28 protein-coding genes (1 of these 28 running past the window's edge) are annotated in these 57,671 nt (G+C 69.2%); 4 read left to right on the plus strand and 24 right to left on the minus strand.

Annotation, left to right across the window (positions count from 1 at the left end; genetic code table 11):
* The 8 genes from ACI3KT_RS17395 to ACI3KT_RS17430 form a co-directional block, all read right to left on the minus strand.
* On the minus strand, positions 1–639 hold a 639-nt coding region (locus ACI3KT_RS17395; RefSeq protein WP_404905722.1), incomplete at its 3' end, for an RDD family protein.
* Complete coding sequence (locus tag ACI3KT_RS17400; protein ID WP_404905723.1) at positions 636–3,041, minus strand: transglutaminaseTgpA domain-containing protein; 2,406 nt, start codon at positions 3,039–3,041, stop codon at positions 636–638. The genes ACI3KT_RS17400 and ACI3KT_RS17395, both read right to left, overlap by 4 nt.
* Positions 3,038–4,303, minus strand: coding sequence for a DUF58 domain-containing protein (locus tag ACI3KT_RS17405; RefSeq protein WP_307294264.1), 1,266 nt, complete (start codon positions 4,301–4,303; stop codon positions 3,038–3,040). Before ACI3KT_RS17405 ends, ACI3KT_RS17400 begins: the two co-directional genes overlap by 4 nt.
* Positions 4,300–5,271, minus strand: a complete 972-nt coding sequence (locus tag ACI3KT_RS17410) for a MoxR family ATPase (RefSeq protein ID WP_292907639.1) — start codon at positions 5,269–5,271, stop codon at positions 4,300–4,302. The genes ACI3KT_RS17405 and ACI3KT_RS17410 overlap by 4 nt, the downstream gene beginning before the upstream one ends.
* A gap of 40 nt (positions 5,272–5,311) precedes the next feature.
* Complete coding sequence (locus ACI3KT_RS17415) at positions 5,312–11,377, minus strand: Ig-like domain-containing protein (protein WP_404905724.1); 6,066 nt, start codon at positions 11,375–11,377, stop codon at positions 5,312–5,314.
* A gap of 123 nt (positions 11,378–11,500) precedes the next feature.
* Positions 11,501–17,620: an Ig-like domain-containing protein gene (locus ACI3KT_RS17420; protein WP_404905725.1), complete on the minus strand. Its 6,120-nt coding sequence runs from the start codon at positions 17,618–17,620 to the stop codon at positions 11,501–11,503.
* 138 nt (positions 17,621–17,758) lie between these two features.
* Positions 17,759–23,839: an Ig-like domain-containing protein gene (locus ACI3KT_RS17425; protein WP_404905726.1), complete on the minus strand. Its 6,081-nt coding sequence runs from the start codon at positions 23,837–23,839 to the stop codon at positions 17,759–17,761.
* Positions 23,840–23,956: 117 nt separating this feature from the next.
* A complete protein-coding gene (locus ACI3KT_RS17430; RefSeq protein WP_307294256.1) occupies positions 23,957–24,712 on the minus strand; it encodes a DUF4870 domain-containing protein in 756 nt (251 codons plus the stop codon).
* A gap of 193 nt (positions 24,713–24,905) precedes the next feature.
* Between ACI3KT_RS17430 and ACI3KT_RS17435 the strand changes: the two genes are divergently transcribed.
* On the plus strand, positions 24,906–26,339 hold the full coding sequence (locus ACI3KT_RS17435) for a DUF222 domain-containing protein (RefSeq protein ID WP_404905727.1): 1,434 nt from the start codon (positions 24,906–24,908) through the stop codon (positions 26,337–26,339).
* Between the two features lie 130 nt (positions 26,340–26,469).
* Here the strand turns inward: ACI3KT_RS17435 and ACI3KT_RS17440 are convergent, their stop codons facing one another.
* The 10 genes from ACI3KT_RS17440 to ACI3KT_RS17485 all read right to left on the minus strand — a co-directional run bounded on the left by ACI3KT_RS17440 (position 26,470) and on the right by ACI3KT_RS17485 (position 43,858).
* Complete coding sequence (locus ACI3KT_RS17440; protein WP_404905728.1) at positions 26,470–27,291, minus strand: hypothetical protein; 822 nt, start codon at positions 27,289–27,291, stop codon at positions 26,470–26,472.
* Positions 27,291–28,124 carry a PP2C family serine/threonine-protein phosphatase gene (locus tag ACI3KT_RS17445; protein ID WP_292907625.1) on the minus strand — a complete coding sequence of 278 codons (834 nt, stop codon included), beginning with the start codon at positions 28,122–28,124 and terminating at the stop codon, positions 27,291–27,293. Before ACI3KT_RS17445 ends, ACI3KT_RS17440 begins: the two co-directional genes overlap by 1 nt.
* A complete protein-coding gene (locus ACI3KT_RS17450; RefSeq protein ID WP_404905729.1) occupies positions 28,121–30,208 on the minus strand; it encodes a DUF5684 domain-containing protein in 2,088 nt (695 codons plus the stop codon). The genes ACI3KT_RS17445 and ACI3KT_RS17450 overlap by 4 nt, the downstream gene beginning before the upstream one ends.
* Positions 30,205–32,739, minus strand: a complete 2,535-nt coding sequence (locus ACI3KT_RS17455; protein WP_404905730.1) for a transglutaminase domain-containing protein — start codon at positions 32,737–32,739, stop codon at positions 30,205–30,207. Before ACI3KT_RS17455 ends, ACI3KT_RS17450 begins: the two co-directional genes overlap by 4 nt.
* Positions 32,736–34,106 (minus strand): DUF58 domain-containing protein, encoded by a 1,371-nt coding sequence (locus ACI3KT_RS17460; protein WP_292907619.1) that lies wholly within the window; start codon positions 34,104–34,106, stop codon positions 32,736–32,738. The genes ACI3KT_RS17455 and ACI3KT_RS17460 overlap by 4 nt, the downstream gene beginning before the upstream one ends.
* A complete protein-coding gene (locus ACI3KT_RS17465) occupies positions 34,103–35,068 on the minus strand; it encodes a MoxR family ATPase (RefSeq protein ID WP_307294244.1) in 966 nt (321 codons plus the stop codon). Before ACI3KT_RS17465 ends, ACI3KT_RS17460 begins: the two co-directional genes overlap by 4 nt.
* A gap of 37 nt (positions 35,069–35,105) precedes the next feature.
* Positions 35,106–41,018 (minus strand): Ig-like domain-containing protein, encoded by a 5,913-nt coding sequence (locus ACI3KT_RS17470; protein WP_404905731.1) that lies wholly within the window; start codon positions 41,016–41,018, stop codon positions 35,106–35,108.
* Positions 41,018–42,145, minus strand: a complete 1,128-nt coding sequence (locus ACI3KT_RS17475; RefSeq protein ID WP_292907613.1) for a serine/threonine-protein kinase — start codon at positions 42,143–42,145, stop codon at positions 41,018–41,020. The genes ACI3KT_RS17470 and ACI3KT_RS17475 overlap by 1 nt, the downstream gene beginning before the upstream one ends.
* A 103-nt stretch (positions 42,146–42,248) precedes the next feature.
* Positions 42,249–42,818, minus strand: a complete 570-nt coding sequence (locus ACI3KT_RS17480; protein ID WP_404905732.1) for a DNA-3-methyladenine glycosylase I — start codon at positions 42,816–42,818, stop codon at positions 42,249–42,251.
* The gene (locus ACI3KT_RS17485; protein ID WP_404905733.1) at positions 42,815–43,858 is read right to left on the minus strand and encodes an NAD(P)-dependent alcohol dehydrogenase; all 1,044 of its coding nucleotides are present in this window, start codon (positions 43,856–43,858) and stop codon (positions 42,815–42,817) included. The genes ACI3KT_RS17480 and ACI3KT_RS17485 overlap by 4 nt, the downstream gene beginning before the upstream one ends.
* Before the next feature lie 115 nt (positions 43,859–43,973).
* Between ACI3KT_RS17485 and ACI3KT_RS17490 the strand changes: the two genes are divergently transcribed.
* The gene (locus ACI3KT_RS17490; RefSeq protein WP_404905734.1) at positions 43,974–44,954 is read left to right on the plus strand and encodes a hypothetical protein; all 981 of its coding nucleotides are present in this window, start codon (positions 43,974–43,976) and stop codon (positions 44,952–44,954) included.
* Between the two features lie 107 nt (positions 44,955–45,061).
* Here ACI3KT_RS17490 and ACI3KT_RS17495 read toward each other — a convergent pair whose 3' ends face one another.
* The 6 genes from ACI3KT_RS17495 to ACI3KT_RS17520 all read right to left on the minus strand — a co-directional run bounded on the left by ACI3KT_RS17495 (position 45,062) and on the right by ACI3KT_RS17520 (position 55,897).
* Entirely contained in the window at positions 45,062–47,101 is a 2,040-nt protein-coding gene (locus ACI3KT_RS17495) for an acyl-CoA dehydrogenase (RefSeq protein WP_292907605.1), read from the minus strand.
* Between the two features lie 288 nt (positions 47,102–47,389).
* Positions 47,390–48,559, minus strand: a complete 1,170-nt coding sequence (locus tag ACI3KT_RS17500) for an HTTM domain-containing protein (RefSeq protein ID WP_404905735.1) — start codon at positions 48,557–48,559, stop codon at positions 47,390–47,392.
* A complete protein-coding gene (locus ACI3KT_RS17505) occupies positions 48,556–49,359 on the minus strand; it encodes a DUF5819 family protein (protein WP_404905736.1) in 804 nt (267 codons plus the stop codon). The genes ACI3KT_RS17500 and ACI3KT_RS17505 overlap by 4 nt, the downstream gene beginning before the upstream one ends.
* Positions 49,360–49,433: 74 nt before the next feature.
* Positions 49,434–52,505 carry a choice-of-anchor G family protein gene (locus ACI3KT_RS17510; RefSeq protein ID WP_404905737.1) on the minus strand — a complete coding sequence of 1,024 codons (3,072 nt, stop codon included), beginning with the start codon at positions 52,503–52,505 and terminating at the stop codon, positions 49,434–49,436.
* Positions 52,506–52,835: 330 nt separating this feature from the next.
* The gene (locus ACI3KT_RS17515) at positions 52,836–54,596 is read right to left on the minus strand and encodes a glycoside hydrolase family 3 protein (protein WP_404905738.1); all 1,761 of its coding nucleotides are present in this window, start codon (positions 54,594–54,596) and stop codon (positions 52,836–52,838) included.
* Positions 54,597–54,598: 2 nt separating this feature from the next.
* Positions 54,599–55,897, minus strand: a complete 1,299-nt coding sequence (locus ACI3KT_RS17520) for an MFS transporter (RefSeq protein WP_307294222.1) — start codon at positions 55,895–55,897, stop codon at positions 54,599–54,601.
* A 138-nt stretch (positions 55,898–56,035) separates the two neighbouring features.
* Between ACI3KT_RS17520 and ACI3KT_RS17525 the strand changes: the two genes are divergently transcribed.
* The gene (locus tag ACI3KT_RS17525; RefSeq protein WP_404905739.1) at positions 56,036–57,301 is read left to right on the plus strand and encodes a TetR/AcrR family transcriptional regulator; all 1,266 of its coding nucleotides are present in this window, start codon (positions 56,036–56,038) and stop codon (positions 57,299–57,301) included.
* A 34-nt stretch (positions 57,302–57,335) separates the two neighbouring features.
* Positions 57,336–57,671, plus strand: partial view of a hypothetical protein gene (locus tag ACI3KT_RS17530; RefSeq protein ID WP_404905740.1) — the 5' end (the start) only. 900 nt of this gene lie beyond the right edge of the window; the window shows 336 of its 1,236 coding nt (coding positions 1–336); its start codon is at positions 57,336–57,338; its stop codon lies beyond the right edge, outside the window.

Raw genomic sequence — 57,671 nt, forward strand, 5'->3', positions numbered from 1 at the left:
CGCGACACCGTCCACTGGCGCGTTCGCGTTCGCGAACGCGCCAGTGGACGGTGTCGCGAACCCGCCCTGCACGCCCCCGGGGGCGGGGATCCCCGGGATCCCCGGCATCCCCGGCATCCCCTGCGGGATCGGAACGGCCGTCGTCGCGGGTGCCGGGCCGAAGTCGGGCACGGCGACAGGGAGCGGGCTCTTTCGCGCGTCGAGCACGACGGCCTTCGCCACACGGTCGTGCCAGCCCTGGAAGCGTCCTGAGCTGTCGAACAGCGGCGTGAAGTAGCCGACGATGATCCAGCCCGATACGCCGAACACGACGTTGCGCAGCAGAGCACGGCCGAATCCCACCGGCATCCCGTCATCGGCGGACGCGAGGCGCACGCCCTGCGCGCGCATGCCGATGGATCCGGACTTCGCCTGCATGGCCGTGTACACGAGCAGCCAGCCCAGGAGCACGAGCAGCAGCGCTCCGTAGCCGATGGACAACACGATCAGCATCGCCTCGAACGACCCGGAGGTCCCCGCGATCACTCCGACGATCACCGCCGCGACGATCGCGACCCCTCCGGCGATGAGCGCATCGATCAGATAGGCGACCGCACGCCGCGAGATCGGCGCGATGCTGTCGATCGCTGGCTCAGTCATGGGGTCTCGCTCTCGGCTGAGGTGGACGTCTTCGTGCGGCTGCTGCCCTTGATCGTGCCAGGTTCACGGCGAACCCGCGCGGCTGCGGCATCCTTCAGATTCTGCATGCTGTTGGCGACGGCCGTCCCGCCGATCAAGGAACGCAGGTTGAGGCGAGCGCGCAGGCGCTTCCAGAACCCGGCATCCTTTCCGAGGCCTCCGACGATCCCGTCGACCTCGGCCCAGAATTCGTCGACCTGGGCCGGTGTCGGCTCGGAGGGGCCGAACACCTCGGCGTCCGCGCGGTCCGCGAGAGCCGTGACAGCGGGGATCGGGAGGGACGCGGCGAGGGTCGCCGCCTCCTCGGCGCGGGTGCCGCCCGGCGCCAGCCGGGCGCCGTAGTCGATCGCGCGGTCCGTGAGCTCGTCCCACCCGCCGGTGATCCGATCCGCCGTCCGAGCGGCGTTGCGGCGTGTGCGGCGCTTCGCCGCCTTCCACGCTCCGACCACGATGAACGGCGACGCGAGCAGGGCCATCACGCCGAGCGCGGTCCCGCCGATCGCAGCGATCAAGCCGAGCAGGGCGGCGAGGTTGAAGGTCTCGTCGTCGCCCTTGCGGTCGTCGGGAAGCGTCGGCGGCAGGTCGACCGGTTCCTGCGGCGGGGGCGGCGGCTGCAGCACCTGCGGCTTCGGGTCGACCTTGGGCTTGGTGTTCTGATCGTTCGGTACCTTGTCCTCCGGCGGGGTCGGGTTGAACGTCACCCAGCCGATGTCCTCGAAGTTGACCTCGACCCATGCGTGGACGTCATCGCCCGTCGCCGCGAACTCGGCCTCGCCCTCCTGGTCCTCGTCGGGGTAGTAGCCCATGACGACGCGGGCCGGGATGCCGACTTCGCGAGCGAGCAGCGCCATCGCGACCGCGTACTGCTCATCGTCGCCGATCATCTGGTCGCCGCCGATGAGAGTCGAGATGCGCTCCGAGGTGTGCCCGGCGCGCGAGAGCACCTCGCCTTCCAGGCCGTGGCTGAAGAATCCGCCGTCTGCGAGGAAAGTCTCGAGTGCCCGCACCTGCTCGATCGGGGACTCCGCTCCCGCGACCGTCTCGGCGGCGAGGGAGGTCAGCTCCTCCGGCACGTTGCTCTGCTTGGGCAGCGCGACCTTGCCGAAGTCGACGTCGGCGAGCTGCGTGTCGTCGAGCTTCGCCGGAATCACGGTGTCGACCGTGTACGTGTCGCCGCTGGTGAGCTTGGCCGTGACGACAGCGGTGCCCGTGTCGTTGTTGTAGTACCCCGAACGGCGCAGCTCATCGGCGCGCTTGCCGGTGAAGTCGATCTGGGAGACGGCGCCGGCATCCGGCATCCACACTCCGCTGTAGTCCTCGATGGCCACCTTCAACGTCACCGGGACGCCCTTCGCCTCGGGCGACATGTTCGAGCGCAGCGGGGCGAAGGCGCTCGAGGAGCCGGGGCCGCCATCGGTGACGTTGTAGACCTGGCCGTCGAACTGATCCATGACCGCGATCCGGATGCGCGCTCCCTTGGGCAGGCCGCTCACCGTGAACAGCGTGTCCTCGGACTCGTCGCGCACGTTCTTGCGGAACGACTGCAGGGGACTCGGATAGTCGTGGATGTTGAACGGGGGGATCACGACATCGCGGAACACGTGCCGCGGCTGAACCGGCTGGGCGATCGCGCTGGAGGCGATCCCTGCACCGCCGGCCACCGCGAGCACGGCGACTCCCGCCAGCAGTCTCCGCATGCGCATGTACGCCGCGCGGGCGGGGTCGACCTCGCTCACCGAGACGGCGGCGTTCTGCGGCGCCCACAGCTGACGCAGCGCGAGCCAGGAGATGGCGAAGATCGCGAACACGAGGCCCTGAGCCAGCGGGAAGGCCGGCTCGGGGGTCCCCAGAACGATCGCGAGGATCAGGACGACGCCCGCGGGGATCAGCGCCCAGCCCACCTGACTCAGCCGGAGGGCGAGGGATGCCGTGAGCACGGCGCCCACGAGCGAGAGCAGGAACGGCACGATGAGGTGGCCGTCGGCAGCAGCGACCGGCGCCACCGTGGTCAGCATCTGCTTCCACGAGGTGACGGTGCCCAGAGCGAGCTTCTGAAGCGTGTCGATCGTCGGAACGAACCCGAGGAACGCGGTGTGCGGCAGGGCGAGAGCCCCGCCGAACACGAAGTACGCCGCGACGGTCAGCCCGGTGATGATCAGGATGCCCCAGCGGCGCCAGGCCGCGACCGCGGCGATCGCAAGCCCCAGGAGTATGCCGCCGACGACGGCGGGAAGGTAGGAGGGGCCGGCGAACGTCGTCCAGAATCCGGTCATCGCGACCGCGGTGAGCACCGCGGCGGCGCCGAGGTCGAGGATCCAGCGGCGCAGAGGCAGCGCCGCGGGTGCGGTGGCGGGGGCGGTCATGCGAGCACCTTCTGCAGGGCGAGGGGGATCTGTTCCAGCGCGCCGATGGTCACGACATCGGCGTCTCCGATCCGCCGCAGTCCCGGCGTCGTCGCGGTGCGATCCGCGACCACCGCGAGCACTCTGGCGCCGAAGGGCAACCGCGAGCATGCCATGCGCAGATCGTCGCTGCGGACTTTCGAGCCGCAGATGAGCACCACGACGCTGGCGAGCGGCATGGTCCTCGCGAGCACGCCGGCGAGCTCGTCGATGCCGCCGCGGCGCGGGCGCGAGTTCTTGACGGCCGACAGCGAGTCGAGCAGCTGCTTGCCTGTGCCGGAGGGGAGCTCACGGCCCTGCACGCGCACGTCGACCCGCTGCGAGTCGCGGATCGCCCGCAGTCCGATCGACCCTGCCGCCGAGATCGCGAGTTCGAAGTCCTCGGGCGTCGCGTACTCCGAGGCCGCGCGCGACAGGCCGATCACGAAGTGCGAACGGCGCGTCTCCTCGTACTGGCGCATCATCAGGGTGCCGGTGCGCGCCGTGGACTTCCAGTGCACGTGGCGCAGGTCGTCGCCGGGCTGGTACTCGAGCAGAGCGTGGAAGGAGACGTCGTCGCGCGAGAGGTCGGTGGCAGGAAGCCCTTCGAGATCCCGCAGGTATCCGAGCGACTGACCGTCGAACAGGATGGTCCGCGGGTGCACGAACAGATCCACCGGATCGTCCCGGTGGTGGGCCCGCTCGAACAGGCCCAGCGGGTCGCCGCGGACGACGCTCACCGGGCCGACCTTCACGACGCCCCGCTTCTGCGTCGGGATCGTGAACAGCTCTTCGGCCTCCTCCCCCGGGGCGAGGCGCTGGATGCCGAACTCGCCACGGCCGGCGCCGACGGGCAGCACCACGCGCGAGGGCAGGATGGCCCTGGTCCCGCGGTTCGCGAGCTTCAGGGCTCCGATCGCGCGTTCTCCGACCACGACACGCGTGCGCGCCAGATCGAGCGACACGTCGTAGGCAGTGCGTCCGATCAGGAACAGCGCGCACAGCACGACGGTGATCGCGATCACCACGGCCGCGAACGTGAACTCCGCCCAGCCGCCGATCTGCCCGATGATCCAGAAGCCCACGGCGAGGGCCATCAGCACCCAGGCGAGTGGACGGATCGCCGCCGTGATCCTGCGAAGGCGCGCGAGGAGCCGCGCGCCGATGACCGCCGCGATGTCGCGCCAGCCGGCGTCGCGGGTGGTCGGCGCAGGCGACGCCTCGAGTGCCTCCGTGGTCATCATGCCGCCGTTCGCGCCTGGGGTGCCGGAACGGAGTCGAGCACGCGGGCGATGACGACCTCGCCGGTGGTTCCGGCGAACTCGGCCTCGGCGTCGAGCAGCAGGCGATGCTGCCACACCGGGCGCGCGAGCGTCTTGATGTCGTCGGGGAGGACGAAGTGACGGCCGTGCGTGGCCGCCCAGACCTTCGCCAGGCGGACCATCGCGATCGCACCTCGCACCGAGACGCCCAGGCGCACGCCCGAGTCCTTGCGAGTCGCCTCGGCGAGCTCGGCCACGTAGCGCAGCACAGCGGGCTCGACGTGCACGGTCGCGCCCAGGTCGGCCATGTCGGCGACCGCGTTGGTCGTGATCACGGCGGTCAGGCCGGCGGAGGGGTTGCGATCGGATGCTCCGGCGAGGATGCTCTCGGTGATCGCCAGATCGGGGTAGCCGATCGAGGTCTTGATGAGGAAGCGGTCGAGCTGCGCCTCGGGGAGCTTGTACGTGCCCGCCTGCTCGATGGGGTTCTGGGTGGCGATCACCAGGAAGGGGCGACCGGTCTCGTGGGTCACGCCGTCGACCGTGACGCGTGACTCCTCCATGACCTCGAGGAGCGCCGACTGGGTCTTCGGCGAGGCGCGGTTGATCTCGTCGGCGAGCACGATCGACGCGAAGATCGGTCCCTTGTGGAACTCGAAGCGATGCTGCTGCTGGTCGTAGATGGTCACGCCGGTGACGTCGGACGGCAGCAGGTCGGGCGTGAACTGGATGCGGGCGCTGGTGCCCTGCACGGTGGAGGCGAGCGCCTTGGCGAGGCTCGTCTTGCCGGTGCCGGGAGCGTCCTCCAGCAGCACGTGCCCCTCTGCGAGCATCGCGGAGAGCACGAGCGCGACGACCTCGCGCTTGCCCTGCACGGCCTTGTCGACGTTGTCGACGAGACGGGTGAAGGTTCCCTGGAACCAGGTCGCCTGCTCAGGGGTCATTGTCATGGGGATCGTGTTCCTGTTCTCGTGTGGGAGTCGGTGAGCGTCAGTACCAGACCAGCGCCGTGGCGTATCTGTCGAGCTCTTTGATGTAGACGCGGACCGTGTTGCCGGGATAGCCGTAGTAGCAGTTCAGATCGACGCTGCCGTTGGCGGGCACATGCTGAGCCTGCGAGCCTCCCCATCGACCGCCGTCGTCGCAGGCCAGGTGATAGCTTCCGGGGTTCGCGAAGTTCGAGACCGTGAGACGCACCCTGGCGCAGGACGACGATCCGCAGTCGGGCCATGATCCGGACGCGCCCTTCTCGGTCCTCAGCACCTCGGCCGGCGGGTCGTTGGTCCGTGCCGAATCGGAGGCGACCGGCGACCACTGCCCCTCGGAGTCCTGCGCGCGCACCTTGATGCTGTGGGTCTGCTTGTAGCCGTCGCCCACCGTGCGCGAGCCGCTCATTCCGACGTTCGTCCAGGCGCCGTCGTCGACGCTGATCTGCACGACCGAGATGGGACGGCCGTTGTCAGATCCGGAGGCGTCCCACGAGAGCTTCACCTGGGTGCCGAGGTTCTGCGCCTTCGCCGTCGGCGCGAAGGGCACGCCGAAGGGTACAGCGGTCGCCGCGTTCGACGGGGCGCCCGAGTAGGTCGAGCCGTTCACGGACGCCACGCCCCTGACCTCGACGGTGTAGCTCGCGCCGTTGGTGAGGCCCGAGATGTGGGTGCCTGACAGTCCCTGCCAGCCGCCGCCGTTCAGTCTGTACTGGTACGAGACCTCGCCGGTTCGCGCACCGTTGCGCGCGCCGGGCGTGTACTGGATGTCGATGAACCGGTCGCCCGGCTGCGCGACGAGACCGGTGGGAGCACCGGGAGCCGTCACTCCGCGGCGCGGAGCCGACGGGGCGCTGTAGTCACCCCATCCGGCCTTGTTGTGGCCCCTGATGCGGAAGGTGTACTCGGTCTCGCTGGTGGGCAGCGTCACGGCCTGGCTCGTGGCGCCGGCGCCCGGCGTCAGGGTGCGCACGAGCGCCGACCCCTCGTAGACCTCGAGCTGATAGCTGTCGATCGCGTCGCCGTTGTTGTCGGGAGTCGCCCAGTTCACCTGCATCTGGGCCTGCGAACCGACAGGAGAGAGCTCCTGCGTCGTCGGCGCGGCGGCGGCGAGCGGAGGCCCGGCGGGGATCTCGGATGCCGACCAGCCGCTCCAGCTCGACGGCTCCGGCGCCTTGTTGTGCGCCTGGATGCGCACCTGGTAGTTCGTGCCGTTCTCGAGCCCCTCCCAGGTCAACGAGTTGCCGGTGACCTCCTTCTGGGCAATCCCGGAGGGCGGGGCGGGAGAGATCTCGAGCGTGTAGCGCTCGACGGGGGAACCAGGGGTCGACGGCGTCGACCAGCTCACGGCGAGAGACTTGTCGCCGAAGACGAGTGCGGGCGGGTTCGGGGTGTCGGGTCGCGCATCGGGACGCGCGACCGCGGAGACCGCGGAGGGCTCGCTCTCGCCGACCCTGTTCGTCGCCGTCACCTGGAACGTGTACTCGACGTTGTTGGTGAGCCCGTCGAGCGTGCAGGTCGTCGACTGGCAGTCCTTCGAGTACGCGCCGCCGCCGGCCGCCTTCACGGTGTACTTCGTGATCGCGGCGCCGTTGTTCGACGGAGCCGAGTACGAGACCACGACGGTGCGGTCCTGCACGCTCACGACCGTCGGTGCACCCGGTGCGTCGGGCACGCCCTGCACGGTGACGACGACCTGTCCGTCGGCCTCGCGATCAGCATCCTTCGTCGCATCCTGGATCCGGTAGCGCACGACCATCGTCCCGACGAAGTCCTTCGCCGGGGTGACGATCAGTTCATCGCCCTTCTTGTCGACCTCGCCAGAGCCCGACTCGACGACGTACGACACGATCTTCAGCGGCGTCTCGGGGAACGGGTTGAAGTCGTTGGCGAGAACGGGCACGTTCACCGCGCGCCCCTGATCGGCCTCGGCGATGGTGTCGGTGTTGGCCGCGGGCAGCGCTCGGGTCGACGCCGCGACGATGACGGTGATGGTTCCCTCGACGGGTTCGGTCTCGCCGTCGGAGATGCGCAGCGTTAGCGTCAGCGCAGTGCCCTTCTTCGCGCCAGACGAGGCCTCGACCTTCAGCTCATCGCCGTCGACCTTCGCCGTGACGCCCTTGCCTGCTCCGCTCACGTATTCGAACTCGTGCTCGTCATCGACGTCGGGATCGACCGTGAGCGCTTCCAGGTCGAGCGTCGTCGCTTCCTCGCCCGGTGCGACCTGCACCTCGCCGCTGATGAACACCGGCGGCTGGTTCTCGGACGGCAGCACGTCGATCGGGATCGTCAGGGTGGACGTCCGGCCGTCGGGGTCGTCGGGTCCGGTGCCGTCCGTGACTTCGAAGGTGAGGGCGTCCTGACCGAAGTAGTCCGGGGCCGAGGTGTAGACGAGCGTGGTCTCGTCCTTCACCAGGTCGGAACCGTCGGCGTGCACGGCGCTCACCTTGGCGTGCTCGGTGATCCGCGTCGTCCCGCCGCCCGCCACCACGACGTACTTCGACAGCGGCAGCTCGATCGTCTCGCCGCTGACCACTTCGACCGGCTTGGTCGAGTCGAGCGCCGGACGCAGACCCGAGACCGCGGGGACGAAGATGAACGCCGAGGCCTCCAGGCCGTCCTGGTCGGTGAGCGTGTAGCGGATGAGCTGCTGCTCGTCGGTGACGGTGACGCGCACCTCGCCGTTCTTGAGCAGGGTCGCGCCGGAGCCGAGGTCGAGTGCGAGCCCCTCGGTCGTGCCGTCGGGGTCCTCGTCGTTCTTCAGGATGTCGATGTCGGCCGTGAGGCCGCCCTCGGCCACATCCTCGGAGCGGATGCGGTCGTCGCGGGCGATCGGCGCCACCAGGGGCACGTCCTCGTCGACCGTGATCTGCAGCACCGCCGACGCCGTCGCACCCCGCGCATCGCGGATCGTGTACTGCAACGACGTCTCCAACGCACGATCGGGCGCATCCACGAGAACCCGGTCCCCCGACACCCGCGCCGACAGCCCGTCGATCTCCGGGACCTCGAGTCCATCGTTCTCCTCATCGACCAGAGTGATCTTGTCACCCTCTGGATCGGAGTCGTTCGCCATCACCGGCACCGCGATCTCACGCCCAGGACGCACCACCACCGCATCCTTCACCGCATACGGCTCCTGATTGACCAACTGCACCGGAGCGATGCCCACGCGGATGCTCGCCGTGCTCTCCTTGCCGAGATGATCGCGCACGCGGTAGGTGAAGGAGTCGACCCCGGAAGAGCCTCGGAACGCCTCGTAGGTGAAGAAGTTCGGCCCGGTGGCGGTGATGCGGCCCTTGGTCGGGCTCGAGGCGATGTCGAGAAGCTCGACGGAGTCGCCGTCCGCGTCGATGCCGTCGAGCGGCACCGCGATGTTGGTCTCGGATCCGGCGAGCGCTCTCGAGACGAGGTCGTGCGGGCGCGGTGCCGAGTTGGTGGCCTCGTCGACGGGAAGCACCTGGATCGTGACGAGTCCGGCGGCCTTCTGCTGATGGGAGTCGACGGCCTCGTACGTGAGGTACACCGTCTTCGCCTCGGACCCGGCCTTGAACCGCACCGTGTCCTGCGACACGAACGCCTCGCCGTCGGCGGGGTCGACGAGCGGCTCGATCAGCTCGGGCGCGACGTGCAGGGCATCGCCGCTCGGCTGCACGTCGTTGTCGAGCACCGGAATCGTGACCACATCGCCCGCACGCACATAGGCGGTGTCGGGGGTGGCGACCGGCGGCAGGATGCTGTCGGGGGCGGGGATCGGGATCACGATCACTTCGCCGTCGGCGGATGCGGAGCCGTTCGAGATCGTGTACTCGATGCGGATCTGCCCATCGAGCGATCCCTGGTCGGTGATCCGCAGCGTCTCGTGGTCGAGCACCGAGACCGAGACCCCGCTGCTCGGGTCGATCGAGACCGACTGCACGACGAGGATCCCGCCGCCGGGGTCGGTGTCGTTGGCCAGCACGCCGACCAGTACGTCGCCGCCTGCGGGCAGCAGCGCGACGTCGCGGACCGCGATCGGCGGGAGTTCGGAGGCGCTCGCGTCGAGCACGTCGACTCTGACCAGACCCTCGGCGTTCTTCGGACCCGCGGTCGCCAGATACTGCACGTAGTAGGTCCCGGCGGCCTGCGCGGTGAAGCTGAACTGCTGGTTCGTGAAGTCGGGCGCCACGGCCGCGCCGGGCGCATCGCCCACGCGCCCCAGCCGCAGCGGCTCGGCCCCCGAGCTGGTGTCGTTGCTCAGCGGAGACACGGTCACCTGCTCGCCGACCCTCGTCACGACGTGGTCGGCGTTCGTCTTCGGATCGGTGCTGCCCTCGGCTCGCACATCGAGCGTGATCGTCGCCGTGCCCACCTCGCCGAAGCCGTCAGCGACGGTCACCTCGACGTCCTTGCGACCCTGCAGGCTCGCCGTGGCCTTGTAGCTGATCTGCCCGTCGGTCGTGAACTCGACCTCGTCGCCGGGTGCCGCGACGACCGACTTCAGGTAGATGTCGTCGCCGTCGGGGTCGATCCAGTCGGGGAGGATGTTGTACGAGATCGTGCCGCCGGTCTCGACTGTGAGACTCGTCTTGCGCTTGGGGCCGGGGGCCGAGTTCACGTCCCATCCGTGCACCGAGAGCGTGACGACCGCGGTGTCCTTGCCCCCACGTCCGTCGTCGGCCTCGTAGGTGAAGCTGCCCGTCCCCGACGCCTTCTCATCGACGGCGATCTGCAGCGATCCGCCGTCCTGGATCGGCTGCACGGTGCCGAGCGCCGGCTGCTGCTCGGCGAGCGCGGCGACCAGCACGTCGCCATCGGGATCGTTGTCGTTGTCGAGCACCGGCAGCATCGTCGACGCACCAGGGCGGACGCCGAAGGAGTCGTCTTCGGCGACCGGCGGGGTGTTCTGATCCGAGCGCTCGGGGAGCGTCGTCTGGACCGTCTCCTCCGTGGTGTCCTCCTGGTCGTCCGATTCGCCTTCCGGCGGGACCAGATCCTCCCAGTTGTCGACCTGCGACAGACTCTCGTCGGCGAGCCACGCTTCTCCGCCGACCGCGTCGTTCAGCACGATCACATCGCGGTTGACCCGGAAGGTCAGAGCGGTCGAGTTCCGAGCGCCCGGTATCTGCGCCTCGACGTCACTCGCATCACCCGTGCAGTCACGGACGAATCGCGCGCTTCCGGCCCAGGCGGCGTAGGCGCAGCCGAGCAGCGAGACCGGTGCCGCCGGCTCGCCATCGCCGCCGGCCTTCGTCGTCGTCGGCTCACCGCCGTCGAGCGGCACCGAGACGAGCTCGTCCCTCGTCGCGACCAGCACGGCGGATGCCGCCGCAGACGACTGCTGGAGCACGGCATCCGCCGCGTCCCCGATGCTCGTGCGGAACCCGCCGGGCGTCGTCAGCACGCCTGCAGCGGCGTCGAAGACGACGGGAGTCCGGCCGACGACCGTGATCTGCGGGGCCTCCGAGGTGTCGAGATCGCCGACCGACGCGGTAGAGGAGTCGAGCGGCTGCCCTTCGCGGTCGACCGGGATCGTGACGATTTCGCCGCGCGAGGCGGACAGCCCGAACACGGTGCCGTCCTGGGCGACCGCGACCTCGGCGCCCTCGCCCAGTTCGGCGACGGGCTCGGCGGTCTCGGGTTCGAAGGCGGCGATGCCGCGCACCGGAACGACCCAGAGATCACCGGAGTCGCGATCGAGGACGGCTGCGGTGCGATCGCCGAGCGCCACCTTCGCGGATGCCGGGATCTTGGCGGAGTCGCCGAGCGTGACTCTGGCGGGGTCGACCGCGGTGACGGTCGACGCCGCCTCATCGACCACGAGGACGTTCGTCTCGTCCTGGAGGATGTCGTAGTTCTCGGCCGCGGTCCGCAGCCCGCCGTCGAGGAGCGTCGACTCGTGGTTGAAGTGCCCGACGAGCAGACTCGACGTCTTCGTGATCCAGACGCCGCCGTCGTTCAGATCGACCTTGGTCGTCGGGTTGCCCTGGTACGCGAACGCGAGTGTGGTGAGGGCGACCGCACCGGCGGCGACGCCTGCGGCGGACGCGAGCCGTCGCGGGCGCGCACGCATCCACGTCAACGCCTTCATCCCCGGACTCCCCCCTGGGTCAGTCACTCGCACTCTCCGCGCCCCGCGAGCGGCGACGCACCCGTCGAGTCTAACCGCCGAGGCCTCTAGCGCCCATGGGCAGAGCTGCCCACGGGCGGGCGGTCAGTTCCATGCTCGTCGCTCGTACTCCGTGCCGTTGATGACGGCGGACGCCTGATAGGTGCCGTAGCCGCGTGAGCCGTGGTAGCAGCCGAGCCGGCCCTCGTAGTGCCCGTTGCCGTCCGTGGTCACGGAGTACGGACCGCCCCATGAACCCCAATAGCCGTCGGCAGGACGGTAGTCGGCGCACTGCACCGAGTACGAGGTGTTGGCCGCGAAGTTGTCCATGTGCACGTAGTACCAGGCGCAGGTGCCGTCGCCGCAGTTGTCCTGGCCGTTGGCGTCACCGTCCGAGGTGATGTAGGCGGTGGGCGGGGGCGGCGGATCAGAAGCGGCGCTCGCCGTCGCGCTCTCGACGGTCTGGCCGACTGCATCCGTCGCTCTCACGCGGATGCTGTGGGTCTGGCTGTGGCCATTCCCCACCGTCTGCGCTCCGCTGTTGGCGACCGTCTGGTAGCCGCCCCCGTCGATGCTGATCTCGACCTTCGTGATCGCACGTCCGTTCGCCGAGACGTTGCCGTCCCACCCCAGCGTCACGCTGGTGCTGTTGCCTGCTGCCGTCGCTCGCGGCTGCTTCAGCGGGCCGTACGGGTTGCCTCTCGCCACGTCCGAAGAGTCGCCGGGGTAGGCGGTTCCTGCCACGGTGGCGAGAGCGCGGACGGTCACGTTGTAGTCGGTGCCGTTGGCGAGGCCGCCGATGACGCCGTTGCCCGGCAGGTTCGCCCACGAGCCGCCGCCGTTGAGCGAGTACTGGTAGGCGATCTCGCTCGCCGCGGCGCCGTTGCGAGCGCCCGGTGTGTACGCCACCTGCAGCTGGCCGTCGGCGCCGGTCGGCTTCGCGGTGACCCCGGTGGGCTTGCCCGGCCGGTTCACGCCGCGGCGCGGCGCCGAGGCGTCGCTGTAGTCGCCCCAGCCGGCCTTGTTGTGCGCACGGATCCGGTACGTGTACGGCGTCTCCGAGGTCGGGACCGTCACGGCCTGCGTCTTGGCGTCTGCGGCGGGCGTGATCGTGCGCACCAGGGTGCCGCCCTCCCACACCTGCAGCTCGAGCGCGTCGAGCTTGTCGCCGTTGATCCCCGGCGGCACCCAGCTGACCTGCATCTGCGCCTGCGTGCCGACGCCCTGGATCTCGGCGGTGGTCGGAGCCCCAGGCTTCAGCGGAGGACCCGCAGGGACCTCCTTCGCCGACCAGGTGCTCCAGGCCGACGGCTCCGGAGCCTTGTTGTGCGCCTGCACCCGAACCTGGTAGTTCGATCCGTTCTCGAGGCCCTCCCACACGAGAGAGTTGCCCGTCACCTGCTTCTGAGTGATACCAGACGGGGGCGCCGGCGAGATCTCGAGCGTGTAGCTCTCGACGGGAGATCCCGGCGTCGACGGGGTCTTCCAGCTCACCGAGAGCGACCGGTCGCCGAACACGAGCGTCGGCGGAAGCGGAGTGTCCGGTCGGGCATCGGGGCGCGCCACCTCGGACGCCGCGGAGGGCTTGCCCTCGCCGACCCTGTTGGTCGCGGTCACCTGGAACGTGTACTCGACGTTGTTGGTCAGCCCGTCGAGCGTGCAGGTCGTCGAGGTGCACTCCTTGCTGTACGACCCGCCCTTGACCGACTTCACGGTGTACCTCGTGATCTCGGCCCCGTTGTTCGACGGAGCGCCGTAGGAGATCACGACCGTGCGATCCTGCACACTCGTGATGGTCGGGGTGCCCGGCGCATCGGGGACGCCCTGCACCGTGACGACGACCTGCCCGTTCGCCTCGCGCTCGGCATCCTTCGTCGCATCCTGGATCCGGTATCGCACCACCATCGTCCCGACGAAGTTCGCTGACGGGGTCACGACGACCGAGTCGCCCTTCACCGACGCTCCCCCGTTGCCCGACTCGGTCACCGCGGACACGAGCGTGAGCGGGGTCTCGGGGAAGGGGTTGAAGTCGTTGGCGAGCACCGGCACGGTGATGCTCTTGCCCTGGTCGGCCTCGGACACCGTGTCGGTGTTCGCCGCAGGGAGGGGACGCGTGGATGCCGTCACCATCACCTGTACGGTCCCCTCGACGGGTTCGGTGACGCCGTCGGTGATCCTCAGCGTGAGCGAGGCGACGGTGCCCTTGTCGACATCGGAAGAGGCCGAGACGCGCAGCGTCGCTCCGTCGACCTCTGCCTTGATCCCGGAGCCTGCCCCGCTGACGTACGTGAACGTGTGCGAGTCCGCGTCGTCAGGATCGGGGTCGTCGGTGAGCGCGGCGAGGTCCAGCCCGATCGCGTCCTCACCCGGGGCGACCTCCATCTGCGCGCCCGTGAACGAGGGCTGCTGGTTCTCCGGCGGCAGCACATCGATCGGGATGGTGAGCGTCGCCTTGCGCCCCTCCGGATCATCCGGGCCGGTGCCGTCGGTGACTTCGAACGTCACCGCGTCCTGGCCGAAGAACCCGGCCGCCGACGTGTAGACCAGCGTCGTCTCGTCTTGCACGAGGTCGGCGCCGTTCGCGTGGATGGCGCTGACCTTCGCATGCTCGGTGATGCGGGCGGTGCCTCCGCCGGCGATCGTCACATACTCCGACAGCGGCAGCGACTTGGTCTCGCCGCTGACCACTTGCACGGGCTTCGTGCCGTCTTTCAGGGTCGGCCGCAGACCGGAGATCGCGGGGACGAAGATGAACGCCGAGGCCTCCAGACCGTCGCGGTCGGTCAGCGTGTAACGGATCAGCTGCATCTCGTCTGTGACGGTGACGCGCACCATGCCGTCGTCGAGCTCCCTGGCGCCCGTGCCGAGGTCGAGTGCGAGCCCCTCGGTCGTGCCGTCCGGGTCCTCGTCGTTCTTCAGGATGTCGATGTCAGCGGTCAGCCCCGTGCCCGTGAGATCTTCAGGACGGACGCGGTCGTCGCGCGCGACGGGCGCCAGCAAGGGCACGTCCTCGTCGACCGTGATCTGCAGCACCGCCGACGCCGTCGCACCCCGCGCATCGCGGATCGTGTACTGCAACGACGTCTCCAACGCACGATCGGGCGCATCCACGAGAACCCGGTCGCCGGAGACCCGCGCCGACAGCCCGTCGATCTCCGGGACCTCGAGTCCATCGTTCTCCTCATCGACCAGAGTGATCTTGTCACCCTCTGGATCGGAGTCGTTCGCCATCACCGGCACCGCGATCTCACGCCCAGGACGCACCACCACCGCATCCTTCACCGCATACGGCTCCTGATTGACGTCCTCCGGTGGCGCGATGCCGACCCGGATCGTCGCGGTGCTCTCCTTGCCGAGATGGTCACGCACCAGATAGGTGAAGGTGTCGACCCCGGTCGACCCGTCGAGCGCCTCATAGGTGAAGTAGTTGGCGCCGGTGGCGGTGATGCGCCCCTTCGTCGGGCTCGATGAGATGTTCAGAAGCTCGACGGAGTCGCCGTCGGCGTCGATGCCGTCGAGCGGCACCGCGATGTCGATCTCGGTGCCGCTCAGCGCTCGCGCGGTGATGTCCTTCGGGCTGGGCGCAGCGTTCGTCTCGGCGTCGACCGGCAGGATCTGCACGGTCACGTAGCCCGCGGCCTTCTGCTGGCGGGAGTCGACGGCCTCGTACGTGAGATACACCGTCTTCGCCTCGGAGCCGGCCTTGAACCGCACCGTGTCCTGCGACACGAACGCCTCGCCGTCGGCGGGGTCGACGAAGGGCTCGATCAGCTCGGGCGCGACGTGCAGGGCATCGCCGCTCGGATGCGTGTCGTTGTCGAGCACCGGGATGGTCACGACGTCGTCGGCGCGCACGTACACGATGTCGGGATTCGCGACGGGCTGGAGGATCTTGTCGGGGGCGGGGATCGGGATCACGACGACCTCGCCGTCGGCCGAACCGGTGCCGTTCGAGATCGTGTAGCTGATGCGGACCTGATCCTTGAGCGCACCCTGATCGGTGATCCGCAGCGTCTCGTGATTGAGCACGGAGACCGAGACGCCGGTGCGGTCTTCGATCGACACGGACTGGATGACCAGGACGCCGCCCGAGGGATCGATGTCGTTGGCCAGCACGCCGACGAGGACGTCTCCGCCGGTGGGGAGCAGGGTGACGTCGCGCACGGCGACGGGCGGCAGCTCGCTCGCGGCCGCGTCGAGCACGTCGACGCGGACCAGTCCCTCGCCGTTCTCGGGTCCGGCCGTGGCGAGGTACTGAACGTAGTACGTGTTCGGGACGTCGGACTCGAAGGTGAAGGTGTCGTTCGTGAAGTCGGGCAGAACCGTGGCGCCGGCGACTTCGTCGGCACGCCCGAGCCGCAGGCGCTCGCGACCGGAGCTGGTGTCGTTGGCCAGCGGGGAGACCGTGACCTGCTCGCCGACGCGGGTCACGACGTGGTCGGCGTTCGTCTTCGGCGCGGTCGACCCCTGCGGACGCACATCGAGCGAGATCGAACCCGTGTAGACCTCCCCCAGCGCGTCCGCGATCGTGACCTGAACGTCCTTGCGTCCCTGCAGGCTCGCCGTCGCCTTGTAGGTGATCTGGCCGTCGGTGGTGAAGTCGACCTCGTCGCCCGGCGCCGGCTCGACGTTCTGGAGATAGATGTCGTCGCCGTCGGGGTCGATGTAGTCGGGGAGGATGTTGTAGGAGATCGTGCCGCCGCTCTCGACCGTCAGGCTGGTCTTGCGTTTGGCCGTCGGCGCGGCGTTCACATCGCCGTCGTGCACCGCGAGGGTGACCACGGCCGTGTCCTTGCCGCCGCGGCCATCGTTCACCTCGTATGTGAACGACGCCGTGCCCGACGCCTTGGCGTCGACGGCGATCTGCAGCGAGCCGCCGTTCTGGATCGACTGCACGGTTCCGATGGAGGGCTGCTGCTCGATCAGCTCGGCGACCAGAACGTCGCCGTCCGGGTCGTTGTCGTTGTCGAGGACCGGCAGCAGCGCGGTCGCCCCTGGGCGCACGCCGAAGGCGTCGTCTCCTGCTTCCGGAGGGGTGTTCTCCGCCTTGCGATCGGGGAGCGTCGTCTCCACCGTCTCCTGGGTGGAGTCCTCTTCGTTCTCGGTCTCACCCTCGGGCGGAGTGATGTCGTTCCAGTTGTCGACCTGCTGCAGGCTCTCGTTCGCGAGCCACGCTTCGCCTCCCACCGCGTCGTTCAGCACGATGACGTCGCGGTTGACGCGGAAGGTGAGCGAGGTCGATGCCTCGGCTCCGCTGATCCGGGCGGAGACGTCGTCCTCGGATCCGGCGCATTCGCGCACGAAACGGGCGGACCCCGCCCAGGCGCCGTACGTGCAGCCGCGCAATGAGACAGGTTCGGCGGGGATGCCGGCGCCCCCTGCTTTGGTCGTGGTCGGCTCGCTGCCGTCGAGCGGCACGCTCACCAGTGCGTCGGCGGTGGCCAGCACGACCTCGCCGGATGCTGCGGACGCCCGCTGCAGCACCGCGTCCGCAGCATCCGCGATCTTCGTCCGGAACCCGCCGGGGGTGGTGACCACTCCTGCTGCCGCGTCGAGGACGACGGGCACTCGCCCGACGGCCGTGATCTTCGGGGCGATGGAGTCGTCGATGTCGCCGAGGGAGGCCGTCGAGGACGCGAGCTCCTGGCCCTCGCGGTCGACCGGGATGGTGACGACCTCGCCGCGCTCCGCGGACAGGCCGAACACGGTGCCGTCGGAGGCGACTGTCGCATCGGCCCCGGTGCCGAGGTCAGCGGCGGGTTTCGCGGATTCGATCTCGAAGGCGGCGATGCCCTTCACGGGCACGACCCAGAGCTTTCCCGACTTCTGGTCGAGGATCGCGGCCGTCTTGTCGCCGAGCGCGACCTTCGCCGACGCCGGGATGCGGCTGTTGTCACCGAGCGCGACGCGTGCGGCGTCGATTGCCGTGACCGAGGACGAGCCGCGGTCGACGAGCAGGATGTTGCTCTTGTCCTGCAGGATGTCGTAGTTCTCGCCGGTGGTCCGAAGACCTCCGTCGAGCAGGGTCGACTCGTGATTGAAGTGCCCCACGAGCACGCTCGAGGTCTTCGTGATCCATACGCCGCCGTCGTTCAGATCGACCTTGGTGGTGGGGTTGCCCTGGTATGTGATCGCCATCGTGGTGATGGCGACGGCCGCGATGGCGACTCCGGCCGTCGACGCCAGCACCTTCGGACGCGCGCGCATCCACGACAGCACCCTCATACCCGGTTCCCCCCAGGGCCACGCTCTCGGGTGCCCGCGCATGCGCGCTGAGGCACTCCACGCCCGTGCCGAGTCTAGCCGTCGGCGGTCGTGCACCCATGGGCAGTTCTGCCCATGGGTGCACGCTCGTGACGGCGTCTAGAAGTTGCCCTCCTGCGCGCTCGACGGGTTGCCGCCGATGATGTTCACGCCCTTCCGGGTGACGTAGCCGTTCCAGCAGTCGATGATCACCGATCCGTTCGAGGGGATGTCGACGGGGAACCCCGCGTTGGTCGAGAAGACCTTCCCGTCGGCGGTGCACTCGACGCGGTACGAGCCGCCCGCGAAGTTCTTGGTGTTCAGCTTGAGGTTGTAGCAGGGTCCGCCGTTCACGCTGGTGCAGCCGTTCGTCTTCGCTTCACCTCTGGTGACCCACGCCTCGGGTACCGGCTTCGAGTCGGTCACCGCCGATGCGGACACCACGTTCGACCACTGGCCGGCCTCGTCCTTGGCCTTGACCTGGATGCTGTGCGTCTCGCTGTACCCGTTGCCGAGGTTGCGGCTGCCGCTCAGACCGAGGTCCTGCCAGCCGCCGTTGTCGAGGCTGACCAGCACCTGCACGATGTTTCGGCCGTTCGGGTTCGGCGGGGACCAGGCGACCTTGACCGACGTGCCCTGGTTCGCGGCCGAGACACCCGGGTTCCGCACCGGCCCGTACGGCCGAAGCGGGGCCGAGGACGCGGACGACGCCCCCGGTTGCGATTCCTGCCCGTTCACGACCGAGTACGCCCTGACCCGGACCGTGTAGCTGGCGCCGTTGGCCGCGTTGATGCGCGTCCCGTCCCAGCTGCGGCTCCACGCGGCGCCGTTGAGGGAGTACTCGTAACGCACTTCTCCGCTTGCCGCGTTCGCCCCGTTGGTGTCTGCGACGCTGTATGTCACGGTGACGTAGCCGTCGTGCTCCTGCGCCCCGGTGATGGTCGGCGCACCCGGGCTGCCGAACGCGCGCTGCGGCGCCGACGCGGGACTCTGCGCGCTCCAGCCGGCTTTGTTGCGGGCGAGCACGGCGTATGTGTAGTCGGCCGTCGACGTCGCCACGGTCACGGTCTGGCTGAGCTGGGTGCCGGGGATGCCGGTGACGCGGTTCACGACGCTTCCGCCGCGCATCACGATGAGCTGGTACTCCGCGATCGCGTCGCCGTTCTGAGGCGCGGCGCCCCAGGTCACGGTCATCTGCGCCTGGTTGCCGACCGACGGCGCGCTGTGCGCCGCGGGCGCGGCCACCGTGCCCGGAACTCCGGCCGGGATCTCTGCGGCCGACCACCCGCTCCAGCTGGACGGCTCAGGCGCTCGGTTGACGGCCTGCACGCGAACCTGGTAGTTCGCGCCGTTCTCCAGTCCGTCCCAGGTGAGCGAGTTGCCGGTCACGCCGGTCTTCTGAGCGATTCCCGATGGCGGGGCCGGCGAGATCTCGAGCGTGTACGACTCCACCGGCGAACCAGGCGTGGTCGGCGTCACCCAGGAGACCTTGAGGCTCTTGTCGCCGAACACGAGCTTGGGCGGCTGCGGGGTGTCGGGGCGCGCATCGGGGCGGGCCACGGCCGAGGTCGCCGAGGGCTTGCCATCGCCGACGCGGTTGGTCGCCACGACCTGGAACACGTACTCGACGTTGTTCGTGAGCCCGTCGAGCGTGCACGTCGTCGAGGTGCACTTCTTCGTGTAGTTGCCCGCGACGGAGGTCACGGTGTACGAGGTGATCTCGGCGCCGTTGTTCGCCGGCGGCGACCAGGAGAGCACCACGGTGCGGTCCTGCACGCTCGACACCGTCGGGGTGCCGGGTGCCTCCGGCACACCCTGCACGGTTACGACGATGCGACCGTCGACCTCGCGGTCGGCATCCTTCGTCGCATCCTGGATGCGGTAGCGCACCACCATGGTCCCGACGAAGCTGGCATCGGGTGTGATCTTCACCTCGCTCGCGGTGAACGACACCGCGCCCGATCCCGTCTCGGACACGGCGGAGACGACCTTCAGCGGTGTCTCGGGGAACGGATTCACGTCGTTGTCGAGCACGGGCACCGTGATGGACTTGCCCTGATCGGCTTCGGGGACGGTGTCGGTGTTCGCCGTCGGCAGCGATCTGGTGGACGCGGCGACCAGCACCGCCACCGAGCCCTCGACAGGCTCGGTCGTTCCGTCGTCGATGCGCAGCTGCACGGTCGCGCTCGTCCCCTTGGGCGTGCTCGAATCGGCTTCGACGAGCAGCTTCGTGCCGTCGATGCGCGCCTTCACGCCGCCGCTCGGCTGACCGCTGACGGTGAAGCTGATGTCGTCCGCGTCCTCGGGATCGGGGTCGGTCGTGAGGGCGGCGAGATCCAGAGTCGTGGCCGGCTCTCCGGGGGCCACCTCGACCTGGCCGTTCACGAACACCGGCTGCTGGTTCTCCGGCGGCAGCACCGTGATGGGGATCGTGATGGTCGCCTTCCGACCCTCGGGATCGTCCGGACCGGTGCCGTCGGTGACCTCGAATGTCAGCGCGTCCTTGCCGAAGTACCCCGGCTTCGACGTGTAGACGAGGGTCGACTGGTCCTTGATGAGCGGCGCTCCGTCGGCGTTCACCGCGCTCACCTTCGCCGCCTCGGTGATCACGACGTCGCCACCGCCGGCGACCGTGACGTACTTCGACAGCGGAAGCTCGATCGTCTCGCCGCTCTTGACCACGACCGGCTTCGTGGACGTCGGCGTCGGGCGCAGTTCGCTCAGCGCCGGGACGAAGAGGAAGGCGGAAGCCGCCTGGTCGTCCTGATCGGTGATCGTGTAGCGGATGAGCTGACGCTCCGCGCCGACGGTCACCCTGATGGAGCGGTCGTCCTGCACGACGCCGCCGGATTCGACCGACAGATCGAGCGCGTCGACGGTGCCGTCCGGGTCCTCGTCGTTCTTGAGCACATCGACGTCGACGCGCAGGCTCTCCTTCGCGTCGGCCGCGACCACGCGATCGTCGCGCGCCGTCGGCACCTTCAGCGGCACGTCCTCGTCGACGGTGATCTGCAGCACGGCCGTCGCCGTGGCTCCCCTGGCATCGCGGATCGTGTACTGGATCGACGTGTCCATCGACGTGTTCGGCGCCTTCACCACGACACGGTCGCCCGACACGCTGGCCTCGACACCGGCATCGGGAGCGATCTCCAGCCCCTTCTTGACCAGCGAGATCGCATCGCCTTCGGGGTCGGAGTCGTTCGCGAGCACGGGAACGGCGATCGTCCGGCCCGGCCGCACGACCACCGTGTCCTTGACCGCGTAGGGCGCCTGGTTCGCCGCGTCTCCCGGCGCGATGCCGACCCTGATCGTCGCCACGCCTTCCTTGCCGAGGCGATCGCGCACGCGATAGGTGAACGAATCGACTCCGGTCGCATCCTCGAAGGCCTCGTACACGAGGTAGTTGCTGCCCACCTCGGCGACCTGGCCCTTCCCCGGTGCGCTCTCCTGACCGATGAGCTCCACGGAGTCACCGTCCGCGTCGATGCCGTCGAGCGGAACCGCGATGCGCACGGTCGACCCGCTGAGCGCGCGCACGGTGAGGTCCCTCGGCTTCGGGGCGGAGTTCGCCTCCTCGTCGATCGCGCGGACCTGGATCGTGATGTATCCGGCATCCTTCTGGCCCGCCGAGTCCACCGCCTGATAGGTCACGTAGACGGTTCCGGGTGTGTCGGACGCACGGAACCGCACGAAGTCCTGCGAGACGAAGGCTTCGCCGTCCTTCGGATCGACCAGCGGCTCGACCAGTTCGGGATCGACGTGGAGCACATCGCCGTTGGGATGCGTGTCGTTGTCGAGCACCGGAATCGTGACCACGTCGCCGGCGCGGACCACGACCTCATCGTCGTTGGCGACGGGCGGCATCAGCTGCGCCGGCCGAGGGATCGGGATCACGATCACGTCTCCCTCGGCGGTCTGCGTGCCGTTGGAGATGCGGTAGCTGATGCGCACCTGCTCATCGAGGGCACCCTGGTCGCCGATGCGCAGAGTCTCGTGATTCAGCACGGAGACCGAGATGCCGCTGTGCGGCGGCACCGTGACCGACTGGACCACGAGGATGCCGCCCGAGGGCTCCGTGTCGTTGCCGAGCACGCCGACGAGGACCTCGCCGCCCGACGGCAGCAGCGCGACGTCGCGCACCGCGATCGGCGGCAGCGCGGTCTCGGAGGGCGGCATCACATCGACTCTGACCAGACCCGGCACCGCGTTGGGACCCGCGCTGACGAGGTACTGGGCGTAGTAGACGCCTGCGGCATCCGAGCGGAACGTGAAGGAATCGTTCTGGAAGTCGGAAACGATGGTCGCTCCCGCCACCTCGTCGACCCTGACGAGACGCAGCGGCTCTCGCCCTGAGCTCGTGTCGTTGACAAGGGGCGCGACGGCGATGGTCTCACCGACGCGGGTCACGACGTGATCGGCGTTCGTCTTCGGGAGCGTGGACCCCGCCGGTCGGACGTCGAGCCGCAGCGTGCCCGTGGTGGTCTCGCCGAGTCCGTCGGACACCACGATCTGGATATCCTTGCGCCCCTGCAGGCTGGCGACCGCGCGATAGGTGACCTGGCCGTCGGTCGTGAAGTCGACCTCGTCTCCCGGGGCGGCGATCACGTCCTGCAGATACATGTCGTCGCCGTCGGGGTCGAGCCAGTCGGGCAGCACGTTGTACGAGACGGCGCCCCCTTCTTCGACGGCGAGCGCGGTCGTGCGCTGCTGCCCGGGCGCGCCGTTGACATCCCACCCGTGCACCGAGAGCTGCACCGTCGCCGACGCTTTGCCTCCTCGCCCGTCGTCGATGTCGTACTCGAACGATCCGCCGCCCGTGGTGTCTTCGTCGACCGCGATCTGCAGGGCGCCGCCGTTGTTCACGGGCTGCACGTCGCCGAGCGCGGGCTGGCTCTGCGCGAGCGCGGCGACGAGCACGTCGCCGTCGGCGTCGGTGTCGTTGTCGAGCACCGGGAGCATCGTCGTGCGTCCAGGACGGACGCCGAAGTCGTCGTCCTCAGCGACGGGGACCGTGTTCTGCTCACTGCGCTCGGGGAGTGTGGTCTCCACCGTCTCCTCGGTGGTGTCCTCCTGGTTCTCCGACTCGCCCTCCGGAGGGACGATGTCGTCCCAGTTGTCGACCCGCTGCAGACTCTGGTTGGGCAGCCATGCCGCTCCGCCGACGGTGTCGTTCAGCACGATCACGTCCCGGTTCACACGGAAGACCAGGCGCTTCGAGCCCTCGGCATCCGGGATCTGCTGGTTCACGTCGTTCGTGTCGCCCTCGCACTCCCGCACGAAGGTCGCCGATCCGGCCCAGGCGCCGTAGGCGCAGCCGCGGAGCCACACCGGCGCCGCCGGCGCCCCCGTGCCGCCGACATCCGTCGTCGTCGGCTCGCGGCCGTCGAGCGGGATGCTCAGAAGCGAGGATGCCGTGGCCACGGACACCGAGCCCGTCTGCGCCGACGGCTGCTGCAGCACCGCGCCATCGGCGTCGGGGATCTCGGTGCGGATGCCGCCGGGGGCGAGGACGACCCCCGCCGCGGAATCCAGCACCACGGGAGTGCTGCCGACCGCGGTGATCGACGCCGTCTCGGAATCGTCGATCTCTCCGATGGAGGACGTGGAGGGCTCCAGCCCCTCGCCTTCGTTGTCGACGGGAACCGTGACGACCTCGCCGCGCGCCGAGGAGAGCCCGAACACGGTGCCGTCCTTCGCCACGGTGACGTCGGCGTCCGCGCCGAGTTCAGCAGTGGGATCGGCGGCCTTGATCTCGAACGACGAGAGCCCCTTGATCGGCACGACCCACAGATCGCCGGATTTGCGGTCCAGGACGGCAGCGGTCTGATTCCCGAGCGCGACCTTCGCCGAGCCGGGGATCGCGGTCGAATCCGCCAGTGTGACGTGCGCGGGGTCGACGACCGTCGCGGTGGCGGCGTCGGTGTCGACGACGACGACGTTCGCGGCATCCTGAAGGATGTCGAAGCTGTCGGTGCCGTTGCGCAGCCCGCCGTCGAGAAGTGCGGACTCGTAGTTGAAATGCCCGACGAGCAGGCTCGAGGTCTTGGTGATCCACACGCCGCCGTCGTTCAGGTCGACCTTGGTGGTGGGATTGCCCTGGTAGGAGAAGGCCAACGTGGTGATCGCGACGACGCCTGCGACGACGCCCGCCGCCGACGCCAGCGTCTTCGGCCGCGCGCGCATTCGCGAAAAGACCTTCATCTGGTGATACTCCCCCGGGGTTGTTGCTCGCCGCGCCGGCTCCGAGCCGACGACGCACCCGGCGAGTCTAGTTGTCGCGGACTGAACCGACGATGGGCAGACCTGCCCATCCCGCCCTCAGTCGCGGAGGAACGGGAGCGCGAGCACCGGGCGGTGCACAGCACGGTCGGAGACCACGCACCCGCGGATCATGGTGACCAGGCAGTAGACCCCGATGCCGAGCAGAAGGAGCACCGGGATGCCGATCCAGCCCGACGGCGCACTCCGATAGGCGCCGTACGACTCCTCATATGAAGAGATCGACGTCGCGATGCCGACGATCACGATCAGCGCATACGAGACGATCACGTACAGCAGGAAGCTGAGGGCCCAGTTCGCCGCCCAGCGCGCGTTCTCGCGGACGATCGGGAGGGGTGATCGACGCGCGCTCGAGCGTTGCACGAGCGAGACGATCACCGTCACGAGGGCGCCGACGTAGGGCACGAAGACGAGGAACTGCAGGCCCCAGAACTTTCGACCGCTGGGCACGACGTAGCCGTATGCGGGATAGCCGGGCGAGATCGGGTATCCGCCTTGCGCCATCGGGTAGCCCTGCGGCGTCGGGTAGCCCTGGGCGGGGTATCCGCCCTGTGCGCTCGGGTAACCCGGCGCCGGGTAGCCGCCCTGCGCGTTGGGGTAGCTCGGCGCGGGGTAGCCGCCCTGCGCCGTCGGGTAGCCCGGTGCGGGTGCCGGATGCAGAGGTGCGGGGCCGGCGGAGTGGCCGGGGTTCAGAGGAGCGAGCGGCAGGCTCTGCCCCGGTGGCACCGCGGGAGGAGCCGTCGGCTCGTAGGCGGATGCCGATCTCGGCTGCTGCGGATACTGCGCGTCGGACATGACTCTCCCCCGGCCAGTCGGGCTCCCCCTGAGTCCCGACGCTCCCATCCTCGCACGATCGAGGGCGCGCGATTCCGTCGCGTGGGAAGGCAGCCGCAGAGGCGCTCGAGCTCCGGTCCGAACTGCTGATGGATGAGGGGACACAGGCGACTGCCCCCTTCCTTTATTCGTACTTATGTTCTAAACTTGAGGCATGGCCTCCCTGGATGACGAGTTCGCGTTGCGGCAGACGCTGCTCGACGACTGGCTCGAGGCGCGCCGCCAGATCGCGGTCTTGGAGGCGCGGGCGTCCGATCTTCTTGCCGCCCGGTTGCGGGTGTACGACGCGGACGTGCAGGGTGACGGGTTCCACCGTGACGCGATGCACCGGTCGATGATCGCGGAGTACTCCGCCTCCGGCCGCATCGCGCAGGGCACAGTCGAGCGGGCGTTCGTCGACGCGTTCTTCCTTCAGCGGGACTACCCCGAGGTCGTGGCATCCTTCACGCGCGGACAGGTGACGGCGGCGCACGTTCACGAGATCATCTCGGCCGGGTTCGCTGTGCGCGACGCGATCGACGACGGGCGAGCGGATGCGGGCCTGCATCACATGTACGAGGCGGCCGCTCTCGTCGTCGCCGAAACCGCGACCCCGGCGCGAACGAAGGCACAGGTGCGTCAGATCGCAGCCGCCCTTGCCGGCGTCGGCGTCACCGAGCGGCATCGGCGCGCGCAGAGCGAGCGGACCGTGACGATGACGAGCGTGGGCGACGGTCTCGCGCTGCTGCAGCTCGTGCTGCCCGAGCACCTCGCAGTCGCGATCCTCGACCGACTGACTCAGGTCGCTCAGCATCTGATGAGCACCCGTGACGACTCCGACCCGGTGCTCGACCTCGACGTCCTCGACCGCGGTGACGACCCTGTGCGCCCAGAGAACCTCGACGCCGCCGACCCTGGCTGGGACGACATGGCCATCTTCGGCGAGTCCGACACGTTCACCACCGACCCGCTCGTTGACCCCCTCACCGACGACGCGTCACCCGACTGGGAGCATCCTCGGATCGATGACCGCGGAATCGACGCGGTGCGCGCCGATCTCGCCACCGACCTCCTCCTCGGCGCCGCCCCGACCACCGTGACCGGCACGGCGATCGAGAACATTCGCGGGCGGGTGCAGGTCACCCTGTCTGCGACGACCCTCGCCGACCACGACGACCGCCCCGCGGAGCTCGACGGGCATGGGCCCCTGCAGCCCGACGCCGCCCGCGACTTCGCCGGGCACGCCGACACCTGGTCGCGACTGTTCCTCTCCCCGACCGGGATGCTCGTCGAGACCGACGCGTACACACCGACCGCCGCGATGAAACGGTTCCTGCGTGCCCGCGACCCGCATTGCCGATTCCCCGGATGCCGGATGCCGGTGCACCGCTGCCAGATCGACCACAATCACGATCATGCTCTCGGCGGCAGAACCCGGCTCGACAACCTCTCGGCGTTCTGCGTCGGCCATCACACGCTGAAACACCCCGACCTCGATGAGCGGCACCGATGGACAGCGCGGCAGCTCCCCGGCGGAGAAGTGCAGTGGACCAGCCCTCTCGGTCGCGCGTACGTCGACCCGCCGCCCCGGCGAGTGATGTTCGTCTGACCGATCACGCACCGGGTTCAGCGATCACGCACCGGGTTCAGCGTTCACGCACCGGGTTCAGCGTTCACGCTATGGCGCGGGGCACCCTCCCTCGACCTGCGTGCGGACCGCGATTCAGAGGAAGCGCGATTCAGAGGAGGACGGTGAATCCGAGGAGCACCAGGCCGACGACCGACACGACGCAGGCCCCCGACACGGCAGCGACGGCATACAGGCTGCGCCGGCGTGCGGCTTTCGCCACCGAGACCCTGTCGGCGTCGATCACGCGGGTCGGAGCGATGTCTCCAGGAGACGCAGGAGGACGGTGCGGTGTGCGCGGCGCTGCACGAGGCTTGTAGATGGCCGGGGGCATCTCCACGTCGGCAGCCGGAGGACGGCTCACCGTGTCGTAGAGCTCTTCGTCGTCCTCTGCGCGCTCCGGCGGAGCATCCGTCCGTCGGCGCCTCTCGACCGCGACCGTGCGGTCCTCGACGGAAACCTCGTCAGCCGTCAGATCTGGTCGACGCCGCCGCTCCACCGCGACGGTGCGATCGTCGATCATGTGCGTGTGTTCATCGAGGTCGTCGTCGGACTCGGAATCGTCTGCGCCGCCGCGACGCCGACGACCCATCACGACGGTGTGATCCTCGACCAGGGGCGAATCCTCGTCGACGTCGTCATCGGACTCGGAATCCACGGCACGCCGGCGTCGACCCATCACCACCGTGCGGTCCTCGACCAGGGGCGAATCCTCGTCGAGGTCGTCGTCAGACTCAGAATCCACGGCACGCCGGCGTCGACCCATCACGACGGTGCGGTCCTCGACCATCGGCGCGTTCTCGTCGGCGCCGTCCCCTGCGACGGCCTCGGCGCCGGCATCCGCTGGGATCGGCCCCTCGCCCGCCTGGCTGCGCCGACGCACCCGGCGGGTGAGTCTCACCGTCGCCTCGGGGATGTCGTCGTCGGAGTCCATCAGCCGCGCCTCCTCACGGGGACCGTGGTGCCTTCGAGCATGGTCGACGTGTGCACCGCCGAGGAGGACTGGCGGCTGTCGGTGGAGTCCTGCAGACCGCCCGCTATTCCTCCCGAGACGACGTCGACCACGACGACCGAGATGTTGTCGCGCCCGCCCGCCTGCTTGGCCCGGCGCACGAGGGCGGCAGCCGCGGTCTCGGGACGTCCGCACATGGTCAGAGTCGCCCTGATGCCCTCGTCGCTGACCTCGCCGCTCAGCCCGTCGGAGCAGATCAGCAGCCGCTCGCCGTTCACGACCGGCACCAGCCAGCTGTCGGCCATGTTGTCGTCGGCGCCGATCGCCCGTGTGATGACGTTGCGCTGCGGAAAGGTCGCGAGATCCTCAGCACGCAGCTCGCCCGCGTCGACGAGCTCCTGACCCAGCGAATGGTCGATCGTGAGCTGCTCGAGCTCGTTGCCGTGATGACGATAGACACGCGAATCGCCGACGTTGAACACCAGCCAGTGCGGCACCTCCTCGTACTCGACGAGGGCGACGGCCGCGACCGTGCTTCCGGCGCCGCGCGAATGCTGGGCCGAGATCGTCGACACCGCCTCGTTCGCGCGGGCGAGTGCGGCGCCGATCTCGGCCGTCGACACCCGCGTGCCTGCCAGCGGCGCGAATGCGGCGACCACGGCCTGGCTGGCCTTGTCTCCTGCCGCGTGCCCGCCCATGCCGTCGGCGACGAGGAAGACGGGCGACTCCGCGAACACCGAGTCCTCGTTGACGGCGCGCTTCAAGCCGAGATCGCTGAGCGCTGCGACGTTGAGGACGACGGATGCGAGTGTCACGAACCGGACTCCACCGCGACGTGCATGCCGACTTCACCGAGCACGAACCGCCCGGCTCCGGTCACGCTCTCACCGGCGTCGAGCAGGGTCTCGGCGCCGTCATCGGCGACGACCACGACGCCGTTGGTCGAGTGCAGGTCGGTGAGACGCCACTCTTCGCCCTGCACGACGAGACGCGCGTGAGTCTTCGACAGAGTGCGCGTCTTGTCGGGGATCGACAGACGCTGCTCGCCCGGCTCGCCCTCGGGGTTGCGGCCGATCACGATGCTCGTCGCCGAGAGGGCGAAGGTGCGCCCGTCGTCGAGAACGAGCACCCGACGAGGACCGCGGCTGCGATGCACGACGACCGTCGCCTCGATGTCGTCGTCAGCGGTCGCGGGTTCGGGCGCCGCCGCGGCGACGGGAACCTGGGGCTCGGGAACCGGCAGCACCACCGGGACGGGCTTGATCGACGCCGCACGGTCGGCGCGGGTTCCCAGGCCCGAGCCGCGAAGACGCTGCGGCTCGGCGAAGGAATCGGATGCCAGGGATTCGGGAGCGCCCTCAGGGGCGGATGCCGGCGCCACCGGCGGCTCGTCGCCGGCGGCTCCGCCGTCGTATGCGGGCGGAGCAGGCGCCTCGGCTGCGGAGGGGACCGGCCCGAGAGCGGCCGAGGGAGCTGACGCGTCGGGGGCCGCCGGTGATTCGGGCGCGATGGGTGCCGATACCAGCGGCTCCTGCTGCGGCGCCGCGGGAGGAGTCGACGTCGCGCCGGGATCGGCAGGCTGAGCGACGCCAGCCGGCTCAGCGGGTGCGACCGGCTGAGCGGGTGTGACCGGCTGAGCGGGTGCGACGGACTGAGCGGGTGCGACCGACTCTGCGGGCGGCGCCGGAGTCTCGAACGGGGCAGGCCAGGCGGGCTGGGCCGGAGCCGGCTCGGCGGGAGCCGGGTGGGCCGGAGCCGCGGGCGAGGCCGGCCAGGTCGGCTCAGCAGGAGCAGGCTCAGCAGGAGCAGGCTCAGCAGGAACCGGGAAGTACGGATCATGCGGAGCGACCGGCTGCACGGGAGAGACGGGCGGCGTCGGCTCGGCGGGCTGAACCGGCGCAGCAGGCGGGGCCGGCTGAGACGGTTCCACCGGCTGATACGGCACGCTGGGCTCGACGGGCTGCACAGGCCCCACCGGCGCCGCCTGAGCAGCAGGCTCCACCGGCACGACGGGCTTCTGCGGCTCGGCCTCGACCGTTGCGGACGGCACGTGGGGGGCGACGCCGGGCACGGAGTCGATCAGGCCCTGTGAAATGGGCAGAGGCGCCGGCTGCGGGGGAGCCGGCTGCTCGAAGGCGGGAGACGGAAGCCCGGTGGCCGCATCGACCGTCGAGGCGCTCGTGCGGTTCAGCGCCGGGATGGTCACATCAGGCGCAGCGGCATCCGAATACCTCGGATCGACGTAGGCCGCCGGACCGGATCCCGGTGCCGGTGGCTGCGGAACGAAGCCCTGCGGGGCGAATGCGCCCGGCGCCGCGGGCTGCGCCGGTGCGAAAGAGCCCGGAGCGGGTGCGAAGGATGCAGGACCAGGAGCGGCGCCCGCATGCGGGATCGGCGCGGCGAGGAAGCCCTGGCCTGAGGGCGCACCGGCGGCGCGCGCAGCATCCGTTCCCACCCGACGAGGACCGTGGAGGCCTGCGAGCCGGTCGCCCTCGGGATACGGCGGGGCGCCCCACGCGAGCAGCGTCGCCCACACCGGCGGCAGCAGCACCGCGAGCACGGTGAATCCCGCACCGCGGCCGAACCGCTTGTTGATGTCGTGGGTCGCGAGAACCTTGAGGTACAGACCGTACAGCTGAACGATCGGAATGAAGTAGAACACGACGTTCCAGGCGGGCCGACCGCCGATCTGCAGGATGGTCGCCTCGTTGAGAACGGGAACCCAACCCTTCCAGGCGTCCTGCTCGAGCTTCGGGAAGAGCTTCGACAGGGCGAACGCGTACCAGACGTACACGCCGAGCCCGATGAGTGCGGTCACGCCCGTGACGACGGCCGATGCCGCGACGAGGTCGGGGGCAGTGACCTCTGCCAGGAACCTGGGGTCTGCGACCGCGATCATGCGTCCTCCTCCTGCCGGCGGGCACCGGCCAATGCGAGCGTACCGAGTGCCAGGTGGCGGCTCCCGAACGCGATCCTCCGTGTCGGCGCGATCCTGGCCACGAACGACCTCAGGCGCAGCCGTGACCGCAGAGCGGCCCATCGGCTCTGGTCGGCGCGCAGCGCCTCGCGTTCCTCGTCGACGACGCTCCAGGCGTGATCGGCGTCATCCTCACCGGGCGGATGCGCGGCGAAGACGGCCTGGTCGACGGCTCGTGCGAGACGCTCTGCGGCGGGACGCTCGACGGTGCGGGCGCTCTGCACCCTGGTGCCCTCGGTCGAGATCGGGATCTCGTGGTCGAGATACACGTCGGTGAGCTCTTCCCACGCTCCCACCAGACGCACTTCCGGGTCCGCCGCGGTGCGACGAGCTTTGCTGCGCAGAGCCTTGACCACGAGCACCACGATCAGCGGAAGCAGCAGCAGAGCGAGCGCGAGCAGGCTGAGGCCGACGATGCGCGCGATGAACAGCACGACCGCGAGCGCGTCGGAGGCGACCGGCTCGGGCGGCACCTCTCCGTCATGCGAGTCGCTCTGCGCCTGCGGCGGGTCGAGAGCCTCCGAATGCGGCTGCTCGGGCACCGTCGGGTGCTCGGGCAGCTGCTCGCCCTCCGTGATCAGACTCGGAAGCTGCGAGTACTGCGGGGTGACGTCGACCGCGGCCCATTCTCCGCCTGACGCGCGCACCTCGACCCATGCGGTCATGTTCGCCCCGGTGCACTCGGTGTCGCAGGCGGGCACACCCGGCACCTCATCAGCCGCCGGGAGGCGCGCGCCGAGGACGACGCGCGATTCCAGACCCCACAGCTGTGCGAGCAGGGCGGCCGCGGTGGCGAACTGCTCGTCGTCGCCGACGGCCGCGACGAGCATCTCGGGCGTCGCATCTGCGCCGGCCCTGCGCTGCTGGTCGACCAGCGACGTGAAGAGCTCCTCGATCCGCGCCGTGGAGTGTCCGGCGTAGCTGGGGGCGAACGAGTAGCCCTCCGACGCCTTCAGTGCGGCGATCCACGTCGCCGCCGCCTCGTCGTCGAGCAGCGCGTGCGAGAGATAGCCGCGGGCGCGGAGCCTCTCGATCAGCTCCAGGAAACCGGCTCCTGTGCGCGGAAGCTCCTGCATGTCCGCCCACTCCGCGAGGGCGGGATGATCATCGGCGTCGAGCAGCGACTCCCCTCCCTGCACGTCGGTCAGCGAAGCGGACTTGCCCGGGGCGTCGACGAGCACACTGTAGCGGTCGCCCGGCACGAGGCCTGCTCCCGCGCCTGAGGTCTCGGCGATCGTGATCGCGGTGTCTCCGTCGGCATCCACGTGGAAGCCGTCGGCCAGTTCGTCGGCACGCGAACCCGAGAACGTGGGCGCCTGTGCGAGCCCCGATGGGGTCGGCACCCAGATCCCGCTGTACGCGTCGCCCACCGTGATGCCGAGCTGCACTCGGCCATCGCCGGGGGCCGCGGCACGCGGCAGTCGGGTGAACCGGTCGTCTGCGGCGATGTGGAAGTCCTGGCCGTCGAAGGCGTCGAGGGTCGCGATCCTGATGCGCTCGATGGAACCGGGGTCGCCGTCGATCCTCACGACCGTCTCGTCGGCGCGCTCGGCCGTGAACCACGACCGGTACTCGCCGAGAGGACTCGACTGCTGCTGCACGACGATCATCGGCTCGACCTCGTCGCGCAGCACCGAGCGATCGTGCCAGCCCGCTGCCGCGGGGGCGATCGCGAGACCGGCCACCAACGCGACGACGATGAGCGCACCCGACAGCAGATGGCGGCGGATGCTGAGCCACACCGGCGCCGCCCGCCGCGTGATGTTGTGCGCGGCGACGGCGCGCAGCGCCCGCGCGCGCCGGAGGCGGGACGCCCCGACCAGGAAGACCAGGGCGATGACGAAGACCGCGACGCCGATGACCCACTCGCGCGGAGACGGAAGCGTGAACCCGAGCAGCACGACAGGGGCGCTGGTGCCGGTGGCGCCGAACGCGATGCCGAACACGCTCATGGCCGACACCACGATCACGGCGAACGTGGAGCGCCTGCTGCTGCGGCCGAGCACGAGAAGGCTCGCGATGAAGGCGCCGAACAGCACGACGACGAGGAACGGGATGAGCACCGCCTGATACTCGCCCAGCGGCGGATTCAGCGTCAGGATCTGCTTCCAGCCCAGCACGATGCCCAGTACGGCGTCGCGCAGCCCGCCGAAGAACGCGCCCGGCGACGACAGCGCGGAGGGGATGGCGAGCGGCACGGCGACGACGACATAGGCGACCGCGGCGAGCAGCGCGGCGAGCAGCGTGCCCCAGCGCAGCACCCGGGCGACGACGGCCGCGGCGATGCCGACGAGCCCTCCCACGATGCCGACGACGATCGCGCGCGGCGCGTCGTACACGGGCCAGGCCGCGAGCGTCGCGAGCACGACGCCGGCGAAGACGTAGCCGAGGCCCCACAGATTCAGCACGCTGAACAGGGAATCCTGCTCGCGTCGAGCCGCCGTGCCGCTCATTTCAGGACTCCGCGAGCGAGCATCTGCGGCAGGTCTCCGAGAGCGCCGAGCGTCATCACCACGAGCTCCCGCGCGCTGCGCAGGGTCGGCTCCTGGCCGAGCTCGGAGCGCACGGCGACCGCCTCCACGGCGGCCGGCAGCGAGATCGCCGCCATCCTCAGGCGATCCAGAGGCATGAGCGAACCCGTCATCAGGAACGCGATCGACAGGTCGGGGTAGGACTGGACCGTGAGCTTCGTCACGGATTCGAGGCGCATCACGTTGTCGGCGGCGTCGACGCCGCTCGTCGCGTCCAGGAGCGCCTTCGGGGTCACGGTCGGCAGCGTGCTGATCGACAGCACCTCGGCTCGTGCGTGCTCAGGGATCTCGTTGCTCACGACGAACAGCACGTCGCGACCCTCGGTGACGCCCTGCAGGGCGAGAGACGCCGCGGCGCTCACGGTCGTCTCGAACTCGTCATCGCTGTCGTACGACGACGCGGCGAGATCGAGGATGATCGCGATCCGCGCATGGCGCGACTCCTCGTACTGCCGCACCATGAGCTTGCCGGTCTTGGCGGTCGACTTCCAGTGCACGTGGCGCTGCGAGTCGCCCACCACGTACTCCCGCACGGCGTGGAACGAGAGGTCGGCGTCGACGAGCACCGAGCTCGGGGTTCCTTCGAGATCGCGGATGAGCCCCGCGCTCGTGCTGGGGATGCGGACGGTCACCGGATGCACGTGGATGCGCTGCACCTCGGGCCAGCTCAACTCGCGGCGGAGGATGCCGATGGGGTCGCCGCGCGTGATGGTCATAGGGCCCACGTCGATGATGCCGCGGCGATGCGCCGCGATCGTGAGCTCCTCGCGGTGGTGCCCTTCGGGTCGCAGCAGCGGGACGTGCGCCTCGACCAGCCCCTCGCCCACCGGCACGTCGACGACGCCCGGCAGCGCGAGGCGCGAGCCGTTGTTGCGCACGTCGAGCACGGCCCCGATGTCGGTGCCGGCGACCACGCGGTCGCGGCCGAGTGCGAGTTCGATGCGGTAGTCGTGCTCACCGAGGATGAACGGGATGCAGACCACGAGCAGCACGAAGGCGATCGCCGCCACCGCCCATGCCTCGACCCAGCCGAACAGCAGACCACAGACCAGGCCCAGCACCAGCGCCGCAGAGACCAGGACGCCTGCGGCGGTGACGGTCTCGCCGATCCAGGCGTACACGCGACGAAGCATCCGTCCGGTGCGGCGCAGCATCCTGCGCGTGCCGAACACCGCGCCGCGGACCGGTCCGCGGCGCGTGCGGTCGTATCGCGTCACCGTCGACGTCCGGGTCGAGGTGCTCGTCCCGGCGGCGGTGCGCGTGATACGCGATTCGGTGCTGTAGCTCACGCAGTCCCGTTCTCACGGGGCGGTTCGACGTCGAGCAGGATCTGCCCCACGACGGCCACGGCCGTGACGCCGTCGAACTCGGCCTCCGGCTCGAGGACGAGGCGGTGCGCGAGGGCTGTGACCGCGAGGTCGCGCACGTCGTCGGGCGTCACGAAGGTGCGACCCGATTTCGCGGCCCAGGTCATCACGAGACGCGAGAGCGCCAGGGCTCCGCGCACGCTCACGCCCAGGCGCACCTCGGAGGCGCGACGGGTGGCGTCGACGATGCGCATGATGTAGTCGGAGATCAGCGGGTTCACGTACACCTCGCGGGCCATCTCGGCCATCGTGAGGATCGTGTCGGTGCCGGCGATGCCCTTGAGCGGCGGCTTCACGGTCGCCGCCCCCTGCAGGATGCGCATGGTCGCGGCGTCGTCGGGGTAGCCGATCGAGGTCTTGATCATGAAGCGGTCGAGCTGCGCCTCGGGCAGGCGGTAGGTGCCGCCCTGCTCGATCGGGTTCTGGGTGGCCATCACGAGGAACGGCGATCCGACGGGGCGCGAGACGCCGTCGACCGTGACCGTGCCCTCTTCCATGACCTCAAGCAGCGCCGACTGCGTCTTCGGCGATGCGCGGTTGATCTCGTCGGCGAGCACGATGTTGGCGAAGATCGGCCCCGCGTGGAACTCGAAGGTGCCCTGCTTCTGGTCGTACACCGTGATGCCGGTGACGTCTCCGGGAAGCAGGTCGGGCGTGAACTGGATGCGCGAGCTGACGCCGTCGATCGTCTGCCCGATCGACCGCGCGAGCGCGGTCTTGCCGGTGCCGGGGAAGTCCTCGAGCAGCACGTGGCCCCCGGTCACGGCCGCGGCGAGCACCAGCTCGACGACGTGGCGCTTGCCGAGGATGGCCTGCTCGACGTTGCCGGCGAGGATCGAGAACGTCTCGGCGAACCAGGCCGCCTGCTCTTTCGCGATGGTCATGAGATCCGGGCTTCCTTTCGGATCGGATGCTGCGCGCTCAGCACAGGTTCATCCGATGTGTGATGGTCGACAGGGTGTTGTAGGCGCCGGTGAAGTCGATCTTCACGTCGTAGACGCCGATCGTGTCGGGAACGGCGGTCCTTGAGAAGCTGTACGAGCCGCTCGCGGCCGCCGAGACGTTCACCGCGCTCTGCTGGTCCACCAGCGGCAGGCAGGCGTCGAACGTCACCTTCACGGTGGTGGGGGCGGTGGCCGCCGTGATCGGCGCCGTCCCCGAGCATTTGTCGGGTTCGGAGTTGTTGCACGCCTTGACGCTGATCTGCCCCGGTGCCGAGTCCGACGAGAGGGTGAAATCTGTGCGCCAGGTGCCGTACAGCAGGTACCACGGCGTGAATTCCGCCTCGACCGTCGGCGAGGGCGCCGAGGCCAGCCCGTAGGTGTACGTGCTGCCGTTCTGCTGCGGAGAGGTCGCCACGGAGTACGTGGTGTTGCCGCCGGGGCCGCTGACCGAGGTGAAGGTGAACACGGTGGTCGTGTTCGACTCGCCGACGCCGAAGCCGTTCGACACGCAGGCTTTGACGTTGTAGCGCTTGTACTGCTCGAGATTGCCGATCGACGGGGAGTCAGAGGTCACGCCGCCGCTGACAGTCAGTCCGCCGCTGCCGTTGTCCGAGCAGGTCACGTTCCCCGATCGCCATGCGACGTAGACCACGTTGAGCGGCTGCGTGCTGCCGTTGCTCTGTGCGGCGATCCCCGAGACGTTGACCGACGTGTTCGACACGGGTTGCGCGCTCGGCGACCGCGGGTCGAAGTAGGGAGCGCCAGCGACCTGCACGGAGACGGGGAAGGCGCCGCCCTCGTTGCCGATGTTGCCCGCGGGCGGCTGGAACTGGCTGATCGGCACGATCGTGACCGACTGGCCGCCGGGGCTCAGCACGATGTCTGCCGTGGTCGTCGGCCCCTGACGCTGGATGATCTCGCCGGTCTCCTGCACGCGGAACGACGCCGCGTCGTTCGACGACGTGATCGACAGGGCCGCGACGCCCCGCGTGGTGTCGGTGACGCCGGGGCGATAGACGGGAGTCGCGGTGACGTTCGTCACCTCGGGGGGCGCATATGCCCAGCTCGTGTGCGCCGAGGTGGGCGCCGAGGCACCCACGGAGTTCACGGCGACCGCGGTGAAGCTGTGCGGCGCGCCGGTGACGAGTCCGCTCACGGTGCACTGGTACACGGCGCCGGACGCCGAGCACGAGGCGTTCGCGGGGGCGCCGTCCTGCATGATCGTCACCGAGGTGACGGCGGGGTGCGCGTTCGCGGCTTCACCGAGCGGCACCTCCAGAACGACCGTGGTCCGCGTGTAGCCGACAGTCGTCACGCTGGCAGGCGCCTGCGGATAACCCTGCAGATCGAGCGTGAGGGACCCGGCGCCTGTGCGATCCTGCGCATCCGCGACGACGAACGGGAAGATGCACTGACCGCCGGGTGCCTTGCCGCCACCGGGCCAGCTCACCGAGATCGCGCTCTCTCCCGATGCGGAGGCGGTCGCGACGTCGCAGCGCGAGCCCTCGCCGAGCGAGACCAGAGTGAGGCCGGCCCCCGGCTTGCCCTGGAACGGGTCGTACTCGCCGGCCACGCCGACGACCTCGATCGAGCAGTTCGCGCTCGTCACGACGCACTGACGCGTCAGCGTCGCGCCGCGGGGAGCGTCGGGCGGTGCGATCCCGACGACGACGCGCAGGGATGCAGAGGCTCCGCCGAAGGCGGTCAGGGTCACGTCCACGTCTTCACGCGTGCCCGGCTTCGCATCGGCGTTCGCGAGGATCGACACCGACGAGCCGTTCTGCGTGACCGTGAAGGAGGAGCCGGCGTAGACGATGCCGAAGTCGAGGGATTTCGGGTCGCCTTCGCGACCGCCCTCCCAGGAGGTCATGGTCGAGTACAGGTCGACGGTCTCGGTCTCACCCGGCGCCACGGTGTGCGAGATCGAGGTGAGCACGACCTGCGGGGCGGCTGGGCGGATGCCGATCGGCACCTCGACGTACGACCAGCGCTGCTGGCCCTGCAGCCGCACCTGCACGAGACAGGTGTCGGACCAGGGCGCGTCGGCGCCTGCCGAGTACTCGACCGACAGCTTTCCCTCCGCGGTGCAGCCTGCGGCGGCGCGCTGCACGGTGAACTCCCCGGTCGCGAGCTCGACCCGGTCGGACGAGGGGAGGTCGAGGTAGTCGATCACGTCGAACGCCTTGGACTTCTCCTCGTCGACCACGACGGGAGTGACCCCCGGCTTCAGCTGCACGCGCAGATCGTCGAACGGCGGGATGCGCAGGAAGCCGTAGGCGACCACCTCTCGACCGCCTTCGGCCGTGCCGGTCAGCTGGAACGGGATCAGAGCGCCCTCCGCGGGCGCTTCACCGACGATACGACTGCCGTTCACGGTGAAGCCCGGCTGCTCGCCCCACAGGCTGAGCCGGAGCGACCCGGTGTCGCCCGAGGTCCACTGCACCCGGTCGGTGACGACATCGAGACCACCGTCGCCCAGCTCTCCCCTGGTGCGTGCGGTGAGAACGGTGTCGGCGACGGTAGGCTGGTCGGTCACGGCGTCTTCGGTGACCGTGACCACGACGAGGCCCTGCGAGGTGCTCTGCGTGCGGGTCGAGCGCACGGTGTAGATGTACGAGTTCGTGCCTTCGGTCTCACCCGCCCGCAGCACGACCCTGCCGTCGTCGAGCGAGGTGCTGTCGTCGATGAGCGCCTTCAGCCGCTCGAAGTCGGGGTTGCCTTCGACCTGCGGCGCGTTCGGCACGAGCTCGATCAGCTCGAGGTCGCCCTGGGCCGGGTCGAGGTCGTTGGCACGCGGGTCGAGGATGACGGGCGTCGACGAACCGGCCTGCACCCGCACGTAGTCGCTGTAGGTCACGGGAGCCGCGTCGTCGACCTTGCCGTCGAGCACGCCGATGCGCACCTGCCCCGTGCCCTCTTCGCCCCCGGGGTCGCGAACCGTGTAGCTGAACGCCACCTGGCCGCCCTCGACGCCCGCAGCGGGCGCGCGGTACACGATCGCGTCGCCGGCGGCGGTGACGGTGGCGGTTCCCTGTCCCTTGCCCGGCTGGGCGACGTCCGACAGCACGACGCTGTCGCCATCTGCATCCATCCCGGTCGTCGGCACCGTGAGCGTGACGGTCTGCCCGCTGAGCACGCGACCGGTGAGACCGGTGGGCGTGGGTGCGCGGTTGGTCCCGGGCGGAACGACCGTCACGGTGACCGTTCCGTTGTCGGAGAGCGAGGGATTGCGCTCGAGGGACACGGCGTAGGTGAGGCGATAGGTGCCAGGCGTGCTCGGGGCGAGATAGCGCAGGCTGTTGCCGTCGGCGAAGACCAGCTCGTCGGGCTGACCCGAACCGATGACCTCGGGTTGCACGATGAGCGCCTCGCCGCGCGGGGCGACGTCGTTCGCAGCGACGTCGATGCGCGCGAGGGAGCCGGCCCGCACGGTGATCGCATCGGGGAAGATGATCGGACGTGTGACGGATGACGGCGGCGCGAGGAAGACCGTCACTGTGCCCTTCACCGCGGCGCCTGCGCCGTCGGCGACCGTGACACCGGCCGTGCCAATCACTCCCGACTCGCCGTTCTCGGTCGTGCCGCTCACGCGGATGCTCTCGTTGCCGACGATGCCGACGTTGAGGCGCGACGTCGAGCTCGACGCCTCCGAGATGATCAGCACGCGTCCGCTGGTGTTCTGCACGGCTCGCAGCACGTCGACCGTGGTGTCCTCGCCCTCGCGCACGAACGCCGTGAGCGGCGCCATAGCCAGAGCCGACGAGCCGTCCACCGCCGTGATGCGGATCACGGCCGATTTCTCGGCCTGCGTCGTGACGTCCTGCGCGGTGTAGGTGACGATGTACTGGCCCGGTACGGCGACCGTGACGTCGACCGTGCCCGCAGCGGTGTTCGGCGACACCTCGAGTCCCTCGGCGGCCGCAGCGGTCTGCACGGCGTCGAGCAGACGGTACGTGCCGGATCCGCCGGAGAGGTGGTCGGCGATGTCGATCGACTGGGGCTCATCGATGCGCACGGTGAGGGCGACGGGAGCCGCCACCATCGTCGGGCTGCCGGTGACGCGCACTTCGATGGTCTTCTCGGCTGTGGCGCCGTGCGAGTCCTGCACGATGATCGTGATCGCGATCGCGGCGTCGGAGGCGTTCGGATCGGTGTGGCGGATCGCCACGCGCCCGTCAGCCATCGGCACGACCATCACGGGTGCCGCGGAGTCGGTCTCGTAGGCGTCGCTGAGGACGAACGGGTCGCCCTCGGGATCGACCCAGCCCGCGAGCGCCGAGACGATCGTGCTGCCACCGGGAAGCAGCTGAGGCGCTGGCCACTCCTGCTGGCACGCTTCGACTCCGCACCACACCGGGGCGGAGTTCACGTCGGGGCTCACCACGGTGAGGGTCACGGTCGCCGGCTCGGAGACCGCCGCTCCGTCGGTCACCGTGTAGGTGAAGCTCGTCTGCCCTGACGCCGCACGCACGTTCACGACGAGCGACTGCCCGTTGCCGACGAGCGACAGGTCGCCGAAGCCGGCATCCGCCAACGCCCCGACCGACGCCGGGTCGATCGTGAGCACGTCCTTCTTGTTCGGGTCGTGGTCGTTGAACAGCACGGGCAGGATCACCTGCTGGCCGCTGCGCACTCCGAAGGAGTCGTCGACCGCCACTGGCGGGAGCTCCTCGGCGACGTCCTCGACGACGACCGTGCCCTCCTGCTGTTCGGTCTCGTCCTCGATGGCCCACTGCTCGAGCGGGATGAGACGGCCCTCGGGCGCGGTCCAGATCAGGCCGGTTCCCGCTTCGACGAGCACGGTGCGGTCGCCGTTGGTCTGCAGCACCGGCCGAATGGCTGAGGACTCGAGTGCGGCGTCCGGCACCGTCAGCGGGACCGTGTCGCCGTCGGCCCACAGGGTTCCAGAGCCGGTGTCGATCCAGGCGGCGAAGGCGTGCCCGTTCATCACGACGGGAGCTGCGGGAACGCCGTTCGCCTCGGCGACGCGCGTCGCCTTGCCGCCCGACAGCGGAACGGAGACGAGCCCGTCGGCATCGGCGATCAGGATCTCGTCGCCGGACGAGGCGCCGCTCTGCAGCAGCGCGCCCTCGCCGAGGTCGACGCTGACGGGATCGCCGCGGCCGGAGAGCCAGAGCCTGCTCTTGTCGAGCTGCAGAAGGGCCCAGGTATCGCCGACCACGGTCATGGCGAGGCCTGCGGTGCTCTTGGGTGCGGAGGAGATCTTGTCGCCGTCGCCGATGAAACGATGCTCGGTGACGTCGAAGCGGCGGACGGCCGACTCCTCGGACGAGTACAGCGCCAGGATGCCGTCGGGCGAGAGCCCGATCGCGTCGGCCGTGTAGGTGGGCTTCTCTTCGCCCTTCTTCACCTCGACCTCGGCGAACGGGTCGACGAGGGCGGTGGCGGCCTTCGCCTCGAGAGTCGTCACCGAGACCTGGCCCGTGTCGGTGCGATAGGCGACGTAGGAGCCGGCCGAGACGATCTCACGGGTGCCGACAGGAGTGGGCTGCGAGGCGAGCGGTGCGCCCTCCTCGCCAGAGTCGGAGAGGAGGTCCTGCGGGTCGGCGGGATCGAGGTCCCAGCGCTGGCGGGAGCCCTGGCTGAAGAGCACGGCATCCGCCCCGCTCTGCCACACGTGCTCGGGGGAATCGACGTCGCGCACCGTGTCGATCTCGGCGAGATCGGTGTTCACGCGCGCGTACTGACCGGAGTCGCGCATGACCCATACCGACGACTCCAGGCGCGGAACCTCCTGCGCCTGGTATCCCTGGGCGGTGACCGCGAACGTGACGACGGCCGCGAGCGACGCGAGTCCGGCGACGGCCGCGATGACGCGGCTGCGTGAACGGGGCCGCGTCTCGGTGGCTGCACGATCGCCGATCGGCATCAGATCACCCCCGTCATCATGAGCACGGCGACCCCCACGACGGCGAGCACCGCCATGCCGACTCCGGCGCCGATGAGGCCCGCGGCGAGCGGCGAGCGCTGCCTGGACGGCGCCGGCAGCTCGTCGCGTTCACGTGGCCCGCGGTCTTGACGGGCGGCGCGCACCGCTCGGCGCCCGCCTTCGTCGACGGTGGTCACGACCGGGCCGCGGGGTGCGGCATCCGAGAAGTTGACCGGCGCGGCGGCGGCCCACTCGGCAGAGGCCGCTTCGAAGGCCGTGGGGGCGGCGCCCAGGTCGTACTGCGCCCAGCGCAGCCGCTCGGCGAACTCGGCCATGGACGAGAAACGGCGGGACGGGTCGCGCTGCATGGCCGTCGAGAGCACGTCGTCGATCGCGCGCGGGAAGCCGGGAACCGGCACCGGGGTGTAGTGCGCTTTGACGATGCGCTTGGTGAGCTGTGCGCGCGAGTTCGCGGAGCGGTCGTCGCTCTCGAAGGGCGTGCGACCCGCGAACAGCGTGTACAACGTGGCGGCGAGGCTCCACACCTCGCTGGCCACCGAGCCGGAGACCCGCTCCTGCAGCACTTCGGGTGCACTCCACGGAACCGACATAGCGATGATCTCGGGGTCGCCTTCGTCGACGACCGCGGCGGCGATGCCGAAGTCCGCGAGCACGGGAGAGCCCAGTGAGCTCATCAGGACGTTCGACGGCTTGATGTCGCGGTGCAGGAGTCCGGCGCGGTGCACGGTCTCGAGGGCGCCCGCGATGCGCACGCCTGCGTCGAGCACCTCGGCGACGGGCAGCGGGCCCTTCTTGTACCGGGTGCCCATGTTGTCGGGGCAGTACTCCATGGCGATGTACGGCCGACCGTCGGACGAGATCGAGGCCTGGTAGATCGTCACGATCGCCGGATGCGCGCTGAGCCGGGCCGAGATGTCGGCCTCGACGTTGAAGTTGCGCAGCACCTCGGGGTTGACGGCATCCGCCAGCAGCACCTTGACCGCGGCTACGCGTCGAGGCAGGTCCTGCTCGTACAGGAAGACGTCGGCGAAGCCGCCTGAGCCCAGCGGGCGCACATAGCTGTACCCGGCGAGCACCGGTGGTGCCGACATGGTGCGCTTGGCCACTGCGATTCCCCTCGAGTTCGTCCACGGCGAGAGGCGCATCGATCCGATAGCGCAGTTCCCCCAACGGGGATTATATCTGTGGTCAGGGGTCGCCTTTCGGCGCTCAGGCTCGCCAGCATCCCTCGATGTGGTCGTCGACCATGCCTGCCGACTGCATGAGCGCGTACATCGTGGTCGCGCCGACGAATCGGAACCCCCGTCGGCGCAGCTCCTTGCTCATCGCGGTCGACTCCGGCGTGACGGCCGGCACGTCAGCCATGCTGCGAGGGCGGATGCCGGATGCGGGCGGCGCGAACGACCACATCAGCTCGTCGAGCTCACCCTCGGCCATCTCGCGCACGATGCGCGCATTGCCGATCGTGGCCTCGATCTTGGCGCGGTTGCGGATGATGCCGGCATCCGCCATCAGGCGCTCGACGTCGCTCTCTCCGAACTCCGCGACGATCTCGGGGTCGAAGCCCGCGAACACCTCTCGGAACCGCGGGCGCTTGCGCAGGATCGTGATCCAGCTGAGCCCCGCCTGGAAGCCCTCGAGCGCCATCTTCTCGAACAGCGCCCTGTTGCCGTGCAACGGGGTTCCCCACTCCTCATCGTGGTAGCGCCGGTACTCCGCGTCGTCGCCGACCCAGGCGCATCTGTCTCGCGCGTCAGGCCCGGTGCGGAGCGACGTCATGCGAAGGTCGCCGCGTCGATCACGAACCGGTATCGCACGTCGGAGGCGAGGACCCGCTCGTAGGCGGCGTTGATCTCGGATGCCGGGATCACCTCGATCTCGGCGGCGATGCCGTGCTCTGCGCAGAAGTCGAGCATCTCCTGGGTCTGCGCGATGCCGCCGATGTTGGAACCGGCGAGGATCCGGTTGCCGCCGATCAAAGACATCACGCCGACCTCGAGCGGCTCGCCGGGGGCGCCGACGCAGACCATCGCGCCGCCCACATCGAGCAGGCCGAGGTACGAGCGGAGGTCGACCACGGCGCTCACCGTGTTGAGGATGACGTCGAACGATCCGCGCAGCTGCTTGAACGTGCCGGGGTCGCTCGTGGCGAAGTAGTGATCGGCGCCGAGACGGATGCCGTCGTCCTTCTTGCTCAGCGTCTGCGAGAGCACGGTGACCTCGGCGCCGAGAGCGTGTGCGATCTGCACGCCCATGTGGCCCAGTCCGCCCATTCCGACGACCGCGACGCGGGTGCCGGGTCCCACATTCCAGTTGCGCAGCGGCGAGTACGTGGTGATGCCGGCGCAGAGCAGAGGCGCGGCCTTGTCGAGCGGGAGGGCGTCGGGGATGCGCACCGCGAAGCGCTCGGTCACGACCACCTGCTGCGAGTAGCCGCCCTGCGTCACGGTGCCGTCGCGGTCGACGCTGCCGTAGGTGAAGACGGCGCCCTCGAGGCAGAACTGCTCCTGGCCGCGCAGGCAGCTGCGGCACTCTCCGCACGAGTTCACCAGGCAGCCGACGCCGACCCGGTCTCCGACGGCGTGCGCCGTGACCGCATCGCCGATCGCAGCCACCGTGCCGGCGATCTCATGTCCGGGAGCGAGCGGGTAGCGCTGCGGGCCCCAGTCGCCCCGCACGGTGTGGATGTCGGAGTGGCAGATGCCTGCGAAGGCGACGTCGATCAGGATGTCGTTCGGGCCCAGCTCGCGGTGTTCGATGAGGGTCTTCTCGAGCGGGGCTGCTTCGCGGGGTGCGGCGTAGGCGGTGACGCGGGTCATCGGGTCCTCTTTCGGTGGGATGCTCTCCATTCTTCCTGTTCCGCGCCCGCTCGGTCGCCTTCCGCCGCAGCCGGGCGGGCGGTACCGTGGCGGTACGACTCTGGAGGGAAGTCCCATGCGTCCATCGACCGTGCCCGCGCGGATCATCACCGCGGTGTTCTCCGTCATCGTCGCACCCGTCGGCGTCGGCGTGCTCAACGCCGGCGGGAGGACCTGGCAGTACGCCTTCGGCGCATACGGGGGCGTCGACGCCGCCGAGTTCGCAGGTCCCGTCCTGCTGCAGGCGCTCGGCATCCTCCTTCTGCTCGCCGTCGTCGCGACCGGGTTCTGGAGCTCCGCCGGGCTGCTCGCAGTCGGCGTCCTCTCCGTGGTGCCGATCGCGCTCGCGCTGTTCCCCGTCCTGCTCCTGGACATGTATCAGAGCCCGCTGCCGATGGAGTGGGTCGACGGCATCATGTACGGCATCCCGCTCGCCCTGTTCCCCGCCTTCGGGGCCATGGGGCTCGCGCTGCTGCTCTCGAAGAGGTACCCCGCACGACCGAACATGGTGCTGAGCGTCGTCGGGCTCTTCGTCGCACCTGTTCTGCTCATCGCCGGCGCCTGGTTGCTCACCTTGGGACTCGCCAGGGGCACGCTCGTCGCCCTCCAGCAGTTCCGGTTCGACTTCGCGATCGACGCGGCCGCCTCGGTCCTCGTCGGCGTCATCCTGATCGTCGCGGGCATCATGACCACCCGATGGTCGCCGTTCGCCCTGCTCCTGCCGGCGCTCGTGCTGCTGATCATCACGCCGATGTCGCTGACGCCGGTGAGCGGGTTCTACGATCTGATCTTCCGCACGTCCATGGATCTGAGCCGCGCGCTCCTTCCCCTGCTGCTGACGGGCGCCGGCGTCGCTGCCGCGCTGAGCTACGTGCTGTTCACGGTCGTGCTGCTGCGGGCCCGACGCCGGGCCAGAGTCGGAGGTGCACCGATCGGCCCGTATGCGCAGCCCTACCCCTACCCGCCGGCTCAGCCCTACCCAGCACCTCAGCCGGCGCAGACCTATCCGCCCGCGCAGCCGCCGGCATATCCCGGTCAGCCCCACGCGCAGCCGTAACCAGCGGTCCAGCCCCACTTCCTGCTCCGGGATGACTGATGTGGCGTCTGCTGTCGGAATCCGCGCAGGAATCCGACGGCAGGCGCCACGTCATCGAGTGAGCAGCGTCAGCGTTTCTTGGCCTTGAGCGCCTTCTCCTGCACGGGGGCGTTGCCGGATGCTGCGAGCTCGGCGTAGTACGCCCGAGCTTCGTCCTGCCTGATCTTCTCCGCACCGCTCGCGATCGGGGCGCGCAGGTGCTCCTGCTCATATCCGAACGCGTCGACGAGATCGAGCGCGTACGGGCGCAGGCGCGCGCACAGGCGGTCGATGTAGCTCGACACGGCTGCGGCGCGCTGCGTCGACAGCCGCCCGTTGATGAGGTACCAGGCCAGATGCTTCTCGACCAGCTGCAGACCGAACAGATCGCGCAGCCAGGTCAGAACCTTCTTGGTGTCGGCATCCGTCGCACGGTTCACGCCGTCGGTGAACGCCTCCCACTGCAGCAGCTCGCCGTGGGCGCGCGCGGCTTCGATGAGCTCTGCCTGGTTCTCGTTGAACAGGCGCGCGCCGAGCTCCTTGTCCTTGCCGGCGGCACGCAGCCGTCCCGCGATGTCCGCGATCATCTGCTGCACGCGGCCGGTGAGGAGCTCGTGCTGCTGTTCCTCGCGAAGTCCGTTCTCGACAGAGCGGGCGGTCGAGCCGAGGTCGGCGACGGCCTGGCCGAGCTGCCGGAGGCCGGCGCCGTGGAAGACCTTGCCCGCGGTCTGACCGACCGCGAACTTGGCGAGTGCGGCAGCATCCTTTCCCTTGAACTGCGCGGCGTAGTCGGTGAGCAGACGCTTGCCGACCAGCTGCAGCAGCACGTTGTTGTCACCTTCGAAGGTGACGTAGATGTCGAGATCTGCGCGCAGGCCCACCAGACGGTTCTCGAACATGAACCCGGCCCCGCCGCAGGCCTCCCGGGCCTCCTGCAGCGTGTCGAGCGCATGCCACGTCGACAGCGGCTTGAGAGCGGCGGCCAGAGTCTCGAGGTCTTCGCGATCGTCTGGGGTGTCGGTGCGACCCGAGAAGACGCCGTCGAACTTCTGCAGGAACTCGTCGTGCGCGAAGATCTGCGCGTAGGTCGTCGCGAGCCGCGGCAGCAGACGGCGCTGGTGCTTGCCGTAGTCGAGGAGAACGACCTCCTGGCCGTCGGCGCCGCCGAACTGGCGGCGCTCGGTGGCGTACGTGATCGCGATCTTCAGACCGAGGGCCGAGGCCCACGAGGCGGCGCCGTCGAGCGACACGCGGCCCTGCACGAGGGTGCCGAGCATCGTGAAGAATCGGCGGCCAGGGCTGTCGATCGCGCTCGAATAGGTGCCGTCGGCGGCGACGTCACCGTAGCGGTTCAGCAGGTTCGTGCGGGGGATGCGCACGTGGTCGAAGCTGAGCCGGCCGTTGTCGATGCCGTTCAGGCCGCCCTTGAGCCCGTCGTCCTCACGGCCGATGCCGGGGAGGTCGGAGCCGTCGTCACCGCGCAGCGGCACGTAGAAGCAGTGCACGCCGTGATTGACCCCGTTCGTGATCAGTTGAGCGAAGACCGTTGCGGCGATGCCGTGCAGGGCGGCGTTGCCGAGATACTCCTTGGTCGCCGCGCGGAACGGCGTGTGGATCACGAACTCCTCGGTCGCGGGATCGTAGGTCGCGGTGGTGCCCACCGAGGCGACATCGGAGCCGTGGCCGATCTCGGTCATCGCGAAGGCGCCAGGGATCTCGAGGCTCATGATGCCCGGGAGCCACTTGTCGTGATGCTCGGCGGTGCCGAGCTGCAACACTGCCGAGCCGAACAGGCCCCACTGCACGCCCGACTTGATCTGCAGGCTGGGGTCGGCGACCACGAGCTCTTCGAACCCGGCGATGTTGCCGCCGTTGTTCTCCTCGCCGCCGAGGCGCTTCGGGAACGCGCGATGCACGGCCTTGTTCTCGACGAGCAGATGCAGCTGGCTGAGCACGCGCTCGCGGTGCTCGTCCTTGCCGAGGTCGTCCTTGCGCCAGAACGCCGGGTCCTTGATCATCTCTCGGGCCTGACGGCGGGTCTGCGCCCAGGTGCCCATCAGGAGCTCGTTGATCTGCTCGACATCGAGCTGCGGATTCTTCACTTCGGACACGGTGGCGACGTCAACCATGGCGTTCCTCTCAAAGGACTCAGGGATACGTCAATGGTAGGTCTGCGACAACATCGAACGAACTCGCGTGTGGGGTTCGCACAAGCGGATGCCGCGACGTCGCCGGGTCTCGTTGTCACCTGCGCACAGTCGCGGCCGCGCGTCCCCCGGCTCCCTCAGCGAGCGACGATGCGCGCCGCGGAGCTCCTGCGGGGCCACAGTCGCATCGCGCCGCCGGTGCGTGGTCAAATCTGCATCTGAATCCGCCGCCGGAGCTGCACATCTGACCACCCACGAGCGGCTGCCGGTCTACGCGAGCGAGGACGCGCGGGGTGGCGGTGCGGTCTTCGCCTCGTTCCAGCGCTTCACGACCCCCACGCTCAGACGCTGCCAGGTGCGGTCGCGGATGAAGATCGAGTCGATCGCGATCATCGTGAGCGAGAACCAGGGCAGGCCCATCAGCACCGCGATGCCGACGTGGAAGGACAGGATGCCGACGAGTGCGATGAGCCGGGTCGGCCGCGTGAGCAGCGCGAGCGGGAACGCCACCTGCAGCAGGATCGATCCCCAGCTGAAGAGCACGACCATGGGTCCCCAGGTCGTGACGAGGTCGCTGAGCACCGGCCAGGTGCCGAACCGCATGGTGTGCAGCGGGTTGTAGACCGCGTATCCCTGCTCCCACGGAGCGCCGCCGGCCTTGAACAGCGCGCCGGACGCGTAGACGAAGCAGACCTGCGCGGTGAGCGCGACCAGTGCGAGGTTGTGGAACACGGTGCCGAGCAGAGCCGGCTGGCTGCCTGGAGCGAACCACTCCCCGCTCTTCGCACGACGACGGGCGTCGAGCGACCAGCGAGCGGCGGGGTCTGCGAAGAACAGCAGGAGCAGCGCGATGCGGAACATGTTGTCGCCCTGATCGCCGACCATGTCGTTGGCCTCGATGAAGCCCACCCACATGCAGAAGAAGATCGGAAGCACGATGCGGAAGCGCCAGCCGAGCACGAACAGCACGGCGAGCACGGCCAGCAGCACGTACAGCGCGGTGTAGACGGCGTCGTTGCCCATCGCGGCGTGGAACGCGCTGAACACCCAGATCTTCGGGAAATCGCTGACCGGCTCGACCATCTCGCCGTTCCAGGCGGAACCCGCACCGAACGTGTAGAGCCGTGTGCCGAAGTTCGACGCCAGCAGCCCGAGCGCGGTGACGCCGAACAGTATGCGGGTCACGGCGAGGCCGTACAGCGCCTTCTTGCCGCCGAACAGCCAATCGAACACGAATGCCGAGATACGATCGACCGCCGACAGCACCATGTTCCAGAAGCCGGCGATCATCGAGGCGGCGAAGGTCAGCAGACGCGCGGGCAGCGACGCCTGCGGAGCCTCGGGCTCCGGAGCCTTCTGCTTCTGCGGAGCGGATGCCTTCGACGCAGGCTTCTTGGGCGCAGCATCCGCCTTCTTCTTGGTGTCGGGCGCGACGGTCACTGCTGGGTCCTCTCGAACTGGGCGCGGAAGACGTCGGCGAAGTCCTCGCGGCTCTGCCCCTTCTCTTCGATCGGCAGGCGCCAGCCCGTCGTCGAGAAAGTGGGGTCGGGGCGCTGCGCATTGGGATTGTTGCGCTGGGCGAACGGGACCACGTTCTGCCGGCTCACGCGGTACTGCACCTTGACGACGGCATCCGCTCCCCAGATCGCGTAGGCGACCTGGGTGGCGTACGCGGTGGCCAGATGCTCCGCCGCCATGTACTCGGTCGTGTCGGGGTTGTCGTCGCCCTCGAGCTTGTCGAAGGAGCGGACCATCCAGTCCTCCCAGTCGTCCTCGTCGAAGTCGAGCGCGGCAACAGCCTGCTGTTCGCCGCTGAGGTCGTTGTAGGCATTCATCTGGTTGCTCGCGACCTCGCTGGACTGGATGCCGGCGCGAGGGGGGAACAGGTTGTAGCGGATCATCGAGAGTTCGACGTCGGTCGCGCTGACCCAGCCGGTCTCGGTCTCCTCGCCGTCCTTCTCGATGAGGGCGCGGACGTTGAAGTGGTAGTCGCCGTTGATCGGCTCTGGGGCGAAGACGCTCCAGGACTGGCCGAACATGGGCAGCATGTAGCTCGCGAGCACGTTCTGGGTGGGGATCTCACGCAGCGCCGAGTACGGCGCGATCCACAGGAACGACGCCCCGACATGCCAGAGCGTCAATAGGCATGCGGCGAAGGCGATGAGCTTCACCCACCAGGTCGGCCGCGGTCGGGAGGCGACGGTCGCGTCGCTCTGCACCGGTTCAGTGTTCGTGCTCATCGAAAAGGTCCTTCTCATCACTGAAGGCCGGGGCCGCCCTGAACGGGCGACCCCGACCTCTGTCAGCGTCTCACTTACTCTGCGGTGACGGTCTCACGCTTGGAGCGTGCGACCAGCGCCGTGCCGAGACCGAACATCAGGAGCAGTGCTCCGAGGACGATCCAGCCGTTCGGCGCGGTGCCACCCGTTGCGGCGAGGCCCTTGGCGACGACCTGGAACGTACCCGCGACACTGCCCGACTCTGCGCCGGTCAGGGTGACGGTGTGCGTGCCCAGGTCGGTGCCGGCCGGGATCGCCCACGTGAAGGTGACGGTTCCCTGCGCGTTGGCGACCTGGGTGCCCAGAGCCAGCGGGTCAGAGGTCATCACACCGGTGACGACCTCGCCCGGCTTGAAGCCCGTGCCGACAGTGGTCTGCTGCTGGCCGCGCTCCAGGACCGGAACCTTCACCGTGATGCCGAGCTTGCCCGTCGGGTTCGCGTTCGCCGAGGCGGACGCGGTAGCCGACGTGGTGGCGGATGCCGTGGCGTCAGCCGCAGCGTTGGTCGAGGCGTCGTTCGACGAGGTAGCCGTCGCAGCAACCGACGCCGCAGCCGAAGCATCGGCGTTCGCCTCCTGCGTCGCGTCCGCCGTCGTGCTCGACGAGTTGTCCGCCTGAGCCGCAGCCTGAGCCGACGCCGCCGCAGCAACGTTCGCTGCCGACGTCGCATCAGCCGAAGCCGTCGCCGTCGACGTGGCCGCCGCCGCAGCAGCCGCCTCCGCGTTCGGGTCAGCATCCGCATCCGCAGCCGTCGACGCATCGGCCAGAGCCGCAGCAACAGCCGCCGCCTGAGCAGCCACGTTGTTGTCGCCGTCAGCCTGAGCCGACGCCGCAGCCGAAGCCGTCGCGTTCGTGTTCGTGGCAGCGGTGGCCGTAGCGGTCGCCGTGGCCGTTGCCGTGGCGTCAGCCGCAGCGTTGGTCGAGGCGTCGTTCGACGAGGTAGCCGTCGCAGCAACCGACGCCGCAGCCGAAGCATCGGCGTTCGCCTCCTGCGTCGCGTCCGCCGTCGTGCTCGACGAGTTGTCCGCCTGAGCCGCAGCCTGAGCCGACGCCGCCGCAGCAACGTTCGCTGCCGACGTCGCATCAGCCGAAGCCGTCGCCGTCGACGTGGCCGCCGCCGCAGCAGCCGCCTCCGCGTTCGGGTCAGCATCCGCATCCGCAGCCGTCGACGCATCGGCCAGAGCCGCAGCAACAGCCGCCGCCTGAGCAGCCACGTTGTTGTCGCCGTCAGCCTGAGCCGACGCCGCAGCCGAAGCCGTCGCGTTCGTGTTCACTTCGCCGGTGCCGTCAGCCGTGATCGACACGGTGTCGGTCGCGACGTTCTGCGGGTCCTGGTTGTCGACCGCGGTCAGCACGTAGCCCGTGCCCTCCGGGGTACCAGACGGGATCTCGTAGACGGTACCCGCGGGGAAGCTGCCATCACCGGCGACGGTGACGGTCACCGGAGTGCCGATCGTGTTGTTTGAAGCATCACGAAGCGTCAGCGTCACCTGAGATCCGGGAACCCAGTCGGCACCGGTCACAGGCAGGTCGGAACCTGCCTGAACAGGGTCCTGAGCGTCGACCGTCGGGTCGACCACGGCGAGCTCAGCCGCGCGCACCGTGGAGGACGCGAGGTCGAGGTTCAGCGCGCCCAGGCCCGGGAGGAGCTCGAGGCTGATCGCGTTCACCGTGAACGACTCGGCGCCGAGGATGCCCGGCGTCGGCTGCTCGTTGATCGTGATCTCCACGACCTCGTTCAGCGCGTCGAACAGCGGGCTCAGCGCGGTCACAACCGGGTTGATGATGCCGTCGATTGCCGGAGCGAGACCCGTGGTCACGGTGGTGACCAGCGTGTTGATGACCGGCGCGAGCGTGGACGTGAGCAGGTTGATCACCGGGGTGGTGACGAGACCGAGCAACTGGCCGACCGGGATACCGAGAAGGTCGCCCTCGACCGAGACCACCGGCGCACCGGCGATCGCACCCGTCAGCTGTCCGAGCTTGGCATCGATGACGATGTCCACATCTGCGGCGCCCACGAGAAGGACGGTGAGCTCGGCACCCAAGGTGATCTTGACCGAGAGGTTGTTGATCAGGTCGGTGACGACCGTCGTGACCTTGGTCGTCAGCGTGCCCAGGGCTGCGGAGACGGCCGAGGTGATCGCCGAGATCGTCGTGTCATCGAGGACAAGTGTGTTCGGGTCGAGACCGTTGAGGTCTGTCGCACCCGGCCCGTTCACGATCTTCGCGAGGTCGACCGAGACGAGACCGCTCGCAAGATCGATCGACACGATGCCGTTCGGGTCGGCCAGCGGCTCGGAGATCAGCGTGTTGGTCGCAGCCGTGATGGCGGCGTCGAGTCCGACCAGCTGGATCGAGCCGCCGCCGATGGCGATATCGAGCAGCAGCGGGATACCGAGGTCGAGGTCGACTGCGCCGACGACGGTGTCGAGGACTCCCCCAGCCCCCACTGCCGTGTTCAGCGTGTCTCCGACGCCGTTGAGCACTCCGCCGAGAGAAGTGGCCACTGTGCCCACGAGCGGGCTGGAGACGTTCAGCTCGAGGTCCGCGACCGTGTACTCCGACGCGAAGTCGACCGTTCCGGCAGCACCGGTCGCCGTCGCGGTCGACGCGATGGCGCCCAGCTCGAGGCCGAGGTTGTCGACCACCTGGTCGGTGATTCCCGCGACACCGAGCTGCTCGAGCACATCGGTCAGGTTGACCTTCGCGTTGCCGTAGGCGCCGGGGTTGTTGATGTCGGTGGCGATCGCGCCGTCCGCGGTGATCGCTCCCGCACTCGCCGTCGAGGTGTTCGCCGTGGGCGAGCCTGCGAACGAGTTGAGGGCTCCGAGCTCACCGAGGTCGAGAAGACCGGCGCCGCCGGGTCCCGAGATCAGCGGAAGCTGCAGGCCACCGCCGAGGTCGACGGTCAAGCCCTCGAGCAGGGTGACGTTGAGCGGCGTGACGTTCGGGCCCAGGTCGCTCGGGTTGCCGCTGATCGCCTGTGAGACATCGAGGATGCCTCCGCCGAGCAGCTCGGTGCGGATGACCTGGCCGAGTGCCTCGGAGTCATCTGTCGGTGCGGCTGTGGCGCCCATGGGCACCAGCGCGCTGGTGAGAATCACAGCGCCCGCGGTTGCCGCGGCGATGCTCCCACCGATTGCTCTGCGTTGCCGCAGAGACTTCCCCTCAAATATTCTCATTTGCCTCTCCCGTGTGATGCGGACTGTGTTCGCGTCACGCGGCCCTCCCCAGGCGCCGACGACAAGTCGGCAGAGCGCATGCCATGCCAGTATCTCGGTATCCCTAGGGTATGTCCAGCAAATGCACAGACTTCCGTCACACCGCGAGCGAATCGTGACAATCGCCTCACCCTCGGGCCGCCAGCCCCGCGCCGCCAACGACGAAACGCCCCCGCAAACGGCTGCGGGGGCGTTTCGAGGAACGGGGGATGCTTACAGCGACAGACCGTGTCCGAATCGGAACAGCGGGTCGGCCGTGTCGAAGGGCACGTCCGGCCGCGACGCCTCGGCTGCGGCCATAGAGCTCGGTACGTCGAACGGCAGTTTTCCGGTCGCCGTCACTGCACCCGTCAGCACGTCGAGCAGCGCCTCCGAGTTCGCTCCCCAGTTCGCGACGACCGCGTTCGCGGCGTCGACGATCGGACCGAGGATCGCCGGCCGATCGAGGAACACGTCCACGACCGTCGGGACGGATGCCGCGATCTCCGCGACGTGGGCGATGACCTCCTCGGGGAAGTCGAGGGAACCGGCATGGAAGAAGTTCTCGAACATCGTGGCACGCTGCTCGTACGGAGCCTGGATGCGCAGAACCGCCGCATCCGCTTCCTGAGGAGAGCCGACCACCTCTCCGAACCGTGCGGCGACCTCCGGGGAGATCCCTTCGACGTACAGCTTCAGCCCGCGGCGCAGCGGGAGCACGCCATCGTTAGAGAGCACCGCGATCGACGCGCGCTGCGCCTGCTCGCCGGCCGCACGGAACTCCGCCGACCCCACGATCGCGTCCGCCGCGGACACATCGACGTACGGATCCTCGAAGAGGCCGAGCTCGAACTTCTCACGCAGCAGACGGCGTGCCGAGACGTCGAGGCGCTCTTCGGAGACCTCGCCCGAGCGCACCAGGTCGATCAGCAGACCGGTCTCGCTCTCGCCGCCGAACTGGTCGGCCCCGGCGTCGAGGATCTTCACCATCCGCTCGGCGGGGGTCAGGTGCTCGACGCCCCACGCGCGGGCCGAGAAGTCGGCGCCCATGATCGGCTGGTCGGTCACCAGCCCCCAGTCGGTGCACACGATGCCGTCGAAGCCGAAGCGCTCGCGGAGCAGGCCGGTGAGCACGCCCTTGTTGAATCCGAAGCCGACCTCTTCGTACTGCGTACCGACCGGCATGCCGTAATAGGGCATGATCTGCCGTCCGCCCGCGGCGAAGATGTCCTCGAAGGGCGTGAGATGGTGCTCGAAGTTGTCTCCGGGATACACCTGCTCGCGTCCGTAGTCGAAATGCGGGTCCTCGCCGTCCTTCTGCGGGCCGCCTCCGGGGAAGTGCTTGGTCATGGTCGAGACCGAGCCCGGTCCGAACGACGCACCCTGGAAGCCGCGAACGTAGGCGGCTCCCAGCCGGCCGGCGAGCGCGGCATCCTCTCCGAAGGTCTGCAGCTGGCGCGCCCAGCGCGACTCGGTCGCGAGGTCGACCTGCGGGTGCAGCGCGACGCGGATGCCGACCGCCGTGTACTCCTGACGGGCGATGTCGCCGAAGCGCTGAACCAGCTCGGCGTCGCGCGTGGCGGCGAGGCCGAGAGGCTCGGGCCACTGCGAGAACGGGCCGGCGAACATCGTGGCGCCCGGGTTGTCGCTGAATGAATGACGCGGATCTGTCGAGATCGACACCGGGATGCCGAGGCGGGTGGATGCCGCGAGCTCCTGCAACCTGTTGTGCCAGGCGGCGATGTCGCTCGCCTTCGGCGCGACGCCGAGCAGGTTGAAGTGGTTCATGTGCCGGCCGACGACGTACTCGCGGTTCGAGGGGATACCGAAGTTCGCATCGCCCTCGGAGAGCTCGCCACCCTCGCCCATCACGATCATCGTCTGGAAGAAGAGACCCGCCTTCTCCTCCAGAGTCATCTCGGCGAGCAGCAGTTCGACCCGCTCCTCGGTCGGCAACCCGGCATCGAGCCAGGGGCGTCCGCTCTGTTCGGTCATGGTCACTTGACTCCCTTGATGCGGTAGACGAGAACGGCGCCGGCGAGCGCGACGAGTGCGCCGAACAGGTACCAGGTCGGGTAGCCGCCGAGCGGCGTGGCCGCACCCAGGGCGATGACTCCGGGCGCGATCGCCGGAGCGATCGACTGAGGCAGGGCGTTGGCGATGTTCAGCACGCCGAGGTCTTTCGCGACGTCATCCGCGTTGGGCAGCACCTCGGTGGCGAGCGCCAGGTCGACGGAGAGGAACGACCCGGCCCCGAGGCCGATGATCGCCTGCCCGATGATGACGACGGCGATGCTCGGCGCGACCGCGAGGATGACGAGGCCGACCACCATGATGACGCCCGCGATCGCGACGAACGGACGCCGCTTGCCGACCTTGTCGGAGAGGAACCCGCCGAGCGGCGAGGAGACGGCCATGGCGGCCATCGACGCGAGGTTGGCGGCGAGGATGACGCCGACGGCGCCCTGCTCGTCGAGGCCGAACTTCGTGACGAGGTAGAGCGGGAGGAAGGTCGCGATGCCGGCGTAGCCGAACATCACCAGGAACTTCGTGAGCCAGGTCCAGCCGAAATCGGGATGCTTGCGCGGGTTGAAGACGAACGAGCCGAAGAACATGCCGATCGTGAACTTCTCGGCCGGCTTCTCGGTGAGCACACGGTCTTTGAGAATCGCCACGAAGACGACCGCGAGGATGAGGCTGATCACGCCGGGCACGACGAAGCGCTCGAAGTCGCCGGGGAGGAAGTTCACGATGAAGCTGCCGGCGAGGATGCCGATGGGCGTGGTGATGCCGACGAGGCCCGAGACCTTGCCACGGCTCGACACGGGCACCTGGTCGGGAAGGGTCGCGTTGGCCGCGGCCAGCACGGCGTTCATCGATGTCTGCACGAGGCACCAGGCGAGCAGCACGACCCAGACCGAGGATGCCGCGCCGATCAGCGCGAAGCCGCCGAGGCCCACGATCGCTCCGCCGAGGATCCAGGGACGACGCATGCCCCAGCGCGAAGTGGTGCGGTCGGAGAGCCGCCCGACAAGAGGATTGGCGATGAGCGCGAACGCCGCGCCGACACCCATCACGAGCCCGAGGCTGCCCTCGGTGTTCACGGGGTCGAGGTGCTGCACCTTGAAGGCCATCGAGACCATGACCGGCGTGAGCAGTGCGAGGTAGACGCCGAAGTTCACGGCGGCGAGGCCGGGCGTGTATCCGCGCGGGGTCTTCTCCGGCGTGGTTCCGGGGAGCTTGAAACCGGTCGTTCCGGCAGCGGCGGCGCTCGCCGCCGATGACAGCTCTGTCATGGGAGATCCTTTCGGGCAAGGTTCCGCCGGTCGTCCACGACGCGGCGCGCAATCGACGATACCTCAAATTCGACCGTTTGGTAAGTGAATGTCGACCGATTGGTAATGCGCGAGGATAGAGTGACCTTGGAGGATGCGATGACCAGCACCCGGAGCGCTCGCGCCGCTGCCACACGGCAGCGCATCCTCGACGCCGCACACGAGCTGTTCGTCTCCCAGGGCTACCGCGCCACGTCGCTGCGCGACATCGCGGCGGCGGCATCCGTCAGCCACCCGGGGCTCCTCGGACATTTCGCGTCGAAAGACGACCTGCTGGCCGAGGTCGTGGCGCAGTTCGAGCAGGATAACGCCGACGTCTTCACCGTGGTCGTCGCAGCGGCTGAACCCGGCGCGCTCATGTTCTCTGAGCTCGCGGCGCGCAACGCCACCACCCCGGGCTATCTCGAACTGTTCGCGGCGCTCACCGGCGAAGCATCCGCTCCCGGCCACCCGAGCCATGAGCGCATGCGCGAACGATACGCCGACATGCGCGCTCTCACGATCGATGCGCTGCAGGACGCGGTCGACCACGGTGTCATCGCCCCCGATCGCGACGTCGAGGCGGAGACCACTCGAGCGATCGCGGGGTGGGACGGCCTGCAGCTTATGGCCCAGTACCTCCCCGATCGCGTCGACGTCGTCGACATGCTCGAAGAGCGGGAATCCCTGTGGGCCACGCCCGTCGGCTGGCGGGATCCCGGCGAGCAGGAGACGTCTGCGGAGAGCGCCGGTCCGTTGCCCGAGCTCGTCATCGGCGGACCGGACGACCACGACGACGAATCGGGTTACGCCGCTGGTCGGCGGCGTCGCTCGCAGATCCTCGCCGACGCCATGCAGCTGTTCGCCCGTCGGGGCTACGGCGACACGAGCCTTCGTGACATCGCTCAGGCGGTCGGGGTCTCGAAGTCGACGCTGCTTCACCACTACCCGACGAAGGAGGCGCTGCTGGGAGCCGTGCTCACAGAGCGTGACAAGGCGATCCGCGTGCAGGGTGAGACGGCCGACGCCCGTCGGGCTGCCGACCTGCTGCGCGGGATGCCATCGGGGGCGGTGCACAACGCGGTCGACGAACCGGGCCTGATCGAGGTGTACGCCGTGCTGTCATGCGAGGCCGTGCCGGCTTCGCACCCGGCGCACACCTACTTCCAGAACCGCTTCGCCCGCAGCATGGAGTACTTCACCGAGGTGTTCCGGCTCGCGCAGCTCGACGGCGATCTCCCCGCACACCGCGACCCGGAGCGCGAGGCGGTCTGGCTCATCGCGCTGTGGGACGGCCTGCAGTACCAGTGGCTCTACGATCGGAACGCCGTCGACGTCGCCGCTCAGCTTCGTGCGCACCTCGAGGACGTGCTGCCTCGGCGATGATCAGCGCGTACCAAGGTTCTGAGATGATCGAGGCATGAGCTCAGCGGGGGGCAGATCGACGACGCCTGCGAAGACGACGTCTGCCAAGCGGGCCGCGCCCGAGGGCGGGAAGAAAGTCTCAAAACCCGGGCTCCTGCGGAACTGGGGCATCATCGCCCTGGTCGCGTTCGGGATCTGGGCGGTCTTCTTCGGCATCCCGGCACTGATGAGGAACGTCAACGCACCGCCGATCTCGGAGGATTTCGGGATCGAAGACGCCGTCGTCGCGCTGCGCCTCGATGCTGACGAGGTGTCGTACCTGGTGCTCGTGAACGAAGCCGGCGAGACCCGCTCCGTCCAACTCGACGAACGCGGATTCGAAGAGTCAGGG

Source organism: Microbacterium sp. ZW T6_19, assembly GCF_044987465.1.
Taxonomy (GTDB): domain Bacteria; phylum Actinomycetota; class Actinomycetes; order Actinomycetales; family Microbacteriaceae; genus Microbacterium; species Microbacterium natoriense_A.

Excerpts from the sequence above, each read along its gene's own strand:
- ACI3KT_RS17400 (WP_404905723.1), bottom strand. The coding sequence starts at position 3,041 with ATGACCGCCCCCGCCACCGCACCCGCGGCGCTGCCTCTGCGCCGCTGG.
- ACI3KT_RS17405 (WP_307294264.1), bottom strand. The coding sequence starts at position 4,303 with ATGATGACCACGGAGGCACTCGAGGCGTCGCCTGCGCCGACCACCCGC.
- ACI3KT_RS17410 (WP_292907639.1), bottom strand. The coding sequence starts at position 5,271 with ATGACAATGACCCCTGAGCAGGCGACCTGGTTCCAGGGAACCTTCACC.
- ACI3KT_RS17415 (WP_404905724.1), bottom strand. The coding sequence starts at position 11,377 with ATGAAGGCGTTGACGTGGATGCGTGCGCGCCCGCGACGGCTCGCGTCC.
- ACI3KT_RS17420 (WP_404905725.1), bottom strand. The coding sequence starts at position 17,620 with ATGAGGGTGCTGTCGTGGATGCGCGCGCGTCCGAAGGTGCTGGCGTCG.
- ACI3KT_RS17425 (WP_404905726.1), bottom strand. The coding sequence starts at position 23,839 with ATGAAGGTCTTTTCGCGAATGCGCGCGCGGCCGAAGACGCTGGCGTCG.
- ACI3KT_RS17430 (WP_307294256.1), bottom strand. The coding sequence starts at position 24,712 with ATGTCCGACGCGCAGTATCCGCAGCAGCCGAGATCGGCATCCGCCTAC.
- ACI3KT_RS17435 (WP_404905727.1), top strand. The coding sequence starts at position 24,906 with ATGGCCTCCCTGGATGACGAGTTCGCGTTGCGGCAGACGCTGCTCGAC.
- ACI3KT_RS17440 (WP_404905728.1), bottom strand. The coding sequence starts at position 27,291 with ATGGACTCCGACGACGACATCCCCGAGGCGACGGTGAGACTCACCCGC.
- ACI3KT_RS17450 (WP_404905729.1), bottom strand. The coding sequence starts at position 30,208 with ATGATCGCGGTCGCAGACCCCAGGTTCCTGGCAGAGGTCACTGCCCCC.
- ACI3KT_RS17455 (WP_404905730.1), bottom strand. The coding sequence starts at position 32,739 with ATGAGCGGCACGGCGGCTCGACGCGAGCAGGATTCCCTGTTCAGCGTG.
- ACI3KT_RS17465 (WP_307294244.1), bottom strand. The coding sequence starts at position 35,068 with ATGACCATCGCGAAAGAGCAGGCGGCCTGGTTCGCCGAGACGTTCTCG.
- ACI3KT_RS17470 (WP_404905731.1), bottom strand. The coding sequence starts at position 41,018 with ATGCCGATCGGCGATCGTGCAGCCACCGAGACGCGGCCCCGTTCACGC.
- ACI3KT_RS17480 (WP_404905732.1), bottom strand. The coding sequence starts at position 42,818 with ATGACGTCGCTCCGCACCGGGCCTGACGCGCGAGACAGATGCGCCTGG.
- ACI3KT_RS17485 (WP_404905733.1), bottom strand. The coding sequence starts at position 43,858 with ATGACCCGCGTCACCGCCTACGCCGCACCCCGCGAAGCAGCCCCGCTC.
- ACI3KT_RS17490 (WP_404905734.1), top strand. The coding sequence starts at position 43,974 with ATGCGTCCATCGACCGTGCCCGCGCGGATCATCACCGCGGTGTTCTCC.
- ACI3KT_RS17495 (WP_292907605.1), bottom strand. The coding sequence starts at position 47,101 with ATGGTTGACGTCGCCACCGTGTCCGAAGTGAAGAATCCGCAGCTCGAT.
- ACI3KT_RS17505 (WP_404905736.1), bottom strand. The coding sequence starts at position 49,359 with ATGAGCACGAACACTGAACCGGTGCAGAGCGACGCGACCGTCGCCTCC.
- ACI3KT_RS17515 (WP_404905738.1), bottom strand. The coding sequence starts at position 54,596 with ATGACCGAACAGAGCGGACGCCCCTGGCTCGATGCCGGGTTGCCGACC.
- ACI3KT_RS17520 (WP_307294222.1), bottom strand. The coding sequence starts at position 55,897 with ATGACAGAGCTGTCATCGGCGGCGAGCGCCGCCGCTGCCGGAACGACC.
- ACI3KT_RS17525 (WP_404905739.1), top strand. The coding sequence starts at position 56,036 with ATGACCAGCACCCGGAGCGCTCGCGCCGCTGCCACACGGCAGCGCATC.